Origin of the sequence: Polaromonas sp. CF318, assembly GCF_000282655.1 — a bacterium.
GTDB lineage: Bacteria > Pseudomonadota > Gammaproteobacteria > Burkholderiales > Burkholderiaceae_C > Polaromonas.
In genome coordinates this window covers 54,865-108,188 of the sequence record NZ_AKIV01000060.1, presented here as the reverse complement: position 1 = coordinate 108,188, position 53,324 = coordinate 54,865, and the positions used below count along the sequence as shown (strand labels likewise).

Genomic DNA, 53,324 nt, shown 5'->3' with positions numbered 1-53,324 from the left:
GCGTGTTTTATTCCATCCACTCCCTGCCGCCTTTCTGGCAGAAGGTTAGCCACCTGAACCCCTTTTTCTACATGATCGACGGTTTCCGCTATGGCTTCTTCGGCGTCAGCGACGTCTCGCCATGGCTGAGCCTGGGCATTGTCGCGACAGCCTTGCTGGCCGTCAGCGCCGTGGCCGTCAACCTGCTGCGCACCGGCTACAAAATAAGACACTAGACATGACCAGCGAAGAACTGCAATCCATCATCGCCGCGGGCCTGCCCTGCGAGCACATCGAGCTGTCGGGCGACGGCCGCCACTGGTACGCCACCGTGGTGTCCAGCGCCTTTGAAGGCCAGCGCCTGATACAGCGCCACCAGAAGGTTTACGCCACGCTGGGCGGCCGCATGCAGACCGACGAGGTGCATGCGCTGTCCATGAAAACCTACACGCCCACCGAATGGGCCAATACCAACAACGGCAACGCGAACTGAAAAGAACATGGACAAATTACTCATCAAGGGCGGCAAGCCGCTGGCCGGAACGGTTGAAATTTCCGGCGCCAAGAACGCCGCGCTGCCCGAGCTTTGCGCCGCGCTGTTGACGGCCGACGAGGTGACGCTGCGCAACGTGCCGCGCCTGCAGGACGTGGCCACCATGCTCAAGCTGATCCGCAACATGGGCGTGGAGGCTGAGCGCGGCGACGACGGCACGGTGCGCATCAACGCCGGCAAGCTCAGCTCGCCCGAGGCGCCCTACGAGCTGGTCAAGACCATGCGTGCTTCCGTGCTGGCGCTGGGCCCGCTGCTGGCGCGCTTCGGCGAAGCCACGGTGTCGCTGCCGGGCGGCTGCGCCATCGGTTCGCGTCCGGTGGACCAGCACATCAAGGGACTGCAGGCCATGGGCGCCGAGATCGTGGTTGAGCACGGCTACATGATCGCCAAACTGCCGGCCGGTCAGAAGCGGCTCAAGGGCGCCAGCATCACCACCGACATGGTGACCGTCACCGGCACCGAAAACTTCCTGATGGCCGCCAGCCTGGCCGAAGGCGAGACCATCCTGGAAAACGCAGCGCAGGAGCCCGAGATCGGCGACCTGGCCGAAATGCTCATCAAGATGGGCGCGAAGATTGAAGGCCACGGCACGCGCCGCATCCGCATCCAGGGCGTGGAGCGCCTGCACGGCTGCACCCACCAGGTGGTGGCCGACCGCATCGAGACCGGCACCTTTTTGTGCGCGGTCGCTGCCGCCGGCGGCGACGTGGTGCTCAAGCACGGCCGCGCCGACCACCTCGATGCCGTGATCGACAAGCTGCGCGAAGCCGGCGCGGTGGTGACGGCGGGCGAGGACTTTATCCGCATCCAGGCCAGCGGCCGCATGAAGGCGCAATCCTTCCGCACCACCGAATACCCCGGTTTCCCGACCGACATGCAAGCCCAGTTCATGGCGCTCAATGCCGTCGCGCTGGGCAGCAGCACCGTGACCGAGACGATTTTTGAGAACCGCTTCATGCACGTCAACGAGATGGTGCGCCTGGGCGCCAAGATTCAGATCGACGGCAAGATCGCCGTTATGGAGGGTGTCGAAAAGCTGTCCGGCGCTACCGTCATGGCCACCGATTTGCGCGCCTCCGCCAGTCTGGTGATCGCCGGCCTGGTGGCCGAAGGCGAAACCCTGGTGGACCGCATCTACCACCTGGACCGCGGCTACGACCAGATGGAAGCCAAGCTGCGCGGCATAGGCGCCGACATCGAACGGATCAAAGCATGATCACGCTCGCACTCTCCAAAGGCCGCATCTTCGACGACATCCTGCCGCTGCTCAAGAGCGCCGGCATCGAGGTGCTGGACGATCCCGAAAAATCCCGCAAGCTGATCCTGGACACCAACCAGCCCGGTGTGCGCGTGGTGCTGGTGCGCGCCACCGATGTGCCCACCTATGTGCAGTACGGCGGCGCCGATCTCGGCGTGGTCGGCAAGGACACCCTGCTGGAATCCGGTAGCCAGGGCCTGTATCAGCCGCTGGACCTGCAGATCGCCAAATGCCGCATCAGCGTGGCCGTGCGCGAAGGCTTCGACTACGCCGCGGCCGTGCGCCAGGGCTCACGCCTCACAGTCGCCACCAAATACGTGGCGATCGCGCGCGACTTCTTCGCCACCAAGGGCGTGCACGTTGACCTGATCAAGCTCTACGGCAGCATGGAACTGGCCCCGCTCACGGGCCTGGCTGACGCCATCGTCGACCTGGTGTCCACCGGCAGCACGCTCAGGGCCAACCACCTGGTCGAGGTCGAGCGCATCATGGACATCAGCTCGCACCTGGTGGTGAACCAGACCGCGCTCAAACTCAAGCAGGCACCGATACGCCAGCTCATCGATGCCCTTTCGGCCGCCACGGCCTCTTCGCGAAAATCCTGAGCCATGAAACTGACCGCCGCGCCCGCCCGCCTATCCACGGTTTCCGCCACCTTTGAGGCCGAATTCAAGGCGCGCCTGCATTGGTCCGCCGACACCGACGCGGCCATAGAGCAGCGCGTGGCCGACATCCTGGCCGACGTGCAGCTGCGCGGCGACGCGGCGGTGCTCGAATACACCGCGCGCTTCGACGGCCTCGCAGCCGGCTCGATGGCAGGGCTGGAGCTGACGCAGGCAGATTTCAAAGCCGCGTTTGATGCCATTCCTGCTGCCCAGCGCGAGGCCCTGCAAGCCGCCGCTGTCCGGGTGCGCAAATACCACGAGGCACAGAAAAAAGCGTCCGGCGAGAGCTGGAGCTATCGCGATGGAGACGGCACCTTGCTGGGCCAGAAGGTCACGCCGCTGGACCGCGTTGGCATTTATGTGCCCGGCGGCAAGGCGGCCTATCCCTCCAGCCTGCTGATGAACGCCATCCCCGCCCATGTGGCTGGCGTGCAAGAGATCATCATGGTGGTGCCTACTCCCGTGCGGGGCAGCGTGGCTACGGGCGGCTCAGGCGGCCAAGCTGCATCCAACAAGGGTGAGCGCAATGAACTTGTGCTGGCCGCCGCCTATGTGGCCGGCGTCACCCGCGCGTTCACCATCGGGGGCGCGCAGGCCGTGGCCGCACTGGCCTACGGCACGCAGACCGTGCCCAAGGTCGACAAGATCACCGGTCCCGGCAATGCCTATGTGGCCAGCGCCAAAAAGCGCGTTTTCGGCACGGTGGGCATCGACATGATCGCCGGCCCCTCGGAAATCCTGGTACTGGCCGACGGCAGCACGCCGGCGGACTGGGTCGCCATGGACTTGTTCAGCCAGGCCGAGCACGACGAACTCGCCCAAAGCATCCTGCTGTGCCCCGACGCCGCCTACCTCGACCAGGTGCAGGCCGCGATTGACCGCCTGCTGCCCGAGATGCCGCGCGCCGAGATCATTGCCAAGTCCCTGAGCGGGCGCGGCGCCCTGATCCACACGCGCAGCATGGAAGAAGCCTGTGCCATCAGCAACCGCATCGCACCCGAACACCTGGAAGTCTCCAGCCGCGAGCCGCACAAGTGGGAGCCCTTGCTCAAGCACGCCGGCGCCATCTTTCTGGGTGCGTACACCAGCGAGTCCCTGGGGGACTACTGCGCCGGCCCGAATCACGTGCTGCCCACCAGCGGCACGGCGCGCTTTTCGAGCCCGCTGGGCGTCTACGACTTCCAGAAACGCTCCAGCCTGATCGAAGTCAGCGAAGCCGGCGCCCAGGTGCTGGGCAAGATCGCCGCGGAACTGGCTTATGGCGAAGGTTTGCAGGCGCATGCGCGGGCGGCGGAGATGCGGCTGAAATAAGGTCTCAGATTACACGAATTTCGTGCAGCACGAAATTCGTGTAAACTTGAGGCCATGAAAAACGTGACCATCACCGTGGACGATGCCGCCCTGGAATGGGTGCGCATCGAGGCGGCGCGGCGCAATACCAGCGTCTCGCGCCTGGTGGGCGAGATGCTGGCCGAGAAGATGCAGCGCACCGACGCCTACCAGCGCGCCCTGCACGACTGGCAAAACAAGGACAGGCTCTGGGTGTCCAATGGGCAGCCCTATCCCACGCGCCTTGAGCTGGACGAGCGCGGCGCATGAGTGAGGCATCTACCGGCGTTTTTGTGGACGCCAGCATCCTGCTGCACAGCGAAGACGGCGCTGACCGGGCCAAACAGCAGGCCGCCCTGGCCTGGCTGACCGTGCTGTGGCGGCGCGGCCTGGGTCGCACCAGTACCCAGGTGCTCAATGAGTTTTACCTGCTGGCCACGCGCAAGATCCAGCCGCCGATGCCGGCCGGCGATGCGCGCGCCGAAGTACGTCGCTATGAACTCTGGCAGCCCTGGCAAACCGACCACGCCACCGTCGAATCCGCCTGGGCGGTGGAAAGCCGCTACGGCCTGCACTACCGCGACAGCCTGGTCGTCGCGGCGGCCCAGCACCTCGGCTGCCGCTATCTGCTCAGCGAAGGCCTGGCGCATGAGCAGCACTACGGCGGTGTCCAGGTGATCAACCCTTTTAAAACCGGCATTGAACTGCTGGAGAACCTCCAATGACTCTTACTACCCTTTCACTGGATAACAAGCTTAAAAAACTGATACGCCAGGACGTGCAGTCCATGCACGCCTATGCCATCCAGGACTCGGCCGGCATGGTCAAGCTCGACGCCATGGAGAATCCGCACCGCCTGCCCGCAGCGCTGCAGGCCAAGCTGGGCCAGCGCCTGGGCGCGCTGGCGCTGAACCGCTACCCCGACGGCCGGGTCAACGACCTTCGCAAGGCGTTGGCCGACTATGCGCAGATGCCCGAAGGTTTCGACATCATGCTGGGCAACGGCTCGGACGAGCTGATCTCGCTGCTGGCCATGGCCTGCGACGTGGGGGGCGGCTCCATCCTGGCGCCGCTGCCGGGTTTTGTGATGTACGCCATGAGCGCCCAGCTGCAGGGCCTCAAATTCATCGGCGTGCCGCTGACGGCCGACTTTGAACTCGACGAAGCCGCCATGCTGGCCGCGATCAAGGCGCACCAGCCCTCCATCATCTACCTGGCCTACCCCAACAACCCCACGGCCAACCTGTGGGACGACGCGGTGATCGAAAAAATCATCGAGGCGGCGCCCGGGCTGGTGGTGATGGACGAGGCTTACCAGCCGTTTTCAAGCAAAAGCTATATAGACCGCATCGCCAGGCACGGCCACGTGCTGCTGATGCGCACCATGAGCAAGTTCGGCCTGGCCGGTGTGCGGATCGGCTACATGATGGGCCCCAAGGCCTTGATTGCCGAGGTCGACAAGGTGCGCCCGCCCTACAACATCAGCGTGCTCAACTACGAGTGCGCGCTGTTCGCGCTGGAGCACCAGGCTGAATTCGCCGCCCAGGCCGGCGAGCTGGTGGCCCAGCGCGCCGTGCTGATGGACGCGCTGGCCGGCATGGCGGCCAAGGGCGTCAAAGCCTGGAAAAGCGATGCCAACATGATCCTGGTGCGCGTGCCCGATGCGGCCAAAACCTTCGACGGCATGAAATCCCACAAAGTGCTGGTCAAAAACGTTTCTAAAATGCATCCATTGCTGGCCAATTGTTTGCGCCTGACGGTCGGCACCGCGGACGAGAACGCGCAAATGCTGGCGGCGCTTGAAAAATCCCTATGACTACCCCAACCCTCGCTCCCCGCATTGCCGAGGTTTCGCGCAACACCGCAGAAACCCAGATCACCGTTAAGCTCAACCTCGACGGCACCGGCAAGGCCAGCCTGTCGACGGGCATAGGCTTTTTCGACCACATGCTGGACCAGATCGCTCGCCACGGGCTGATAGACCTGGACATCCAGGCCAAGGGCGACCTGCACATCGACGGCCATCACACGGTGGAAGACGTGGGCATCACGCTGGGCCAGGCCGTGGCCAAGGCCGTGGGCGACAAAAAAGGCCTGCGCCGTTACGGCCATGCCTATGTGCCGCTGGACGAGGCGCTGTCGCGCGTGGTGGTCGATTTTTCGGGCCGCCCGGGACTGGAAATGCATGTGCCCTTCAAGAGCGGCATGATTGGCACTTTCGACAGCCAGCTGGCCTACGAATTCTTTCAGGGCTTTGTGAACCACGCTTTTGTGACCCTGCACATCGACAACCTCAAGGGTGAAAACGCTCACCACCAGGCCGAGACCGTGTTCAAGGCCTTTGCCCGCGCGCTGCGCATGGCGCTGGAGATAGACCCGCGCGCCGCCGGTGTGATCCCCTCGACCAAGGGCTCGCTCTAAGCCACCCTCCAAAAAGCCGCCGCGCAGCATTCCATGCCTCTTTTTGGCGTAGCCCCCTACAAATGGGCGCCGGCAGCCCCTAAATTCAAAGCCAACCCTTCTTGAACCCCTGATGGCAAAACCCAAAACAGTGGCCGTGGTCGACTACGGCATGGGCAACCTGCATTCCGTGTCGCAGGCCGTGCGCCATGTGGCGGCGGGCAGCGGCTTTGAAGTCCTCGTGACCTCGAAGGCCGAAGACGTCATGCAGGCCGAGCGCATCGTGTTGCCCGGCCAGGGCGCGATTGCGGACTGCATGCGCGAGCTGGCTGATTCCGGCATGCTGGAATCGGTGCTGCACGCGGCGGCCCACAAGCCGCTGTTCGGCGTCTGCGTGGGCATGCAGATGCTGCTGAGTCACAGCGACGAAGGCCAGCCCGGCGACGGCGGCGCCGGCACCGACGGCCTGGGGCTGATTCCCGGCGAGGTCGTCCGGTTCGAACTGGCGGGCAGGACGCAGCCCGACGGCAGCCGCTACAAGGTGCCGCAGATGGGCTGGAACCAGGTTTACCAAAATGGTGCGGGCACGGCGAACGCCCATCCGGTCTGGGCCGGCGTGCCCGATGGCGCGTACTTTTATTTTGTGCACAGCTTTTATGCCCGTCCGTCGGACGCGCGCCACATCGCCGGCGAAGCCGACTACGGCGCGCGCTTTGCGGCGGCGATTGCACGCGATAATATTTTTGCCACCCAGTTCCATCCCGAAAAAAGCGCAGACCACGGACTGGCCCTGTACCGCAACTTCCTGCACTGGAATCCCTAGCCGCCGGCAGCGCCTTGGGTCAGACCCGGTACCGGGACGCCGGACTTTTTGTTACCCTGAGCACCCGTTTTCTTTTTTTACCGTCTTTTTTACCGCCACATGCTACTTATCCCCGCGATTGACCTGAAAGACGGTCACTGCGTTCGCCTCAAACAGGGCGACATGGATCAATCCACCATCTTCAGCGAAGACCCTGCCGCCATGGCGCGCAACTGGGTCGACAAGGGCGCGCGCCGCCTGCACCTGGTGGACTTGAACGGCGCCTTCGCGGGCAAGCCCCGCAACGAGCAGGCCATCAAGCAGATCCTGGCCGAAGTCGGCAGTGAAATCGACGTGCAACTGGGCGGCGGCATCCGCGACCTGGACACGATTGAACGCTACCTGGACGCCGGCCTGCGCTATGTCATCATCGGCACGGCCGCGGTGAAGAACCCCGGTTTCCTGCAGGACGCCTGCACGGCCTTCGGCGGCCACATCATCGTCGGCCTGGACGCCAAGGACGGCAAGGTCGCCACTGACGGCTGGAGCAAGATGACGGGGCACGAGGTCATAGACCTGGGCAAGAAATTCCAGGACTACGGCGTCGAATCCATCATCTACACCGACATAGGCCGCGACGGCATGCTGACCGGCATCAACATCGACGCCACCGTCAAACTGGCCCAGGCGCTGACCATTCCCGTGATCGCTTCCGGCGGCCTCTCCAACATGGCCGACATCGAAAAGCTCTGCGAAGTCGAGGAAGAGGGCGTCGAAGGCGTGATCTGCGGGCGTTCCATTTACAGCGGCGACCTGGATTTCGAGAAAGCCCAGGCGAGAGCCGATGAGCTGAACGGCTAGGAATGCCCAGAGGCATTTCCAACCATCGCCAGGTCCACTGAAGCCCCAATGCTCGCTAAAAGAATCATTCCCTGTCTCGACGTCACCGGCGGCCGCGTGGTCAAGGGCGTCAACTTCACCCAGCTGCGTGACGCGGGCGACCCGGTGGAAATCGCGGCGCGCTACAACGAGCAGGGCGCTGACGAACTCACTTTCCTCGACATCACCGCCACCAGCGACGGGCGCGACCTGATCCTGCCCATCATCGAGGCGGTGGCCTCGCAGGTCTTTATTCCACTGACCGTGGGCGGCGGCGTGCGCACCGTCGAGGATGTGCGCCGGCTGCTCAATGCCGGGGCCGACAAGACGAGCTTCAACTCGGCCGCCATCGCCAATCCGCAGGTGATTGACGACGCTTCGGCCAAGTACGGCGCGCAGTGCATCGTGGTGGCGATAGACGCCAAGCGCCGCGGCGAAGAAGACGCCAAAACCCGCGGCCCGGGTTGGGACGTGTACAGCCACGGCGGGCGCAAAAACACCGGCATGGACGCCGTGGCCTGGGCCGCCGAGATGGCGCGGCGCGGCGCCGGCGAGATTTTGCTGACCAGCATGGACCGCGACGGCACCAAGTCGGGCTTTGACCTGGCCCTGACCCGCGCGGTGAGCGATGCCGTCAGCGTGCCGGTGATCGCCTCGGGCGGCGTAGGCAATCTTGAGCACCTTGCCGACGGCATCCAGACTGGCGGCGCCGATGCGGTGCTGGCCGCCAGCATCTTCCATTACGGCGAGTACACGGTGCAGCAGGCCAAGCAGCACATGGCCGAACGGGGCATCCCGGTAAGGTTGTAAGCCCCGTTGATACGCCGTTCCCCTGTTGGGGCGGCATCTGCGGCCCGGCAAGGCCGGTTCGCGATACCCTTGGTTTTAAGAGCTCTGTAACCGTACCCAAATCCCTGACAATAGCCCCATGAACTGGTTAGACGAGATTCGCTGGGACGACAAGGGCCTGATCCCTGTCATTGCGCAGGAAGCCTCCAGCGGCGATGTGCTCATGTTCGCCTGGATGAACCGTGAGGCGCTGCAAAAAACCGCCGAGCTGGGCCAGGCGGTCTACTACAGCCGCTCGCGCGGCCGACTCTGGCACAAGGGCGAGGAATCCGGAAATCAGCAAGCGGTGCACGAAATTCGCCTGGACTGCGACAACGACGTGATCCTGCTCAAGGTGACGCAACTGGGCCACACGCCCGGCATCGCCTGCCACACGGGGCGTCACAGCTGCTTTTTCAGTGTGTATAAAGACGGCCAGTGGGTGGTGACCGAGCCGGTCCTGAAAGACCCGACAAGCATGTACAAACAGACTCCCGGCAAACATGACCACGAATGATTCCCTCCAGCGCCTGGCGCAGATCATCGAAAGCCGCAAGGCGGCCAACGGCGGCGACCCCGATAAAAGTTATGTGGCGCGCCTGCTGCACAAGGGCCCGGACGCCTTCCTGAAAAAAATCGGCGAGGAAGCCACCGAAACCGTGATGGCCGCCAAGGACATCGACTGCGCGCTGGCCCAGGGCGGCGCGACGGCCGGGCTCAAGGGCAAGCTGGTCGGCGAGGTCGCCGACCTGTGGTTCCACAGCCTGATCGCACTGGCGCATTACGGCCTGAGCCCGGCCGACGTGATTGCCGAGCTGGAGCGCCGCGAAGGCACCAGTGGCATCGAGGAAAAAGCGCTGCGCAAGGCCCAGCACCGCGACGCGGCCGAAAAACCGTGAACGCGCCAGCCGTGGATTTCATTTTTGACTTCACCGTGACAGGAACCTGATCCCCCATGGAAACCGATCTGGCCGAATTCGAGGGCAAAAACCCCAACGACCGTCTTGTGATGCACGTGCTGTACGGCCTGCACACGCTGGCCTGGTTCAGCGGCGGCGTGTTCGCGGTGATCGCCGTGATCGTCAACTACATACGCCGTGCCGACGAATCCGACGCGCTTTACATCGACCACCACAATTACATGATCCGCACCTTCTGGTGGACGCTGGGCTGGCTGGTGCTGCTGTCGCCGCTGTGGCTGCTGTTGTTCCTGCCGGGGCTTGCCGCCTACGGCATCGTGTGGCTCTGGTATTTGTACCGCTGCGTGCGGGGCTGGATGCGTTTTAACAGCCACCGCCCGACCTAGACCCACTCAAACCGACCAAGCCATGAGCCATTCCGACAACTGCATTTTCTGCAAGATCGCCGCAGGCGCCATTCCGAGCCGCAAGGTGTATGAGGACGACGAATTGTTCGCCTTTCATGACATCAATCCCTGGGCGCCGGTGCATTTTTTGATCATTCCCAAGGAGCACATCCCGTCCATGGCGCAGGTGGGCCCTGAACACGCCGCGCTGATGGGCCGCATGATGGTGCTGGCGCCCAAGCTGGCGATGGAACAGGGCTGCAACCCCTACCCGGCGGGCGGTTACCGTATCGTGACCAACACCGGCGCGGAAGGCGGGCAGGAAGTGCACCACCTGCACTTTCACGTGATCGGCGGGCCGCGGCCGTGGCTGAAGGGCTAGCAGGGCGCCGGGAACCCCGGGCCGGGCTGGCACACTAACCCGGTAGGCCAATGTGTGTAATCGGCGTCCCGGCGGGTACTGGCCTTTAGAATCAAGGCAATTGCGTGCAAGCCGCCCCAATACCGGCAATATTGCATTTACACCTGTATTTACAGATTAGGAGCAAATCATGGGTTCATTTTCCATTTGGCACTGGTTGATCGTGCTGTTGATCGTGGTGATGGTGTTCGGCACCAAAAAGCTCAAAAACATGGGCAGCGACCTCGGCAGCGCGGTCAAAGGCTTCAAGGACGGCATGAAGGACGGCGGACAGCCTCCCGCTGATGTGCCCGTGCCGCCAGCCAGCGTCACGAATGCGCAAGCCTCCGACAAGACCACCATCGACGTCGAAGCCCGCCAAAAGTCGTAATTCAGGCCTGACTCAGTGATTGACCTCGGCATTTCCAAGATGGCGCTGATAGGCGCCGTGGCGCTGATCGTCATCGGCCCGGAAAAGCTGCCGCGCGTGGCGCGTACCGTGGGCACGCTGCTGGGCAAGGCGCAGCGCTATGTGGCCGACGTCAAAAATGAGGTCAACCGCTCCATGGAGCTGGACGAACTCAAGAAGATGAAGGAAACCGTCGAGGGCGCGGCCCGCGACGTCGAGAATTCCATCCAGACCAGCGCCAGCGACTTCGAGAAGTCCTGGGCCGAGGCCACCGGCGAATCGTCCTCTGGCGCCTTGCCGGGCATGGAAGTCTTCCCCGAATACAAGCACCCGAAAAAGAAGTGGCGCCTCAAGCAGGGCGCGACGCCCCAGTGGTACAAGGCGCGTACCGGCGTGCGCACCCGTGCGCAGTCGGGGGCGGCGCGTGTGGCACGGTTCCGTCCGCAGCCGGGCCGCCTGTCTTGAGCCTTCCCGCCGATCTCCTGTTCCTTGCGCATCTTCCGGCGCCATCCATCCAGCGCAAAGTTCCTTCATGAGCGATCCCAACACCGACAAGCCCGACGAACTCGCGGGCACTGAGCAGCCTTTTGTGCAGCACCTCATGGAGTTGCGCGACCGGATGATCAAGGCGGTGATCGCCGTCGGCATCGCCGCGGTCGTGCTGGCATTCTTCCCCGGCCCGGGCGCGCTCTACGACATCCTGGCCGCGCCGCTGGTCGCCTCGCTGCCCAAGGGCGCCACGCTGATCGCCACCAATGTGATTTCACCCTTCGTGGTGCCGATCAAGATTTTGTTCATGGCGGCTTTCATGATCGCGCTGCCGGTGGTGCTTTACCAGGTCTGGGCTTTTGTGGCGCCGGGCCTGTATTCGCACGAGAAAAAACTCGTCATGCCGCTGGTGATTTCCAGCACCTTGCTGTTTTTTGTCGGCGTGGCTTTCTGCTATTTCGTGGTGTTCGGCCAGGTCTTTCACTTCATCCAGAGCTTTGCGCCCAAATCGATCACCGCCGCGCCTGATATCGAGGAATACCTGAATTTCGTGCTCGGCATGTTCCTGGCCTTCGGGCTGGCCTTTGAGGTGCCGATCGCGGTGATCCTGCTGGTGCGCATGGGCGTGCTCAGCGTGGCCCAGCTGCGTGAATACCGCGGCTACTTCTGGGTGGCCGCGGCCGTCGGCACCGCATTGGTGACGCCGCCTGATGCGGGCTCCATGATCATGCTGCTGGGCGTTGTCGGCGGCCTCTATGAGGTGGGCATCGTCGCCGCGCAGCTGTTCGTCAAGCACACCAAAAAGCCCGAAGACGACAGCGAGGCCGAAGCCGCCAAGCCCTGAGCCCCGGCTGCCTAGCGCTGTTGCGTCTTGGGCCGCTGGCGCTTGCCGGGCGTGACGGCGATCTCGGTCTGCTTGTCCTTGCGCAGCACCGTCAGCGGTGCGGGAGTGCCGGGCTTGAGGGCCGCCACGGCGGTCAGCAACTGGCTCACATTGCGCACGCTTTTGCCGTCCACCGCGGTGATCACGTCGCCGGGCTGTATGCCGGCCTGCGCTGCCGGGCCGTTTTGCAGCACGCCGGTGATGATGACGCCCCCGTCCCTGGCCGCAGCGGGCTTGAGGCCGAAGGTTTCGGCCAGCTCGGGGTTCAAGTCTTGCGGCTCCACGCCTATCCAGCCGCGCGTGACCTGGCCGTCCTTCACGATGCCTTCAAGCACCTGCTTGGCCGTGGATACCGGAATCGCGAAGCCTATGCCCATGGAGCCGCCCGAGCGCGAGTAGATCGCGGTGTTGATGCCCATCAGGTGGCCGTTCACGTCGACCAGGGCGCCGCCCGAGTTGCCGGGGTTGATGGCCGCGTCGGTCTGGATGAAGTTTTCAAAAGTGTTGATGCCCAGCTGGTTGCGCCCCAGCGCGCTCACGATGCCGCCGGTGACGGTCTGGCCCACGCCGAAGGGGTTGCCGATGGCCATCACCGGATCACCCACCTGCAGCGCGTCGGAATTGCCCAGCACGATGACGGGCAGCTTGTCCAGGTCGATCTTGAGGATGGCCAGGTCGGTGTCGGGGTCCGTGCCTATGACCTGGGCCTTGGCCTTGCGCGTGTCGTTGAGGATGACCTCGATGTCATCGGCGCCCTCGACCACATGGTTGTTGGTCAGGATGTAGCCGCTGGCGCTGATGATGACGCCGCTGCCCAGTCCGCCCTGCGGCTCGTTGGGGCTCTGGTCGCCGAAGAAAAACTTGAACCACGGATCTTCGGCGTGCGGGTTCCTCGCGGCCGCCTTGCTGGTGTTGATGCTGACAACGGCCGCGGAAGCCAGCTTGGCGGCCGAGGCAAAACCGCCGGCGGCGCCTGGGCTGCGCGGCGCGCTGCCGGCCGGCGCTTCGATCACGGAGACGCCCGGCGTGTTGCCGCGGTCCAGCCACTGTGGCTTGAGCGTGGCCACCACAAAATAGGCCGCCAGCAGGACGGTGACGGCTTGGGAGAACAGGAGCCAGGTACGCTTCATGAATGAGGGGGTGTCAGCAAAAAAATCAAAAACCGCTAGGGAGCTTGCGCCGCAAGCCCCTATTGTCCCTCAGCTCCTGCGGGTGCCCAAGGCAAGGGCTTTTACATGGGGCGCCCGCCTGAGACAATCCCCTCATGAGCACCACACGACAGGACTTGCTGCAGGCCTTTGACGCGCTTTTGCAGCCCGCGCGCTTCAAGGACTACGGCCCCAACGGCCTGCAGGTCGAAGGCCGGCCCGAGGTTCGCAAAATCGTTTCCGGCGTTACCGCCAGCCTGGCCTTGATAGAGGCGGCGGTTGCCGCGCGGGCCGACGCCATTTTTGTGCACCACGGCCTGTTCTGGCGCGGCCAGGACGGCCGCGTCACGGGCTGGATGAAGCAGCGCCTGGCGCTGCTGCTGGCGCACGACATCAACCTCTTTGCCTACCACCTGCCGCTGGACGCGCATCCCGAGCTGGGCAACAACGCGCAACTGGGCCTGCAACTGGGCCTGGCTGCCGGCGCGCGCTTCGGCGAGCAGGATCTGGGCTTTATCGGCGGGCGCGGCGATGGTAGCCACTTTGCCGACAGCGCCGCGCTGGCGGCCCATGTGCAGCAGGTGCTGAAGCGGCCCGTAGTCCAGGCAGGGCCGTCGCAAAAAACAATCCGGAGCATTGCCTGGTGCACGGGCGGTGCGCAAGGCTACTTCGAGTCGGCGATTGCCGCGGGTGCCGATGCCTTCATCACGGGTGAGATTTCCGAGCCGCAAGCCCATTACGCGCGAGAGATGGGCGTGGCCTTTATCGCCTGCGGCCATCACGCCTCCGAGCGCTACGGTGCGCCGGCGGTGGCGGGGCAGGTCGCGGCCCAGCTGGGCCTGGCCCACGAATTCATCGACATCGACAACCCGGCCTGAGGCGAGTCGGGCCTGGTGGGGCGCACCGGTTCAGGCCGGCTTGTGGCGAGGCCGGCCCGACCGGGGCGTTTTGCCGGCGCTTTTCGGGGTTTTCGGATTTTTGGGCCGCGGGGGTACCGCCGGCACGGCGTCGCGCAGCGCGCGCCAACTGGAGCCCAGGTCCGCATGCTCGACCGGCACGGCGGTGTGGCTCTCCGGGTCCAGCATCGCCGCGCGGGAGCGCATCGCGCGCGCGGCTTGCGCCACCGACTGGGCCTCATGCAGCAGCTGGTCCACGTCCTTGCCGGCTGCCGACAGGTGGACAATGCCGACGGCGATGTCGGGCGTGACCCGTATGCGCCGCCCGTCCAGCGAACGCAGATCCAGGGGCCGGCGCAGGCTGGAGGCCACGCGCAGGCCCAATGTGCGTATCCAGCGCGGCGAATGCATGGTTTCCAGCAGCACCATAAAACAGCGGTCGTAATAGCGGCCGGCCGGGTTGACGGCGCCGGTATGGCGCTGCATGCGGCGTGCCAGTTGGATGTAGAGGTCGTTGAGGCCGGCCTGGCCGATCAGCGGCAACAGGCGTTCGGGTTCGAAGAGCAGCACGGCCATCAGCGCGCCGTCGCGCCGGGTGCGCTGGCGGCGCTGCTGCGCCCCTATGATTTTCCGCACCATGGCCACGCCGTCGTAGAGCTGGGTGATGGGGTCGCGGCGCGAGACCTCGCCCTGCCGCATCTGCCGGATATGGTGGTTGCGCAGCCACAGCATCGCGGCGGTGATGACCACGCTGAGCAGCGCTGCCAGCGCCACGCCGGCCTGCAGCAGCAGCGGCGGCCGGCTGGTGTTCAGCGCCAGCCCGTAGAGGCCGATCTGCGCGGGCAGGGTCAGCAGGCAGCCCAGGGCCAGACCCCATGCCATCCTGTCGCCCAGCTGTGTGGCGCGCACCGAAAGCCACAGCACCACCGACAGGTTGGCGATCGCCAGCGCCCCGGAAACCGGCAGGCGCCATTCAGGGGCGAGCAACAGGCACAGCGGCACGCCCGCCAGGCATACCAGGGTGATCGCCAGCAGGCTGACTTGCATCAAGTGGTCGCGCTGGTGGGCCGACAGCCATTTGCTGGCGCCGTAGCTGCCCACGGCCGCGCAAAGCGGCCCGGCCAGGAATTGCGCCGTGGCCAGTTCGTCATACGCGCCCGGCCAGATGGCGGCGGGCAGCCCGCTCAACAGCAGCACCACCGCCCAGCACAGGGCCAGGTAGGCCAGCGTTTGGGAGGCGGCGCGTGTGCGACTGTAAAAGGCGTCGGCCAGGGCCAGCAAGACTACCAGGCCCAGTGCGCCGGCGGCCGCGCTCCACAGCATCATGTCCGCGTCGGGCATCAGGGGATGGAGGGTATTCATGGCCGGCTCAGTGCTGCGCAAGGGCCTGCCGGCCGCCACGCTGTGGTTTGCGCCAAAATACCCCAAGAATGCATCTGCCCGAACCCCTCGTATTTTTTGGCCTGTCGCGGTCTCATGCCGAGCGCGGGCCTACCCATTTTTTCGCGATTATGGTCCCACCGTCCATGAAATGCACTTTGCCGCTTGAATTTGCCCTGTCGCGGCGAAGGCTGCGTTGTGGCTAAGCCGCTGCTCATCACCATGGGCGATGCGGCTGGCATAGGCCCGGAAATTATCGCCAAGGCTTTTCGCGAAGCGCCCGCCGAGCTGGCCGGCTGTGCCGTGGTGGGGGATGTGGCCACGCTGCGCCGCGCCGCCGCACTGGTGGCCTCACCGCTGGCACTGCCGGTGGCGCAACTGGGGAGCCTGGCTGGGCTGTCCGGCGTGCCGCCGCAGTGCATTCCGGTGCTGCAGCAATGCGCGCTGTCGGGCCTGGTGCCTTATGGAGAGGTTAGCGGCGTGGCCGGCCAGGCAGCGGCCGACTGCATCGTCTGGGCGGCCCGCCGCGTGCTGGCCGGCGAGGCCGCCGCGTTGGTGACTGCCCCCATCCACAAGGCGGCCCTGGCAGCCGCCGGCGGCTGGGCGGCCCAATTTCCGGGCCACACGGAAATGCTGCAGGCCGAAGCTGCCGCTTTTTTGGGCAAACCCGTGGGCGAAGTGCCGGTGCGCATGATGCTGGCCAATGAAGAACTGCGCACCGTGCTGGTGAGCATTCACATGTCGCTCAGGCAGGCCATCGAGGCCGTGACTTTCGACAACGTGTTGCAAACCCTGCGCATCACGCATGCGGCCGTTGGCGCCGGCCTGGGACGCGCGCCGCGCATCGCGGTAGCGGGGCTCAATCCGCATGCCGGGGAAGGCGGGCTGTTCGGCAGCGAAGAGCAGGCCATCATCGCCCCGGCCATCGCCGCGGCACGCGCGCAGGGCCTGGATGTGAGCGGCCCCTTCGCGCCCGACACGGTGTTCATGCGGGCACGCCAGGCCGCCGGCAAGCCCGGCGAATTCGACGTGGTCGTCGCGATGTACCACGACCAGGGGCTGATCCCGGTCAAATACCTGGGGGTGGAGCAGGGCGTCAACGTCACGCTAGGACTGCCGCTGGTGCGTACCAGCCCCGACCACGGGACGGCCTTCGACATCGCGGGCAGCGCGCGCGCCGACGCTTCCAGCCTGCTGGCGGCCGTGCGCATGGCGCGCCGGCTTGCGGCGCGGTGAAGGGCGCGAGAATTTAAGCGAAATCGGCCCTGGCTGCTATTAATTAAATAGCAATCGGCCATGCGTTTGCAAGCGGGGACCGCGGTCTGGCTTTGCCAGCCGCCAGGCGCCGTCCCCTGCAGGGGAGAGGCCCGCTACACGAAGTGAGCGGGCAACAGGGGGGGGGCTTATTTCTTGAGGCTGTCGCGGATCTCGCGCAGCAGCGCGATGTCTTCAGGCGGCGCGGCAGGGGCGGGCGCCGGCTGGTCGCGCTTGAGCCGGTTGATCTGCTTGACCATCAGGAAAATGATGAAGGCCAGGATGATGAAATTGACCGCGACGGTGATGAAGTTGCCGTAGGCGAAGACCGGCACGCCCGCCTTTTTCAGGGCGTCCAGCGTGGTGGCCGTGCCCGGCGGCACTGTCCCCAGCACCACAAAGAGGTTGGAAAAATCCAGCTTGCCGAAGAGGGCGCCGACCAGGGGAAGGATCAGGTCGCTGACGACCGAGTCCACGATCTTGCCGAAAGCCGCGCCAATGATCACGCCGACCGCCAGGTCAATCACATTGCCCTTGACCGCGAATTCCTTGAATTCCTGCATCATTCCCATGAAGTTTCTCCTCTTGTTTTGGACAAAACATTATCAAGGCTGGGTCTGCCGAAGCGGCCTGCGCGCGGGCATGGCTTGAAACAAAGTATGTGCAATCCGGTCCATGCTTAAAAAACAGGCACGCCCCCGGCCTTAAGGATGGCCCGGGCCACCGGGATGCAGCCCCTCGCCTTGAAAAACGACGTTGCGCTCCGCTACAATCGCGGGTTGACCCCACTATGCCTATTTCAAGCCAGTTCTTGAAGGACTCTCATGACCCAAGCAAGCGAAGCAAGCGTGAATGGCGCGCCCCACGGCGCTCCTGTAGATAAAGATAAAAGAAACTGGCTGGTGACCACCTGCGCGGTGGGCGGCGCAGGCGCCATCGCCACCGCTGTTCCCTTTGTCAGCACCTTCCAGCCCTCCGAAAAAGCCAAAGCCGCCGGCGCCGCCGTCGAAGTCGATATTTCCGACGTCAAGCCCGGTGAGAAAATCACGGTGGAATGGCGCGGCAAGCCGGTCTGGATCATCAAGCGCACGCCCGCGCAGCTCGCCGAGCTCCCCAAGGTCGATGCCCTGCTGGCCGACCCCAAGTCCGAGCGCAAGCCCGACGAACTGACCCCTGTTTACGCCCGCAACGAAAACCGCTCCATCAAGCCCGAGACGCTGGTGGTGGTTGGTATCTGCTCGCACCTGGGCTGCTCGCCTTCCGATAAATTCCAGCCCGGCGCGCAGCCTTCGCTGCCCGACGACTGGGCCGGCGGTTTCCTGTGCCCCTGCCATGGCTCGACCTTCGACATGGCCGGCCGCGTCTACAAGAACAAGCCCGCGCCCGACAACCTCGAAGTTCCCCCGCACATGTACCTGTCAGACACCCGGTTGCTGATTGGTGAAGACAAGAAGGCCTGAAGGCGCTTCGACCCCCGAGCTCCTTCACAAGACCCTGCAGCCAGCGCCAGATACCCGCCGCCACCCCGACGCACGTATCCGGCGCTTGCCAAAGAACCCCACCGAACCAGGATCAGTTATGGCTGAATTCAAAGAAATTTCCCCCGATGCCCCGCTCGCCGCCAAGGCGATGAACTGGGTCGACAACCGGTTTCCCGCCAGCAAGCTCTACAAAGAGCACATGAGCGAGTACTACGCACCGAAGAACTTCAACTTCTGGTACATCTTCGGCTCGCTGGCCATGCTGGTGCTGGTCATCCAGATCGTGACCGGCATTTTCCTGACGATGAACTACAAGCCCGATGCCGCCCTGGCTTTCGGCTCGGTCGAGTACATCATGCGCGACGTGCCCTGGGGCTGGTTGATCCGCTACATGCACTCCACCGGCGCTTCGGCCTTCTTCGTGGTGGTCTACCTGCACATGTTCCGCGGCCTGCTCTACGGCAGCTACCGCAAGCCGCGCGAACTGGTCTGGATTTTCGGTTGCGCGATTTTCCTGTGCCTGATGGCCGAAGCCTTCATGGGCTACCTGCTGCCATGGGGCCAGATGAGCTACTGGGGCGCCCAGGTGATCGTCAACCTGTTCGCCGCGATTCCTTTCATCGGCCCCGACCTGGCGCTGCTGATCCGCGGCGACTACGTGGTGGGCGACGCCACACTGAACCGCTTCTTCGCTTTCCACGTGATCGCCGTGCCGCTGGTGCTGCTGGGCCTGGTGGCCGCACACATCATCGCGCTGCATGAAGTCGGCTCCAACAACCCCGACGGCGTCGAGATCAAAGGCCCGAACGCGCCCAAGGATGCGCAAGGCCACCCGCTGGACGGCATCCCCTTCCATCCCTACTACACGGTGCACGACATTTTCGGCGTGAGCGTTTTCCTGATGATCTTCTCGGCGATCATCTTCTTCGCTCCCGAGTTCGGCGGCTACTTCCTCGAATACAACAACTTCATCCCGGCCGACCCGCTGAAGACGCCGGCGCACATCGCCCCGGTCTGGTACTTCACGCCTTACTATTCGATGCTGCGCGCCATCACCAGCGAGATGATCTACGCGCTGATCGTCTGCGTGGTGGGTGCTGCGGGCTTCAGCGTCTGGAAGTTCCGCATGCCGGTACTGTTCAAGGCCGCCATCGTCGGCGCCGCCGTCGTGGGCTCGGCTCTGCTGCTGTCTATTGACGCGAAATTCTGGGGTGTGGTCGTGATGGGCGGCGCCGTGGTGATCCTGTTCTTCCTGCCCTGGCTCGACCTCAGCCCCGTCAAGTCGATCCGCTATCGCCCTGACTGGCACAAGTACCTCTACGGCATTTTTGTCATCAACTTCCTGGTGCTGGGCTACCTTGGCGTGCAGCCGCCGTCGCCCATCGGTGAGCGCGTCTCCCAGGTCGGCACGCTGTTTTACTTTGGCTTCTTCATCCTGATGCCGTGGTGGAGCCGTGTGGGCACTCCCAAAACACCGCCGGACCGTCCTGTTTTCCACGGTCACTGAGAGTTGGAGATAAAAACGATGAAAAAAGTTATTTTTGCGCTGATTACCGCCTTTGGCCTCGTGGCGGGCGCACAGGCCTCTGAAGGCGGTCTTGCCTGGGACAAGGCTCCCGACCGGACCAACGACCTGGGCTCCCTGCAAAACGGCGCCAAGCTGTTCGTCAACTATTGCCTGAACTGCCATTCCGCTTCCTTCATGCGTTTCAACCGCCTGAAAGACATCGGCCTGACCGAAAAGGAAATCAAGGACAACCTGCTGTTCACCACCGAAAAAGTGGGCGACACCATGAAAGCCGCGATCGATCCCAAACAGGCCAAGGAATGGTTCGGCGGCAATCCCCCCGATCTCACCGTGATCGCGCGTTCGCGCTCCGGCCACGGCGGCACCGGCGCCGACTACCTTTACACCTACCTGCGCACCTACTACCGCGACGAAACCAAGGCCACGGGCTGGAACAACCTGGTTTTCCCCAGCGTTGCCATGCCGCATGTGCTCTGGGAACTGCAAGGCACGCGCGCGCCGGTGTACGAAGAAAAGGAAGAGCACGGCCACAAGGTCGCGGTCTTCAAGGGTTGGCAGCAGCTCACCCCCGGCACCATGACGCCGTTGCAGTATGACCAGGCCGTGGGTGACCTCGTGGGTTACCTGCAGTGGATGGGCGAGCCGGCCCAGAACACCCGCATTCGCGTCGGCGTCTGGGTGCTGATTTTCCTTCTCTGCTTGACCTTTGTCGCCTGGCGCCTGAATGCGGCGTTCTGGAAAGACGTCAAGTAATTTTTTCGCCGGGGCCTTGTTCCCGGCACCTTCTGGAGTGGATGCTTTTTATATGTATCCACTCCTTTGCATTTAGGAGTTCCGCACCATGATGGTCCTTTATTCAGGCACAACCTGCCCCTTCTCGCACCGCTGCCGCTTTGTGCTGTTTGAAAAAGGTATGGACTTCGAAATCCGCGACGTCGACCTGTACAACAAGCCCGAAGACATCAATGTGATGAATCCCTACGGCCAGGTGCCCATCCTGGTCGAGCGCGACCTGATCCTGTATGAGTCGAACATCATCAACGAATACATCGACGAGCGCTTCCCGCACCCGCAACTGATGCCCGGCGACCCGGTCGACCGCGCGCGCGTGCGCCTGTTTTTGCTGAATTTCGAAAAAGAGCTGTTCGTCCATGTCAGCACGCTGGAATCGCGCGCGTCCAAGGGCAATGAAAAGGCGCTGGAAAAGGCCCGCTCGCACATCCGCGACCGCCTGACGCAGCTCGCACCCATCTTCCTGAAGAACAAGTTCATGCTGGGCGACAATTTCTCCATGCTGGACGTGGCGATCGCCCCTTTGCTGTGGCGCCTGGATTACTACGACATCGATTTATCGAAGAATGCCGCGCCGCTGCTCAAGTACGCGGAACGCATTTTCTCGCGCCCGGCCTACATTGAAGCGCTGACGCCGTCCGAAAAAGTGATGCGGAAATAAGCTACGGATTCGATTCCCGGACAAGCAGTTTGGCTGAATTCATGAACGCTCTGGACGCCACGTCGACGCGACCCTACCTGATAAGGGCGCTCTATGAATGGTGCACCGACAACGGTTTCACGCCCTATGTGGCCGTGTCGGTGGATGACACCGTGCAGGTGCCGCGCGAGTACGTGAAAAACAATGAAATCGTGCTCAACATCAGCTTTGACGCGACCTCGTCGCTCAAGCTGGGCAATGATTTCATCGAGTTCAAGGCCCGTTTTGCCGGCAGTGCCCGGGAAATCATGGTGCCTATCAGCCATGTGATCGCCATCTATGCCCGTGAAAACGGGCAGGGCATGGCGTTTCCCATGGCCGCGCCCGCCGCGGCCCCGGTTTCCGGTGCCGAAGGGGGTAGTGATGCCGGCCTGACGGCTCCCGCCGCGTCGCCGGCCCCCACTCCGGTGCAGCACAGCCCGGCGGACGGGCCTGAAAGCAAGATCATGCAACTGGTGCCGGATAGCGCGCCCGATGCGGAAGACGGCGGCCCCGACAGTCCTGAACCCCCTAAGCCGCCGCGTGCGCGGCCTTCGCTGAAACGGGTCAAGTAAAATCCCCCTGTGCCGCTTTAGCTCAGTTGGTAGAGCAACCGCCTTGTAAGCGGTAGGTCGTCAGTTCGATTCCGACAAGCGGCACCATTTTTCCTGCATTCTTGCCTTCCCCATGCAACATGGGTACCATACGCTACCAATTTTGTAGCGAGCCACCAGGCAAGGCTGTATCTTCATGCCTTCTTGCCGTTATTTGAAGAGCCGGGTTATTACTTTTTGCTTATTAGGATCTTGAGTCGGATTGAGGTAACCTTCCAACCTTTGCCTATAAGGCGGGCTTGGATCAAGGGGAGTAATTGGCGGATCTTGGCGGCGGCGGCGTTGCCGCTGACCAGCAGGCACCAGGTTTCGCCGTCTATGGGCCCGGCCTGAACCGCGGGGCGCAGGGCTTCGGGCAGCAGCGACTCAATGGCCTTGAGCCTGTCGCTGGATTCCCGGACGAGTTCAGTCAGCCGCGCCAGGGAGGGTGAATTCCCGGCGGCCTGGTAAGCGGAGAGCGCCTGGGGAAGGCGCCGGTCGGAAGTCATGATGAACGGTGCGCGGCCTGATGAGCGCAAGCTTTTAAAGAGGTAGACAAGTGCATTTGATTATCACGGATGCGTGGCTGGCGAAAAGCCGGGCCATTTACTTAAGCGGGACAAAACTGGTTCTTGCGGGTTTTGTCGCCGCGCTGGCGCTCATGCTTGTGGCCGCGGGCCTCTACCACTGGGTGTTTCTCAAGGGCGCCCGCGAAGGCTGGCCGGTCGTAGGCTCGCTGGTCAAGCTCATGGTCAAGGATGAATTCGACCAGCGCGACCGTTTCATGCGCGAAAACCTTGACGTGATGGCCAGGCGGGTCGGCGAAATGCAGGCCAAGATGATGCAGCTCGAGGCGCTCGGCGAGCGGGTGTCGGGTCTGGCCGGCGTCAATCCCAACGACATCAAGGTCACGCCCGGTCGCGGCGGTGCGCTGGTGGCCGGCCCGTCGCTCACCATGGAAGAGCTGCAGGCCACACTGGCGGACCTGGACAAACTCACCGACCAGCGGGTCGACCTCATGACCGTGATGGAGTCGCGCCTGTTCGACCAGAAGATCAAAAAAATGATGGTTCCCACCCAGGAGCCGGTGGCCGGAGGCAACCTCGGTTCGCCTTTCGGCTGGCGCATAGACCCGATGAACGGCCGCTCCGCGCTGCACACCGGGCTCGATTTCCCGTCGGAACCGGGCACGGCCATCCTGGCCGCCGCGGGCGGCGTTGTCGTCACGCAGGAGTACCACCCGGCCTACGGCAATATGGTGGAAGTCGACCACGGCAATGAACTCGTCACACGTTATGCCCACGCCTCGCGCGTGCTGGTCAAAAAGGGCGATTTGGTCAAACGCGGCCAGAAGATTGCCGAAGTCGGCACCACTGGCCGGTCAACAGGTCCGCACCTGCATTTCGAGGTGCTGGTGCAGGGCGTTTTCCAGGATCCTCAGAAATTCCTGACCGCGGGGCAAAAACTACCCGGGCCCATGGTGGCGTCGGCCGGCGCGCGGCCTCCAGTCCCGGCGCCTGCACAGCTGCCACGCCCTCACTAGGCGGTGCGCGCCTGCCATGCGTGTGGGCATGGCTTTTCATTCCTGATGACGGTTTTATCTCGCACAGCCGTGCGGCTCCCTTGGCGGCGCTAAAATCAGAGGTTTGGGCCCAGTTGAACTCACTGATGGCGCCCACACCTAGGTTCCGTACTCAATAAGGGATTTCGGCCGCATTGCCAGCTCATGGGGAGCGGTCAAGGCGGCCTCGCATTTATGGCTTCCAACATCCTGACCAAAATTTTCGGCAGCCGCAACGACAGGCTGCTCAAAACTTACCGCAAAACCGTAGAACGCATCAATGCGCTGGAGACCCAGTACGAAAAGCTTGACGACGACCAGCTTCGCGCAAAAACCCAGGAGTTCAAGGACCGGGTAGCTGCCGGCGAAGAGCTCGATGCGATTCTTCCCGAAGCTTTCGCGGTGGTGCGGGAGGGCAGCAAGCGTGTCATGAAGATGCGCCACTTCGATGTACAGATGCTGGGCGGCATGTCGCTGCACAACGGCAAGATTTCCGAAATGCGTACCGGTGAGGGCAAGACCCTGACCGCCACGCTGCCGGTCTACCTCAACGCCCTGACCGGCAAGGGCGTGCACGTGGTGACGGTTAATGACTACCTGGCCAGCCGCGACGCACGCTGGATGGGCAAGCTCTACAACTTCCTGGGTCTGACGGTGGGCATCAACCTGCCGAATATGTCGCGTGAGGAAAAGCAGGCTGCCTACGGCTCCGACATCACCTACGGCACCAACAACGAATACGGTTTCGACTACCTGCGCGACAACATGGTCTACGAAGTGGCGGACCGCGTGCAGCGCGGCCTGAACTACGCCATCGTCGACGAGGTGGACTCCATCCTGATCGACGAGGCGCGCACGCCGCTCATCATCAGTGGCCAGGCCGAAGATCACACCGAGATGTACCTGGCGATGAACAAGGTCGTCCCGATGCTGACGCGCCAGGAGGGCGAAGCCGACCCGCGCACGGGCGAGGGCGTGACCAAGCCCGGTGACTTCACCATCGACGAGAAAAGTCATCAGGTGTTCCTGACCGAGCAAGGCCATGAGAACGCCGAGCGCCTGCTGTTCAACCTGGGCCTGATCCCCGAGGGCGCCACGCTGTACGACCCGGCCAATATCTCGCTGATGCACCACCTGTATGCGGCCCTGCGCGCCAACCTGCTGTACCACCGCGACCAGCATTACGTGGTGCAGGATGGCGAAGTCGTGATCGTTGACGAGTTCACCGGCCGCCTGATGTCGGGCCGCCGCTGGAGCGACGGGCTGCACCAAGCCGTCGAAGCCAAGGAAGGCGTGCAGATCCAGGCCGAGAACCAGACCCTGGCATCCATCACCTTCCAGAACTATTTCCGCCTCTACACCAAGCTGGCCGGCATGACCGGAACCGCCGACACCGAGGCTTACGAGTTCCAGGAGATTTACGGCCTCGAAACCACGGTGATCCCGCCCAACCGCGTGAGCCGCCGCGACGACCAGCTGGACCGCGTCTACAAAACGACGCGCGAAAAATACGAAGCCGCCATCAAGGATATCCGCGAGTGCTACGAGCGCGGCCAGCCCGTGCTGGTCGGCACGACTTCGATCGAAAACTCCGAGGTCATCGATCAGTTGCTGGTCAAGGAAGACCTGCCGCACCAGGTGCTCAATGCCAAGCAGCATGCCCGCGAGGCGGACATCATCGCGCAGGCGGGCCGACCGAAAATGATCACCATCGCCACCAACATGGCCGGTCGCGGCACCGACATCGTGCTGGGCGGCAACGTTGAAAAACTCATTGAGGCGGTTGAAGCGGACGAAACAATGGATGCCGCCGCCAAAGAGGCGGAAATCACCCGCTTGCGCGAGGTCTGGAAGCAAGAGCACGAACAGGTCACCGCGCTCGGCGGCCTGCGCATCATCGCGACCGAACGCCACGAATCGCGCCGTATCGACAACCAGTTGCGTGGCCGTTCCGGCCGCCAGGGCGACCCCGGTTCGTCGCGCTTCTACCTGAGCCTGGACGACCCGCTGATGCGCATCTTCGCGGGCGACCGCGTCAAGGCCATCATGGAACGCCTGAAGATGCCCGACGGCGAGGCTATCGAGGCAGGCATCGTCACCCGTAGCATTGAGTCGGCCCAGCGCAAGGTCGAGGCGCGTAACTTCGACATCCGCAAACAGCTGCTCGAATACGACGACGTCGCCAACGACCAGCGCAAGGTGATCTACCAGCAGCGTAACGACATCATGGACGCCGCCAGCCTGCAGGCGCAGATCGCCTCGCTGCGCGAAGGTTGCTTCACCGATCTGGCGCGGCAGTATGTGCCGGCTGAAAGCGTCGAGGAGCAATGGGACGTGGCCGGCCTTGAGAGCGTGCTGCGCGAGGAGTGGCAGATCGAGCTGCCGCTGCGCCAGGAACTGGAAGCCGCCACCGCCATCACCGATGAAGAAGTGGTCGAAAAAGTCATAGCGGCCGCCAATGCCGCCTTTGCCGACAAGGTCGAGAAAATCGGCGAAGAAAACTTCACGCAGTTCGAGCGCGTGGTTCTGCTGCAAAGCATAGACAGCCACTGGCGCGAACACCTGAGCGCGCTGGACTACCTGCGCCAGGGCATACACCTGCGCGGCTATGCGCAAAAGCAGCCCAAGCAGGAATACAAGCGCGAAGCCTTTGAACTGTTCGGCCAGCTGCTCGACAGCGTGAAGAACGAGGTCACCAAAGTCCTGATGACGGTCAAGATTCAGTCGGGCGAGCAGCTTGAACAGGCGGCCGAGGAAATGGAGAGCCGCGCTGAAAACATCGCCAACGTCACCTACACCGCGCCCACCGAAACCGGCGGGGTGGAAACCACGGTGGACGAAGAATCGCAGCGCCGCGCGCCGTCCGTGCCGGCCGGCGATGTGCCCCGCGTGGGTCGCAACGACCCTTGCCCTTGCGGCTCGGGCAAAAAATACAAGAACTGCCACGGCCAGCTGAACTGAGCGCCGGCGCCGGCTGAACGTTTTCCTCCAACCCCACTGGTTTTCCGGAGTCAACCATGCCCGTCAATCTGGTCGCCACACCCGCTGCGGATCTTTACCCCGTGCCCGGCGTACGCTGGGGCATTACCGAGGCAGGCATACGCAAAGCCAACCGCAAGGACCTTTCCGTGCTGCTGCTCGACGAGGGCGCGTCGGTAGGGGCGGTCTTCACGCAGAACCGCTTTTGCGCGGCGCCTGTGCAAATCTGCCGCGAGCACCTCGCAAAAAACGGGGGCCGGACGGCAGGCATACGCGCAATGGTCATCAACACCGGCAACGCCAATGCCGGCACCGGCGATGACGGCCTGAGCCGCGCGCACGCCAGCTGCATCGCGCTGGCGCGGCTGCTGGATATCGCCCCCGAACAGGTGCTGCCGTTTTCCACCGGGGTCATCATGGAGCCCCTGCCCAACGACCGCATCGCGGCCGGCCTGCCGGCCGCGCTGGCCGACGCGAAGGAAAACAACTGGGGCAACGCGGCCGAAGCCATCATGACCACCGACACCGTGGCCAAAGCGTTTTCCAAACGCATCAAGATCGCGGGCGCCGAAGTCACCATCACCGGCATCAGCAAGGGCGCCGGCATGATACGGCCGAATATGGCCACCATGCTGGGTTTCCTGGCGACGGATGCCTGCGTGGCGCAGCCGCTCATGGCCCAGCTGGCCCGGGAACTGGCCGAGGGATCGTTCAACCGCGTGACGGTGGACGGCGACACCTCGACCAACGACTCCTTTGTGGTGGTCGCTACCAACAAGGCCGCCCACGCGCCCGTGACTTCGCTGGACAGCACCGAGGGCCAGGCCTTGCGCGCCGCCATGCTGGACATCGCCAGGCAGCTGGCGCAGGCCATCGTGCGCGACGGCGAAGGCGCCACCAAGTTCATGACCATCCAGGTCGAAGGCGGCAAGACCGGCGAGGAGTGCCGCAAGGTGGCTTACGCGATTGCCCATTCGCCCCTGGTGAAAACTGCTTTCTTCGCCAGCGACCCCAACCTCGGCCGCATCCTGGCAGCCGTCGGTTACGCCGGCATCGAGGACCTGGACCAGACCAAAATCGACCTGTACCTCGATGAGGTGCTGGTGGCCAAGAACGGCGGCCGCCATCCCGGCTACGTCGAGGCCGACGGCCAGCGCGTGATGAAACAAAGCGAGATCACGGTGCGTGTGGTGCTGGGCCGTGGCACGGCGGCCGACACCGTCTGGACCTGCGATTTTTCCTATGATTACGTCAAGATCAACGCCGACTACAGAAGCTGAGCCCGCATGAACGAGCAGTTTGAGCGCCTGATCGCCCGCGTCGAATCCCTGATGGCGCGGATCGAATCCGTGCTGCCGCAGCCGCTGGCCGCGCCGGACTGGAGCGCCTCGATCGCTTACCGCTACCGCAAGCGCAGTTCCGGCCACGGCTCGCTGGAGCCGGTGCGACACATCGGCAACATGCGCCTGGGTGACCTCAAGGAAATCGAAGACCAGAAGGAAAAGATCAAGCGCAACACCGAGCAGTTTGTGCTGGGCAAGCCCGCCAACAACGTGTTGCTGACGGGCGCGCGCGGCACCGGCAAGTCCTCGTTGATCAAGGCCTGCCTCAATGAATATTCCTCGCGCGGCCTGCGCCTGATTGAAGTCGACAAAGCCGACCTGACCGACCTGCCGGACATCGTCGACGTGGTGTCCGGCCTGCCTGAAAAATTCATCGTCTTTTGCGACGACCTGAGTTTTGAGGAGGGTGAGCCGGGCTACAAGGCGCTCAAGTCCATCCTGGATGGTTCGGTCGCGGCGGCCACGCCCAATGTGCTGATCTACGCCACCAGCAACCGGCGACACCTGCTGCCCGAGTACATGACGGAGAACCTCACCTATACCCATGGGGACGATGGTGAGGTGCATCCCGGAGAGGTGGTCGAAGAGAAGATTTCGCTGTCCGAACGTTTCGGCCTCTGGGTCAGCTTTTATCCCTTCAGCCAGGACGAATACCTGACCATCGTCGCGCAGTGGCTGTCGTCTTTTGGCGTGGGCCAGGATGCGATTGCCGCGGCAAAGCCGGCGTCCCTGGTCTGGGCGCTGGAACGGGGCTCGCGCAGCGGCCGCGTGGCCTACCAGTTTGCCCGCGACTACGCCGGCCGCGACACGGCCAGCCGGCCCGTGGCGGCGGCGCCCATTGCGGCCTACGAGCGGCCGGGCGCGTCCGCCACTGCATCGCCTGAGCCGGCCGACCAGGCCCCAGACCACTCGACATGAGCGTGCTGGTCGCCGACGGTGAACGGCCGCGTGAGGGTGGCGCGGACCGCAAGGTGGTCGATGTCGCGGTGGGCGTTTTGATCCGCCCCGATGGCGACTTCCTGCTGACATCTCGCCCGCCCGGCAAGGTCTACGAAGGCTACTGGGAGTTCCCAGGCGGCAAGCTGGAGCAGGGCGAAAGCGTCGAGGCCGCGCTGCGCCGCGAACTGCAGGAAGAAATCGGCGTGACCATAGGCGCGGTCCATCCCTGGAAGGTCGAGATGGTCGACTACCCACACGCGCTGGTGCGCCTGAATTTCTGCAAGGTGTTCGAGTGGACCGGTGAGCTGCAGATGCATGAGGGCCAATCTTTCGCCTGGCAGTCGCTGCCGGTCAGCGTGCAGCCTGTCTTGCCGGGCACGGTGCCGGTGCTGGCGTGGTTTGCCCAGGAACGGGGTTTTGCCGGCGCGACCTGCTGATTTTTCGCTGCTTCGCCGGAACGCCTCAGCCGGCAAATACCCAGTTTTTACTCGCCCCCAGCACAGCGTCCGGGTAGGGCGATTTGCCGCGTGAACCGTTGTAGCGTCCCAAGCCCATGAAGAGGTCGCCGCGCTCTCTGTCCAGGTAGTGGCGCAGGATCACGCAGCCAAAGCGCAGGTTGGTTTGCATGTGAAAGAGCTTGCCCGGGTCACCGTCCCCGATCACGCGTGTCCAGAAGGGCATGACCTGCATATAGCCGCGCGCGCCCACGTTGCTGACCGCGAATTTGCGGAAGTTGCTCTCGACCTGGATCAGGCCCAACACCAGCGTGGTGTCCAGCCCGGCGCGTTTGCTTTCGTACCAGACGGTTTGCAAAAACTCCTTGCGGACCTGGAATTCGGGTTTTTTCTTCTTGAGCCGGTCGCTCATGGCGCCCAGCCAGCGCAGGTAGACCAGGCGGCTTTCCGTGTCCTTGAACTCGGGCACGGGAGGCGCCTGGTTGGCGATGGCAGAGCTCAGCGCGGTGCGCACCGAGTCGACCAGCGGCTCCTCAATTTGCGCGCCGGCGTGAGCCCGCCCGGCCAGCAGCAGGGGGCTGCAGGCCAGGGGCAAAGCCAGGCAGCTTCGCCTGGAGAGCCCTTGCGCCTTTGTCGGGGCGGCACCGGATGCGGACATGGTCAATGAGCGCACGGAAACCATGAAAAACTCAAAGCGCCAGCTTTCCCTTGAGGAAGTCAAAGGCGGTTGCCACGTCGATCTTGCTGGAAGCCGCGTCGCGGCGGTGCTGGTACTCGAGCTGGCCGTCCTTGAGACCGCGATCGCCTATGGTGACGCGATGCGGCACGCCTATCAATTCCCAGTCGGCGAACATGGCACCGGGCCGCTCGCCCCGGTCGTCCAGGATCACGTCCACACCGGCCGCGAGCAACTCGCCATAAAGCTTGTTCGCGGCGGCTTCGACTTCGGGAAAGCGGTCGGGACTGATGGGGCACAGCACCACGGTGAAGGGCGCGATGGCGTCGGGCCAGATGATGCCGCGCTCGTCGTGGTTCTGCTCGATGGCCGCGGCGGGCAGGCGCGTAATGCCTATGCCGTAGCAGCCCATCTCCATGAATTGCGGCTTGCCGTTCTCGCCCAGGAAGGTGGCGTTCATGGCCTGGCTGTATTTGGTGCCGAGGTAGAACACGTGGCCGATCTCGATGCCGCGCTCTATCGCCAGCGCGCCTTTGCCGTCCGGCGACGGGTCGCCGGCCACCACGTTTCGCAGGTCCACCACCAGCTCAGGTTCGGGCAGGTCGCGGCCCCAGTTGACGCCGGTCATGTGGAAATCCACTTCATTGGCGCCGCACACCCAGTCGGTCAGCGCGGCGGCTTCGCGGTCCACCACCAGCTTGACGGGCTTTTTCAGGTTCAGCGGGCCGAGGTAACCCGGCTTGCAGCCGAAATGGTCTTCGATCTCGGGCAGGGTCGCGAAGCGGAAATCCGCCAGGCCCGGTACCTTGCCGACCTTGACTTCGTTCATGTCGTGGTCGCCGCGCAGCAGCAGCAGCCAGACCTGCGATTTGACGGGCTTGCCCGCCTCGTCGAGCTCGTCGGTGGCCAGCACCAGCGACTTGACGGTGGTGTCCAGCGGGATGCCCAGCAATTCGGCCACGTCGGCGCAGGTGGCCTTGCCGGGCGTCGGCGTCTTGGCCATGGCTTGCGACGCCGGCTTGCGCGCACCCTGTGGCGGCAGTGCCTCGGCTTTTTCCATGTTGGCGGCGTAGTCGCTGCCGGGGCAGTAGACGATGGCGTCCTCGCCGGTCGCGGCGATCACCTGGAACTCCTCGCTGAGGTCGCCGCCTATGGCGCCGCTGTCGGCGGCCACCGCGCGGTAGCTCAGGCCGAAGCGGTCAAAAATCCTGCGGTAGGCGGCCGCCATGGCCTGGTAGCTGGCCTTGGCGCCGGCCTGGTCGCGGTCGAAGCTGTAGGCGTCCTTCATGATGAACTCGCGCCCGCGCATCAGACCAAAGCGTGGCCGGCGTTCGTCGCGGAATTTAGTTTGGATCTGGTACAGGTTCTTCGGCAGTTGCTTGTAGCTCTTGATGTCCTGGCGCATCACGTCGGTGACGACTTCTTCGCTGGTCGGCTGAACCACGAAGTCGCGGCCGTGGCGATCCTTGATGCGCAGCAGTTCGGGACCCATTTTTTCAAAACGGCCGGTTTCCTGCCAGAGTTCGGCCGGCTGGATCACCGGCATGGTCATTTCCACGGCTCCGGCGCGGTTCATTTCCTCGCGCACGATGGCTTCGACCTTGCGGATCACGCGCAGGCCCATGGGCATGTAGTTGTAAACGCCGGCGCCCAGTTTCTTGATCATGCCGGCCCGCATCATGAGCTGGTGGCTGACGACCTCCGCGTCGGCAGGGGCTTCCTTGAGGGTGGAAATGAAGAACTGGGAGGCTTTCATGGGCGGTTTTCGGGGATTCCGGGGTTGGAAATGGGGGAAAAGGTGCTGCAGCCCGCCGTGCGCTTGGCGCTGGGGCCTTCGCTGTGCATAATGGACTCAGTTTAAAAAATTTGAGGTTTGATTATGCTTGACCGGGACGGCTTTAGGCCCAACGTCGGCATCATCTTGCTCAACCAGAGAAGTCAGGTATTTTGGGGCAAACGTATCCGTACCCACTCGTGGCAGTTTCCGCAGGGTGGCATTGATCGGGGCGAAAATCCCGAGCAGGCCATGTACCGCGAGTTGCATGAAGAAGTGGGGCTGTTGCCGCAGCATGTGAATGTGCTGGCCCGAACCCGAGACTGGTTGCGCTATGAGGTGCCTGACCGGTTCATCCGCCGCGATGCGCGCGGACATTACAAAGGCCAGAAACAAATCTGGTTTCTCCTTCAGCTGGTCGGGCACGACTGGGATTTGAACCTGCGCGCCACCGACCATCCCGAATTCGATGCCTGGCGCTGGAATGACTACTGGGTGCCGCTGGACGTGGTGGTCGAATTCAAGCGCGGTGTCTACGAAATGGCGCTGACCGAGCTCGCAAGGTTTGTTCCGCGCGTGGACAACCGGGCCGAGCCGCGCCCCGATCATCGCAACCGCTATCTGCGCGGCGGCTTGCACCAGCGCGACCATTCGAACCCGCCGGGCGAAGCCGGATTCCATGCCGCGGGCGAGTCTTTTCACGCCCAGATCCGGCCGGGCGCCTCTTTTGAATTGCCGCCAGGCGCCACCTTTGAACCCGATCCGCAAACCAGTCTGGGCGCGGATCCCACCAACACAAAACCATGAAATTCAAATGGGCCTTTTTGGCCACCTTCTTCCTGATGGCGCTTAACGCCTCGGGTCCGGCACAAGCCCAGGTATACGTGCTCGAGGACCCCGCCGACTGGAAGGAAATCGAGACACCGCCGCCGCCGGCGTTTGACGTCAAGAAACTGATCACCTTTGAGGTCTCGCCCAATTCCCAACTGGTCTATGGCGTGGACCCGGCGACCATCAGCATCTCCCAGAAAGACGGGATCGTGCGCTACGTCATGGTGGCGTCGAATGCCAGCGGTGCCAGCAATGTGATGTACGAAGGCATACGTTGCACGACTGGGGAATTCAAGACCTATGCCCGCTATTCCCCGGACGGAAAGTGGACCCATGTGAGCAAGCCGGAATGGCGCTCGCTGTTTGAAAACATGCCGTCCAAACATGCTTTGCGCTTCGCCCGGGCCGGGGCCTGCGACAGCGCGGCGCCCGCGACTTCAGTCGATACGCTGGTCAGGCGCTTGAAGAACCAGAACTTCAGGATGGTCGAATAAGGCCGGCCGGCCCGCCGGGCACCCGAGAGGGCTTAGCGGGTCAATACGAGGTTGGTGCGGTGGACCATTTCGGGTTCGCCCGTATACCCCAGTAGCCGCTCGAATTCCGTAGAGGCTTTGCGGCAGATCAGCCGGGCTTCGGCACTGGAGTAGTTGGCCAGTCCGCGCGCGATCTCCGTGCCTTCCGGGCTGCGTATGGCGATGACGTCGCCGCGCGAAAACTCGCCCTGGACCGCCGTCATGCCGATGGGCAAGAGGCTTTTTCCCTCGCCTTGCACCTTGACCACCGCGCCCGCGTCCACGGTGACCGAGCCGCGCATCTGGAGGTGATCGGCCATCCATTGCTTGCGCGCCTGCAGCTTCTGGGTCTGCGCCACCAGCAAGGTGCCGATGGGCTCGCCCTGTACCAGCCGGATCAGCGCCTGCGGTTCGCGGCCCCAGGCAATCACGGTGGACGCGCCCGATCCCGCTGCGCGCTTGGCGGCCAGTATCTTGGTGATCATGCCGCCCTTGCCAATGCTGGAGCCCGCGCCCCCCGCCATGGTTTCCAGCGCCGGGTCGCCGGCTTTGGCTTCGTGCACAAACTGTGCTGCCGGGTCCTTGCGCGGATCGGCGGTGTACAGGCCCTTCTGGTCCGTGAGGATGACCAGCGCGTCGGCTTCCACCAGGTTGGCCACCAGCGCGCCCAGCGTGTCGTTGTCGCCGAACTTGATTTCGTCGTTGACCACCGTGTCGTTTTCATTGATGACGGGTACGACGCCCAGCTGCAGCAGGGCCAGCAGGGTGGAGCGGGCGTTGATGTAGCGTTCGCGGTCGGCCAGGTCTGCGTGCGTGAGCAGGACCTGTGCGCTACCTATGCCGTTTTCGCGCAGTTTGGTCTCATAGACCTGAACCAGGCCCATCTGGCCCACTGCGGCGGCCGCTTGCAGTTCATGGATGGCTTTGGGGCGGGTGCCCCAGTTCAGGCGTTTCATGCCCTCGGCGATGGCGCCGCTGCTCACCATGATCACCTCGCGCCCGTCCTTGACGAGGGCTGCCAGCTGTTCGCACCACTGGCCGATGGCGGTCGCATCCAGCCCGCGGCCCTCATTGGTGACCAGGCTGGAACCCACCTTGACCACAATGCGTCTGGCGTTGCGCAGGACGGTGGAGCCGGGTTTGTCTTGCATGTTCGGTACTTCTCAGGCTGCGGTCCCGTCAACGCGGGCGTGGGCAGCGATTGTTGTTGGGTGGCAAGTGCAGCCCTGCACCTGCCTGGAGCTGGAGAGCCGGAAACAAGGGGTCAGGACGATTCCGGCGGTTCAGGAGGTAGCGGGGCAAAGCGCGGGTCGACTTCCTCCACGGGTTGTTCGCTTTTCTGAACCTGCTTGACGTGCTGGTAGATCGTCTTGATCAGGTGCTCGCAGCCCTCGCGCGTCAGCGCAGAAATCTCGAACACCGGGCCCTTGAATTTGAAGCGCTTGACGAAATCCTTGACGATGGCCGCGCGCTTGTCGCTGTCCACCATGTCCAGTTTGTTGAGAACCAGCCAGCGCGGCTTTTCATACAGCGCTTCGTCGTATTTTTTGAGCTCGCCCACGATGGCCTTGGCTTGCGCCACCGGGTCCACGCCCTCGTCGAAGGGCGCCAGGTCCACGATGTGCAGCAGCAGACGGGTGCGCTGCAGGTGCCGCAGGAAGAGATGTCCGAGGCCCGCGCCTTCGGAGGCTCCCTCGATCAGGCCGGGCAGGTCGGCCACCACAAAACTTTGCTCGGGACCCACCCGCACCACGCCCAGATTGGGGTGCAGTGTGGTGAAGGGGTAGTCGGCGATGCGGGGGCGGGCATTGGAGACCGCCGAGATGAAGGTGGACTTGCCGGCGTTGGGCATGCCGAGCAGGCCGACGTCGGCCAGGACCTTGAGTTCCAGCTTGAGGCTTTTGCGCTCGCCGGGCCAGCCGGGGGTCTTGCTGCGCGGCGCGCGGTTGGTCGAACTCTTGAAACGCAAGTTGCCGAAACCACCGTCGCCGCCTTTGGCGATCAGGACCTGCTCGCCGGGAACCAGCAGCTCAAAAAGAACCTCGCCGGTTTCGGCGTCCGTCAGGATGGTGCCCACCGGCATCTTGAGGATGATGTCGTCGCCCTTGGCGCCGAACATGTCCGAGCCCATGCCGTGCTGGCCGTTGCGGGCCTCGTGGCGGCGCGAAAACCGGAAGTCCACCAGGGTGTTCAGGTTGATGTCGGCCACCGCATACACGTGGCCGCCGCGCCCGCCGTCGCCGCCGTTGGGGCCGCCGAATTCTTTGTACTTTTCGTGGCTGAACGAGACGCAGCCACTCCCGCCATCACCTGCGGCAATGTCAATAAAGGCTTCGTCAACAAATTTCATGATGGGAGTGCCGCGGTTAAAACAGGGACGGTGAGAGCCGGATCAAGTTTACAAACAAAAAAGCCCCGACAGGTCGGGGCTTCGTTTCAGTCGAAGTGACTTATCGAAGTGATCAGCTTACGCCGGTGTCACATCCACGGTGTGCTTGTTCAGCGCGCCTTTGACGGAAAACGAGACCGAACCGTCAACCAGTGCAAACAGGGTGTGGTCCTTGCCGATGCCGACATTGACGCCTGGATGGAACTTGGTGCCGCGCTGGCGCACGATGATGCTGCCTGCATTGATGACTTCGCCGCCAAATTTCTTGACGCCCAGCATTTTGGGCTGTGAATCACGCCCGTTTCGCGTAGAGCCGCCGCCTTTTTTCTGTGCCATTTTTCGTTACTCCTGGTACGTCCCTGCTCAGCCGGCGATGGCGCCGATTTGCAGTTCCGTGTAGTTTTGCCGGTGGCCCTGGCGCTTTTGGTAATGCTTGCGACGGCGCATTTTGAAAATGCGAACCTTGTCGTGCCTACCTTGCGAAAGGACTGTGACTGTAACAGTGGCGCCGGACACCAAGGGCGTACCAACCGTGATCGAGCTGCCGGTGCCGACAGCCAATACCTGGTCAATAACGATCTCTTGGCCTACGTCCGCAGCAATCTGTTCTACTTTAATTTTTTCTCCGGTAGCAACCTTGTATTGTTTGCCACCGGTTTTTATGACCGCGTACATGTAAGACCTCGTAAATTGAGTTCTGCAGACGGATTTCCGCAGAGCCGACTATTCTAGCATGGCGGGTGGGAATTGGCCAGCGGGGCGGTTTTGCGGGTTTTTGGGGTGGTTTGCCGGGCCAGCCGAGCCGGGACGGGCAGGGCGGCTTCCTATAATCGGCCCAAACTTAACGTCTGGATCGCCTTTTGTCTGCCAATTCTTCAAGCACCGCCGCCGCCCTCGCCCTGATTGCCGACGACATGCGCGGAATGGACATGGTGATCGAGCGCCGCCTGAAGTCCGAGGTGCCGCTGGTCAGCCAGGTTTCCAGCTATATCGTGGCGGCCGGCGGAAAACGGCTGCGTCCCGCGCTTTTGCTGCTGATGTGCGGCGCGCTAGGCTACCAGGGGGACCAGCGTTACAACCTTGCGGCTGTCGTGGAGTTCATCCACACGGCGACCCTGCTGCATGACGATGTTGTGGACGAATCCACTTTGCGCCGCGGCCGCGCGACCGCTAACGAGGCCTTTGGCAACCCGGCGAGCGTGCTGGTCGGCGATTTTCTCTACTCCCGGGCGTTCCAGATGATGGTGGAGGCCGGGGACATGCGCGTCATGCAAACCCTGGCCGAAGCCACCAATGTGATTGCGGAAGGGGAGGTGCTGCAGCTCATGAATATGCATGACGCGGCGCTGTCCGAGGAGGGTTACCTCAGGGTGATCCGCTCCAAAACGGCCAAGCTGTTCGAGGCAAGCGCCCGCCTGGCAGCGCTGCTGGCGCAGTCATCGCCCACTATCGAGCAGAGCTGCGCCGACTATGGACAGGCGCTCGGCACGGCATTCCAGGTAATCGACGACGTGCTTGATTACGACGGCGACGTGTCGGAAATGGGAAAGAATCTGGGAGATGACCTGCGGGAAGGCAAGGCAACCCTTCCCTTGATCATCGCGATGCAGCGCGGCAGCGAGGCGGAGCGAGCCACTATCCGGCAGGCCATTGAAACCGGCGGGACCGACCAGATGGCACAGATCATTGCGATTGTGCAGCAGACCGGCGCGCTGCGAGCGACCCGGGATGCCGCGGCCCTGGAGGCCCAGCGTGCGCTGAATGCCTTGCAGATGTTGCCTCAAAACATTTACAGTATTGCCTTGACGCAGCTGGCCTCCCAATTGCTGGAGAGGCGTTCCTGATGCTTGTGTGACGGCGGGGTGTAGCTTAGCCTGGTAGAGCGCTACGTTCGGGACGTAGAGGCCGGAGGTTCGAATCCTCTCACCCCGACCAGCCCTGTGTTCTTTCTTCTTAAGTGTGCATTTCTTCGCACAGTTCCAACGCCGCCCGGGGCGGTCGGGGTGTTTTCGATTTACACCCGGGAATCTATAAGCGATGATACATATTTGAGCTAAACCCGAGAACCATGGCCGCTGTCGACACCGCAATCAACCAATCGCCTTCCATGGCCTTGCCCGGCCTGGGACGGGCCTTGGTGGTGGCGGGAAAGCTGGGTCAAAAGGCCGCCGAAGACATTTTTCGCAAGGCGCAAAGCGGGCGCACCAGCTTTATCGCCGAGTTGACGGGGTCCGGCGCGGTTTCCGCGTTCGACTTGGCCCATACCATGTCCACGGCGTTTGCCGCGCCTCTGCTGGACCTGGAAGCCATTGACGCCCAGCGTCTGCCCAAGGGCCTGCTCGACCCCAAGATCTGCACAACCTATCGCATTGTTGTCCTGAGCAAGCGCAACAACCGCTTGATCGTCGCAACGGCCGACCCTTCCGACCAGGAGGCGGCGGAAAAGATCAAGTTCTCCACCCAGATGGGGGTGGACTGGGTGATCGCCGAATACGACAAGCTTTCCAAGCTGGTGGAGGTTTCCAATACTTCCGCGGCCGAGGCGATGGAAAGCATCATCGGCGACGATTTCGAGTTTGACGAATCCACCACCGACGCAACGGCCGAGGACAGCGAGGCCAGCGTCTCCGAGGTCGAAGATGCCCCGGTTGTCAAATTCCTGCAGAAAATGCTGCTCGATGCCTTCAGCATGCGGGCTTCCGACCTGCACTTCGAGCCGTTCGAGCACACCTACCGCGTGCGTTTTCGTGTTGACGGGGAATTGCGCGAAATCGCCTCGCCGCCCGTGGCCATCAAGGAAAAGCTGGCTGCGCGCATCAAGGTCATTTCCAAGCTCGACATCTCCGAAAAACGCGTCCCGCAAGACGGCAAGATGAAGCTCAAGATAGGTCCGGACCGGGTGATCGATTTCCGGGTCAGCACTCTGCCCACCATGTATGGCGAAAAAATCGTCATCCGTATTCTTGACCCGAGCAGCGCCAAGCTGGGCATTGACGCCCTGGGCTACGAACCGGCTGAAAAAGAGCGCCTGCTCCACGCCATCCAGAGGCCGTACGGCATGGTTCTCGTGACCGGCCCTACGGGTTCGGGCAAGACCGTTTCGCTCTACACCTGCCTGAACATTCTCAATAAGCCTGGCGTCAACATCGCGACGGCCGAAGACCCCGCCGAAATCACCTTGCCGGGCGTCAACCAGGTCAGCATGAACGACAAGGCGGGCATGACCTTTTCGGTCGCCCTCAAGGCCTTCTTGCGGCAGGATCCCGACATCATCATGGTCGGTGAGATCCGGGACCTCGAAACCGCCGATATCGCGATCAAGGCCGCGCAGACCGGTCACATGGTCATGTCGACGCTGCACACCAACGATGCGCCGACCACACTGACGCGTATGCGCAACATGGGCATCGCACCCTTCAACATCGCTTCCAGCGTGATCCTGATCACCGCCCAGCGGCTGGCGCGGCGCCTGTGCCCCAACTGCAAAGCCCCTGCGGATATCCCGCGCGAGACCCTGCTGGACGCGGGTTTCACCGAGGACGATGTGGACGGTTCCTGGACGCCTTACCGGCCGGTGGGTTGTTCCATGTGTACGAATGGTTACAAAGGCCGCGTCGGTGTTTATCAGGTTATGCCCATTTCCGAAGAGATTCAGCGTATCGTCCTTCGCGACGGCAGCGCCCTGGAAATCGCGGCCCAGGCGGAGGCGGAGGGAGTCAAAAGCTTGCGCCAGTCGGGGTTGTCCAAAGTCAAGCTCGGCATGACTTCGCTGGAAGAAATTCTGGGCTGTACCAATGTTTAAGCAGCTGCGTTCAAGGGCCGCCATCCGGCGGTGTGACCGTGGCGACAGGGCGGTCTGAGACTGTCGATACAACGAGAAAGCATCATGGCAACTGCAGTATCCAAGGGCATCAAGGAATTTGTTTTCGAGTGGGAAGGCAAGGACCGTGGCGGCAAGCAGGTCCGCGGAGAAATCCGGGCCGCCGGCGAAAACCAGGTCAAGTCCTCGCTGCGCCGCCAGGGCGTCTTGCCCACCAAAATCAAGAAGCGCAAGATGCGCTCAGGCAAGGCCATCGCCCCCAAGGACATTGCCATTTTTACCCGCCAGCTGGCCACCATGATGAAAGCCGGTGTACCGCTGCTGCAGTCGTTTGACATTGTGGGCCGCGGCAATCCCAACGCCAGCGTCACCAAGCTGCTCAATGATGTGCGCACCGACGTGGAAACCGGCACCTCCCTGAGCGCCGCGTTTCGCAAATACCCGCTGTATTTCAATGCGCTCTATTGCAACCTGGTCGAGGCCGGCGAGGCCGCCGGTATCCTGGAATCCCTGCTGGACCGCCTTGCGACCTACATGGAAAAGACCGAGGCCATCAAATCCAAGATCAAATCGGCCCTGATGTACCCCATCTCCGTGGTGGTGGTGGCCTTTGTGGTGGTGGCCGTCATCATGATTTTTGTGATCCCGGCGTTCAAAACCGTGTTTTCCTCATTCGGCGCGGATTTGCCGGCGCCTACGCTGATCGTCATTGCGATCAGTGAGTTTTTTGTGGCTTATTGGTGGCTGATTTTCGGCGGCATAGGCGGTGGGCTTTACTTCTTCTTCCAGGCCTGGAAGCGCAACGAGAAAATGCAGAAGTTCATGGACAGGGTTTTGCTCAAGATTCCCGTGTTCGGTGCCCTGATCGAAAAATCCTGTATCGCCCGCTGGACTCGCACGCTTTCGACCATGTTCGCCGCGGGCGTGCCGCTGGTGGAAGCGCTGGATTCCGTCGGTGGCGCTTCCGGTAATTCGCTGTTTGCCGATGCCACCGAGAAAATCCAGCAGGAAGTCTCCACAGGTACCAGCCTGACGGCGGCCATGACGAATGCCAATCTATTTCCGTCCATGGTGCTGCAGATGTGCTCGATCGGCGAGGAATCCGGCTCCATCGACCACATGTTGGGCAAGGCCGCCGACTTTTATGAGGCTGAAGTCGATGAAATGGTGGCGGGCCTTTCCAGCCTGATGGAGCCCATCATCATCGTGTTCCTGGGGACCCTGATCGGCGGCATCGTGGTTTCCATGTACCTGCCTATTTTCAAGCTGGGTCAAGTCGTCTGATGGGGATCGGTCTCGGGCCGGCGTTCGACGCTTTGCTGGCCGGTTTCCTGGGTCTTCTGATCGGCAGTTTTCTCAACGTCGTCATATACCGCCTGCCCAAAATCATGGAGCGGCAGTGGGCGCGGGAATGCGCCGAACTGAGCGAAACGCCCCAGGAGCCCGCCGAAAAATTCAATTTGCTGGTGCCGCGTTCGCGCTGCTCCAGCTGCGGCCATGTCATACGCTGGTATGAAAACATTCCGGTCGCCAGCTACCTCTTCCTCCGGGGCAAGTGCTCGGTGTGCGGCACACCCTACGGCGCTCGCTATCCCATCGTGGAAGCGGTGACGGGCGCGCTCTTCTTCTTTTGCGTGTCGCGCTGGGGCTGGTCGCTGACCGCCCTGGCCTGGTGCGGGTTTTCCGCCGCGCTGCTGGCCCTGGCCGTCATTGACTGGGACACCACACTGCTGCCGGACGACATCACCTTGCCCTTGCTATGGGCCGGCCTGATCGTCGCCGCCCTGCAGTGGAACCCCGCGGTCAGTTTGCCGACGGCCTTGTGGGGCGCCGTGGCCGGGTATCTCAGCCTGTGGCTGGTGTACTGGGCCTTCAAGCTGGCGACCGGCAAGGAGGGTATGGGCTATGGCGACTTCAAGCTTTTCGCAGCGCTCGGCGCCTGGTTCGGCTGGCCCGCGCTGGTGCCCATGATCCTGATGGCCTCCGTGATTGGCGCTATCGTCGGCATCGTGATGAAGTTTTCCAGCGGATTGCGCGAGGGTGGTTATGTGCCCTTCGGCCCCTTCCTGGCCGGGGCGGGCTTCACGGCCATGGTCTTCGGGCCTCAATCCATCCTGCGGTTTATCGGCCTGTGATGCCATGCGCCGTGCAGCTTTGCGCATCGGACTGACCGGCGGCATAGGCAGCGGAAAAAGCACGGTTGCCCGCACCCTGGTGGCCTGCGGCGCGGCGCTGGTGGATGCCGATGCAATCTCCCGCGCGGTTACGGCGGTCGGTGGTACCGCAGTCAAGGAGATTGCCGCGCAGTTCGGCGCCGGGATGATCACGGCCGAAGGCGCCATGGACCGGGACCGGATGCGCCAGCTGGCCTTTGACGACCCGACCGCCAGGCGGCGGCTGGAGTCCATTGTTCACCCCCTGGTCAGCCGGGAGACCTTGCGGCAATACGAGCAGGCCGCCGCTGCCGGCCGCGCCTGCGTGGTGTTCGACGTCCCTTTGCTGGTGGAATCCGGCCGCTGGCGGCAGCAATTGGACCGGGTGCTGGTGGTGGACTGCGGGGAAGCCACCCAGGTCAGCCGGGTGATGGCCCGCAACGGCTGGCCCCGGGAGGCGGTGGAAAAAGTCATTGCCGGCCAGGCCAGCCGCGCGCAGCGCCTGTCGGCCGCCGACATATGCCTGCACAATGATGATTTGCCGCTGGAGGCCCTGGACGCCGAGGTGCGGCGGCTTGCCACGCGCTTCGGGCTATGATGCGCAAACAAACCTCCTCATTGATGCCGACGAAAACCTAGCGCTGTGATCCTTTACGAGTACCCTTTTCACGAACGCATACGCACGTATTTGCGACTTGAACACCTGTTCCGCCGCCTTGGCGAACTGGTGGAACGGGACAGCCCGACGGACCACCACTACGCGATCACGACCATTTTCGAAATCATGGACGTGGGCGCCCGGGCCGACCTCAAGACCGATGTGCTCAAGGATCTTGAGAAACAGAAACACGTGCTCAACGGCTATCGCGGCAACCCGGCCATTTCAGAGGCCGTTCTCGACGAGGTGACCGGGCAGCTCGAAAGCTGCTTTTCCGCCCTGAACAGCCTGCCCGGCAAGGCCGGCCAATCCCTGACCGAAAACGACTGGCTCATGAGCATCCGCAGCCGCGTCGGCATTCCGGGCGGCACCTGCGAATTTGACCTGCCGGCCTACTACGCCTGGCAGCACCTGCAGACCGAGGTGCGCAAGCAGGACCTGCAGCGCTGGATCACCCCGCTGGTGCCCCTGGCCGAGTCCATACGCGTGCTACTGACGCTGCTGCGCGACTCCGGGGCGCCGCAAAAAGTGGTGGCGCCGGGTGGCCAATACCAGCAGACGCTGCCGCAAGGGCGCACTTTCCAGCTGCTGCGCCTGCGGATAGACCCCGCCCTGGGGCTGATCCCCGAAATCAGCGGCAACCGCTTGATTGTGTCCGTGCGCCTCATGCGCCACGGCGACGACGACCGGTTGCATGCCAGCACCGAAGATTCGGCGTTTGAACTGACGCTCTGCTCCTGACGCCAGGCCTTGCCAACCATAGGCCACTCCTCCGATGGCTCCCCAGACTTGTTTTGAAACATGCCTGCGATGAAAAAAGAATCCCCACCCGTCAAACTGGTCGTGTGCCCGGGCTGTGGCGGTGAAAGCGTTTATGCGCCCAGCAACCCATTTCGCCCGTTTTGCAGCGAGCGCTGCAAAAACATAGACCTGGGCGCCTGGGCCAGCGAAGGCTTTCGCCTGCCCGCGGATACGCCGCCCGACGACGAAGTTTTCGGCGATCCCAAGCTGCAATAAAATTTGCCGAGGCACGCGGTGTCACCCGCGTTTCGTGAGAGAGCAAAAAGCAAAAAAAGAGAGGGAGCGAAAAATGAGCAAGAAGTCTTTGATGGCGCCGTTCCTGGCCGCGATCATGGTGGCCGCCCTGGCGGCAAGCCATGCCCAGGCGCAGACCCAGCCGGCGCAGGAGGGCGACAAGCCCGCCAAGTCCAAATCCAAAAAGACCGCTGCCAAATCCGCTGCGGGCGGCAAGGTCAAATTCATCAATGGGTCCGGCGAAACGCCCGCCCAGCGCACCGCGCGCCTCAAGCGCGAATGCAAGGGTGGCGTGGACGCGGGCGCCTGCTCGGGCTATACGCGCTGACCGGTATTTGACCCGGTAGTGGAGTGGGGGCGGCCCGCAGGGGCCGCCTATGCCTCAGGCTGCTGGCGTGCCCAGCACCTGTTGGAGTTCGCCGCTCTGGTACATCTCCATCATGATGTCCGAGCCGCCGATGAATTCGCCCTTCACATACAGCTGGGGGATGGTGGGCCAGTTGCTGAATTCCTTGATGCCCTGGCGAATTTCTTCGTCCTCCAGCACGTTCACCGTGGCGGGCTTGTTCACGCCGCAGGCCTTGAGGACCTGGATGGCGCGGCCGGAGAAACCGCACATGGGGAACTGGGCCGTGCCCTTCATGAAGAGGACCACATCGCTGGATTTGACGATTTCGGCGATGCGTTGCTGGGTGGGGTCTGTGCTGCTCATGGTGAAAATCCTTTGGGAATCCTTGGGAGGGCCTGGAGCCCGTGCCCGGCCCCGAATTGGGGACAGGTAATGTCAATTAGATGGAATCTGGCAAGCAGAATTCAACAGCCCGATTATCCCGCCGTTTGGCATCCCGCGTGGCCGGCTCACCCGCCAGGCCACAATCCGCCCGAGCAGCGCGCGATGCCGGCCAGGTCCAGCCGACTTTGGACTTGCTCAAAACCGGCCTGGGTCAGCAGGGCGCGCACCGCTTCGGCCTGGTCGTAACCATGCTCCAGCAGCAGCCAGCCGCCTGGCAGCAGGTGGCCGGGCGCCTGCTGGACGATCTCGCGGATATCGTCCAGCCCATCCGCGCCGGCGGCCAGCGCAGCCAGGGGTTCGTAGGCCAGGGCTTCCAGGTGATGGTCTGTGCTGGCGATATAGGGCGGATTGCTGGCGATCACATGAAAGTGTCCGCCAACTTTCTCCATCCAATGGCTTTCGATGAAATCCAGCTTCAGTTTCAGGCGCGCGGCGTTGCCACGGGCCACCGCCAGCGCATCGGCACTCGCGTCCACGGCCACGACCTTGCCCTGGCGGCCGTCGGCTTGCAGGCTGTGCGCGATGGCCAGCGCGATCGCGCCGCTGCCCGTACCCAGGTCCAGCACAGAGGGTGCCGCCGGCACGCCGGGTGCTCGCAGGGACTCGAGCGCCCATTCGACCAGGGTTTCGGTATCGGGCCGCGGCACCAGCACGCGGGCATCCACCCGCAATGCCAGGCCGAAAAACTCCTTTTCGCCGACGATGTAGGCCAGAGGCTCTCCGGCGACCCGTCGCAGGCACATGGCGCGGAAATCTTGCGCCGCCTGCTCCGGCAGCAGATCGGTGTCGTGCGCCAGCAGCCAGGCCCGCGCGTCGCCGGGCTTGCCCAGGGCGTGCAGCAGCAGCAACTGGGCGTCCAGCCGATCCAGCCCCAGGGTCTGGGCGGCGGCCAGGGCCTGGGCGCAGTTGGGCGCGTTCATGGCGGGGATGTCTCAGAGCCCGCTGTTGGCGGTTTCGAGTTCGGCGAGCTGCTCGGCGCCGCGCGCCACCTGCAGCGCGGTGATCACGTCGCCCAGGTCGCCCTCCATGATGGCCAGCAGCTTGTACAGCGTCAGGTTGATGCGGTGGTCGGTCAGCCGCCCCTGCGGGAAGTTGTAGGTGCGTATGCGGTCGCTGCGGTCGCCCGTGCCGACCAGGCCCTTGCGCAGGGCCGCGTCCTTGGCGGCGCGCTCGGCGCGGTCTTTTTCATGGATGCGGGCGGTCAGCACCTTGAGCGCCTGGGCCTTGTTGCTGTGCTGGCTGCGGCCTTCCTGGCATTCGGCGACGATGCCGGTCGGGATGTGCGTGATGCGCACCGCCGAGTCGGTCTTGTTGATGTGCTGGCCGCCGGCACCACTGGCGCGGTAAGTGTCTATGCGCAGGTCGGCCGGGTTGATCTGTATGGCCACGGCCTCGTCGGGTTCGGGCATCACGGCCACGGTGCAGGCGCTGGTGTGGATGCGGCCCTGGGTTTCGGTGGCGGGCACGCGTTGCACGCGGTGGCCGCCCGATTCAAAGCGCAGCTTGCCGTAGACGCCCACGCCCATGGCGTCGGCGGCGCCCTCGATGCGCAGCACCACCTCCTTGTAGCCGCCCAGCTCGCTCGGCGACTCGCTGATGATCTCTACCTGCCAGCGGTTGCGCTCGGCAAAGCGGGTGTACATGCGGAACAGGTCGCCCGCAAACAGCGCCGACTCGTCTCCGCCAGTGCCCGCGCGGATTTCGACAAAGGCCGGCCGCACGTCGTCCGGGTCTTTGGGAATCAGCATCAGTTGCAGGGCTTCGTCGATCTGCGCGATATCGGCCTTGGCCGCGGCGATCTCTTCTTCGGCCATGGCGGCCATCTCGGGATCGTCCCTGGCTTCGGCCAGCATGCTTTCGGCGCTGTGCAGGTCGGCCTCGCGGCTGGTCAGCCGCATGTACTGCTCGGCCACCACGCTGGCTTCGGCATGTTCGCGGGTCAGGGCGCGAAATCGGTCCAGGTCGCTGACCACGTCGCTGGCCGACAGCAGCGCGTCCAGCTCGTGAAGCCGTAAAAGCTGGCGGTCCAGGGTTTGGCGAAGAAAGGGTTTCATGAATGTGGGGGCGGAAAAGCCGAAAGAGGAGGCCGCAAGGCCGTCAATAAAGCTGCCGGCTGGCGCCGGCGCGAGACATCAGCGCAGGGGCGTGCGCTAACGCTCTTTGTCGTCGGACTGGATTTTGGGCAGTTGACCGCGCAAAAACAGCCTGGAGACGGCCTGCGCCGTGGCTTCACGGCTGCTGGCATCGCCCGCATGCAGCTCGGCCAGCGTGCCGTGCAGCATTTTCTGGGTCAGACCGCGGGTCAAGGCTTCCAGCACCGTATCAATGGGCTCGCCTTTGGCCAACAGCTTTTTGGCGCGCACGATCTCGGCGGCGCGCCATTCGTCGGTCTGCGCATTGAGCTGCTGGATCAGCGGCACGCTGCGGCGCTGGCCCAGCCAGTGCATGAAGTTCTGCACGCCGGCGTCGATGATGACCTCGGCCTGCGCCACGGCGGCCTTGCGGTTGTCCTTGCCGGTCTGCACCACGTGCGCCAGGTCGTCCACTGTGTAGAGGTAGATGTCGGGCAGGGCCTTGACTTCGGGTTCGATGTCGCGCGGCACGGCCAGGTCGACCATGAACATGGGGCGGTGCTTGCGCAGCTTGACGGCGCGCTCGACCGCGCCCAGGCCGATGATGGGCAGCGTACTGGCGGTACAGCTGATCACCGCGTCGAATTCGTGCAGGCGGCTGGGTAAATCGGCCAGGCGCATCACTTCGGCCCCAAAGCGGCCGGCCAGCTTTTCGCCGCGCTCCAGCGTGCGATTGGCAATCGCCATGGCCTTGGGGTTTTTGGCGGCGAAGTGGGTGGCCGCCAGATCGATCATTTCGCCGGCGCCGACAAACAGCACCTTGATGTCGCTCAGGTTCTCAAACAACTGGCCGGCCAGCCGGACGCTGGCCGCCGCCATGCTGATGCTGTGCGCGCCGATTTCGGTGCTGCTGCGCACTTCCTTGGCTACGGCGAAAGAACGCTGGAACAGCTGGTGCAGCGTGGTGCCCATGGCGCCGGCGTCTTCGGCGGCGCGCACCGCGTCCTTCATCTGGCCCAGGATTTGCGGCTCGCCCAGCACCATGGAGTCCAGGCCGCTGGCCACGCGAAAGGCGTGGCGGGCAACCTGGTCGCCTTGCAAGGTGTAGGCGTGGGAGCGCAGCAGGGCGGGCGAGACGCCGCCGTTGTGCGCCAGCCACTCCAGTGTGTGCTCCAGGTCGGTCTTGTCGCCGGCGCAGTAGATTTCGGTGCGGTTGCAGGTCGAGAGCAGCGTCGCTTCGGGCTGGCGCGCCAGCGAGGCGCGCAGGCCGCGCAAAGTGGGCTCGATCTGGTCCAGGGCGTAGGCGAATCGCCCGCGCAAATCGAGCGGTGCGGTGTTATGGTTTAGCCCAAGGGCCCAGACTGACATTCCCGGATTATAAAATTGAAGCGGCCGGGCCGGCGGGGAGCCCTGACAATCGCCCTGATAGCCCTTTTGGGGGCCTGTTTTGGCGCCTTCCCGGCATTTCCAACCATCGTCGCAAGCGCATGACCTTTTACCTGCTGGCCAATCACCTGCTCAATTTTGTCCTGCCGGCCGCCGCCGTCGCGCTGCTGCTGGTCTTGTCCAGCCGTGTCTTTGGTGGCGTATTCAGGTCAAGCCGGCCCGTTGCCGTCACCTGGTGGGCGCAGACGGCGATTGTTTTTGCCGCGAATGTGGCGGTGCTGGTCGCCGGCCTGGTGTTTTTTGGCCGGGACGGGAAGATGATGACTTACGCCGCGATGGTCGCCGGCGCTGCCGTCTGCCAGTGGATATTGCTGGGCGCCTGGCGGGCCTGAAAGCCTAGTCAGGCTTGAAGACGTTCACCGCGTCTGTGATGATGCCGTCGGTGCCCAGCGCCAGCAGCCTTTTTACATTGGTCTCGTCGTTGACGGTGTAGCTCAGCAGCTTGAAGCCGGCTTTTTTGGCCTGCGCCACGGTGTCGGCGTTCCACAGCTTGTGGTTGCAGACGATGGCTACGCAGTCCAGCCGGGTCGCTGTTTCCAGCCAGTGGGCCGGCAGTTCGTCGAGCAGCAGGCCGCGCGGCAACTGCGGCTGGGCGGCGCGGGCCGCTTCCAGTGACAGCGGCTGGAAAGACGTCAGCAACGGCGGAACGGCCGTTCCCTGCCACAGCCGGGCCGCTTCGTCGGCCACCACGGTGCCGGTACGGGACTCCGCGCCCGGCGTGGGCTTGATCTCGATATTCAGGAAATAGGCGTTGTCCAGGCAATAGCGGGCGATGCGCTCAAAGCTGGCCAGGCCTTCGGCGGCAAAGGCCGGCGAATGCCAGCTGCCCGCGTCCAGTTTTGCCAGCGTTTCCCAGTTCAACTCGCCGGCCACGCCCTTGCCGTTGCTGGTGCGCTCCAGTGTGGCGTCGTGCAGCAAAAACGGGATGCCGTCGGCACTGAGCTTTACGTCGCACTCGAACATGCGGTAGCCATGCCTGGCGCCGAGCATGAAGGAGGCCAGGGTGTTTTCAGGCGCCAGCTTGCCGGCACCGCGGTGCGCCACCCATCGGGGATAAGGCCAATTGGCGGCGGTCACGGGATTCGTCATGGTCTTCTCGGGAACTGCTAAAACTGCGGAAATTGAAAGATTACAGGCGTTTTCCGGTGTCCGCGTCAAACCAGTGCAGGCGGTCCGCGCGCGGCGTGACGTGGATGGTCGCGCCGATTTCGGGTGCCGTCGACAGGCTTTCATCGGTGCGCACGATGATGGCCTCGCTGCCCATGCGGCAATACACCAGCCGTTCGGCGCCCAGCATTTCAATCGTGTCGACCTGCACGGCCCAGCCGGTGGCGCCTACCGTCAGGTGCTCGGGACGTATGCCCAGGATGGCGCCCGGCTTGCCGCCGAAGTCGGCGTTCGGCGCTTGCTTGAGCAGGTTCATGGGTGGCGAGCCCATGAAACTCGCCACAAAGGTGGTGGCGGGGCGGTTGTAGACCTCTTCGGGCGTTCCGAACTGCTCCATGCGGCCCGCGTTCATCACCATCATGCGCTGCGCCAGCGTCATCGCCTCGACCTGGTCGTGGGTGACGAAGAGCGAGGTGATGCCGAGCTCGCGGTGCAGCTTCTGGATCTCCAGGCGTGTCTGCACGCGCAGCTTGGCGTCCAGGTTGGACAGCGGCTCGTCGAACAGGAACACCTGCGGCTGGCGCACGATGGCGCGGCCCATGGCCACGCGCTGGCGCTGCCCGCCCGAAAGCGCGCGGGGCTTGCGGTCCAGCAGGTGGCCCAGTTCCAGGATCTTGGCGGCCTTGTCGACGCGCGTCTTGATCTCGTCCTTGGGCACCTTGGCGATCTTCAGGCCGTAGGCCATGTTGTCGAAGACGCTCATGTGCGGGTAAAGCGCGTAATTCTGGAACACCATGGCGATGTCCCGCTCGGAAGGCTCCAGCTGGTTGACGACCTTGCCACCTATGGAGATCTGCCCGTCGCTGACTTCCTCCAGGCCGGCCACCATGCGCAGCAGGGTGGATTTTCCGCAGCCCGAGGGCCCGACGATAACGATGAACTCATGGTCGGCGATGTCGGCGTTCACGCCGTGCAGCACCTGCAGCGCGTCCTTGCCGGAGCCATAGCGCTTGATGACGTTGTTGAATGAGAGAGATGCCATAGTGATGTTCCGTCTTGTCTTGTTGGTTTCTTTTATTTCTCGGTGTCGACCAGGCCCTTGACGAACCATTTCTGCATCAACACCACCACCAGGGCGGGCGGCAGCATGGCCAGGATGGCGGTCGCCATGACAACATTCCATTCGTTCTGGCCATCGCCGCCGGCGATCATGCGTTTGATGCCCACGACCACCGGGTACATGTCTTCACTGGTCGTGGCCAGCAGCGGCCAGAGGTACTGGTTCCAGCCGTAAATGAACTGGATGACAAAAAGCGCGGCGATCGAGGTCTTGGACAGCGGCAGCAGCACGTCAAAGAAAAAGCGCATGGGGCTGGCGCCGTCCATGCGCGAGGCCTCGGTCAGCTCTTCTGGCACCGTCAGGAAGAACTGGCGGAACAGGAAAGTTGCCGTCGCCGAGGCGATCAGCGGCACGGTGAGGCCCGCGTAGGTGTTGAGCATGTTCAGGTCCGACAGCACCTTGTAGGTAGGCAGGATGCGCACCTCCACCGGCAGCATCAGGGTGATGAAGATGGCCCAGAAGCAGGTCTTCTTGAAGGGGAAGCGGAAGTACACGATGGCAAAGGCCGATAGCAACGAGATGGCGATCTTGCCGATGGCGATCACCAGCGCCGTGACCAGGCTGACCCACATCATGTGCGCCACCGGCGCGTTGGAGCCGGCCGCGGACTCGCGCCCGAACAGCGCCGCCTTGTAGCTGTCGAGCATGTTGGTGCCCGGCAGCAGCGGCATGGGCGCCTGCACGATTTCCTGCGCCGTGTGGGTGGAAGCCACAAAGGCCAGGTAGAGGGGAAAGGCGACGATAAAGACGCCCAGCATCACCACCACATGGGCGAGGATGCCGTGCGTACCGCGTTTTTCAACCATGATATGACCCCCACGGTTGCTCACTGCGTGTAGCGCCCTGCCCCCCGAGGGGGCCGCTGCGCCTGCGGCCTGGCAAAGCCAGTTCCGCGGCCCCTGCTGAACAGGAATTCATGTGCTTTTTGGAGAGCATTTAGTACTGCACTTTCTTCTCGACATAGCGGAACTGGATGACCGTCAGGGCCACCACGATCACCATCAGCACCACCGACTGCGCGGCCGAGCCGCCCAGGTCCATGGCCTTGAAGCCGTCGTAATACACCTTGTAGACCAGGATGGCCGTGTCCTTGCCGGGGCCGCCCTGGGTGGCGGCGTCGACGATGGCGAAGGTGTCGAAGAAGGCATAGACCACGTTGATGACCAGCAGGAAGAAGGTGGTGGGCGACAGCAGCGGGAACTGGATGGTCCAGAAACGGCGCCAGGGCCGGGCGCCGTCGATCGCGGCGGCCTCGATCAGCGATTTGGGGATCGACTGCAGGCCCGCCAGGAAGAACAGGAAGTTATAGGAAATCTGCTTCCAGACCGAAGCCATCACAATCAGCGTCATGGCGTGGCCGGAATCGAGCAGGTGGTTCCAGTTGATGCCCATCTTGCCCAATGCGTAGGCCACCACGCCCAGCGAGGGCGAGAACATGAAGACCCACAAAACAGCCGCCACGGCGGGCGCCACCGCATAGGGCAGCACCAGCATGGTTTTGTAGAACATGGCCCCGCGCGTGATGCGGTCGGCGAAAACCGCCAGCACCAGCGACAGGCTGATGCCTATGCCCGCCACCATCACCGAGAAAAACGCGGTCGTCTTGAAGGACTCCACATAACTCGGATCGTCCAGCAACTGCCGGAAATTGGCCAGGCCGACAAATTCGATGGAGGTGCCGAAAGCATCCTGCTGCTGCAGCGACTGCAGCAGGGCCTGCGCCGCGGGCCAGAAGAAGAACACCAGGATGACCGCCATTTGCGGCAACAGCAGCAGCCAGGGCAGCCAGCTGGATCGAAAGACAACGCGTTTTTCCATAGGGCCTTCAATGGGCAGAAACTTGGGGGCGCTTAAACATAAAACCCGCCTGATCTTCCCCGGTGAAGGGGAAGGGCGTTAGGCGGGCCGAGTGTAGCCCGGCGGGCGGGCTTGCACTGTCGCTTGCGTGATCAGCCTTTGTTGGCCTTCTGGAAGCGTTCGAGCTGTTCATTACCGCGCTTGACGATGGAGTCCAGCGCTTCTTTGGCCGTCTTTTTGCCGTTCCAGACACTTTCGAGTTCCTCGTCCTCGATCGCGCGTATCTGCACATAGTTGCCCAGGCGGATGCCACGACTCTTGTCGGTCACCTTGCGGATCATCTGCGTCACGGCGACGTCGGTACCCGGGTTCTGCGTGTAGAAGCCCGATTTTTCGGTCAACTGGTAAGCCGCGGTGGTCACCGGCAGGTAGCCCGTGCGCTTGTGGCTGGCCGATTGCACTTCAGGCGTGGAGATGAAGCTGAAGAACTTGGCCACGCCCTTGTATTCGGCGGGCTTCTTGCCCGACATGACCCAGAGGCTGGCACCGCCGATCACGGTGTTCTGCGGCGCGCCGGGAACATCCTGGTAGTAAGGCAGAGGGGCCAGGCCGTAGGCGAACTTGGCGTTCTTGGCCACGTTGCCGTAAAAGCCCGAGGAGGTGTTGATCATGGCGCACTCGCCCGACACAAAGCTGGCTTCCGGCACATTGCCGCGGCCCTTGTAGACGAAGAGGCCCTGCTTGGCCATGTTGGCCAGGTTCTCGATGTGGCGCTGGTGCAGCGGCGAGTTGATCTTCATGCGCGCATCAAGCCCGGCCAGGCCGTTACTTTTGGTCGCGTACTCGACGTTGTGCCAGGCCGAGAAGCTTTCCAGCTGGGTCCAGCCCTGCCAAGCCGTGGTGAAGGGGCATTTGTGGCCCGCGGCCTTGAGTTTGGCGGCGGCATTCACCACTTCGGGCCAGGTCACCGGGGCTTTGTCGGTGGGCAGGCCGGCGGCCTTGAAGGCGTCCTTGTTGAAGTAGAAGATGGTGGTCGAGCTGTTGAAGGGGAAGCTCAGCATCTGGCCGTTGGGCGCCGTGTAGTAACCGGCCACGGCCGAGATGTAGGCGCTGGGGTCGAATTTCTCGCCGGCGTCCTTCATGACCTGGCCGACGGGAATGGCCGCGCCCTTGCTGGCCATCATGGTGGCGGTGCCGACTTCGAACACCTGCAGGATGTGGGGCGCGTTGCCGGCGCGGAAGGCCGCGATGGAGGCGGTCATGGATTCGTCGTAGGTGCCCTTGAAGGTGGGGACTACCTTGTATTCCTTCTGGCTTTCATTGAATTGTTTGGCCAGGTCGTTGACCCATTCGCCGTTGACGGCCGTCATGGAGTGCCACCACTGGATCTCGGTCTGCGCCTGGCCGGCCAAAGGCACGCAAAGGCCTAGGGCCGCAAAAGCAAAGGCGGAAAGACGGTTTTTCATTAAAACTCCTGGGATTTGGGCGCGAACAGGCGCGCCAAGTTAAACGGGACAGTCTAGGAACTGTTTATGACACACGGATTTAAGCGATTTGGCAGACGTCCGACAAGCGGGATTTCCATAAGATGACTTAGGACCGGCCCGAAGCGGTGCGGACACGGCCCCAAATGGTGCGCTGCGGTAATATAGGGCAACAGCGCTGGACACGGGTCTGAAGCCGCTGGCTTTTCACGATGAACGCCCCTACCACACTCCAAGAACTCCATGTCTTTGCCGATGACGCAAAGGCCGGCGAAGCCCGCATCCGCGAAATTCCCTATAACTACACCTCGTTTTCCGACCGCGAGGTGGTGATACGCCTGCTTGGCGAACGCGCCTGGAACCTGCTGAACCGGTTGCGCGACGAGCGCCGCACCGGCCGTTCCGCGCGCATGCTGTATGAAGTGCTGGGCGATATCTGGGTGGTGGAG

General features: G+C 63.3%; 62 protein-coding genes and 2 tRNA genes (2 of these 64 only partly in view). 45 read left to right on the top strand and 19 right to left on the bottom strand.

Going from position 1 to position 53,324, the window contains the following annotated elements:
• From PMI15_RS10810 to tatC, 19 genes are all read left to right on the top strand, one after another.
• A protein-coding gene (locus tag PMI15_RS10810) for an ABC transporter permease (RefSeq protein WP_007868150.1) crosses the window boundary here: on the top strand, positions 1 to 215 show its final stretch. The gene continues 541 nt to the left of window position 1, outside the view; only the last 215 of its 756 coding nucleotides appear in the window; its start codon lies off the left edge, out of view; it ends in the stop codon at positions 213 to 215.
• A 2-nt stretch (positions 216 to 217) separates the two neighbouring features.
• A complete protein-coding gene (locus PMI15_RS10805; RefSeq protein WP_007868148.1) occupies positions 218 to 472 on the top strand; it encodes a BolA family protein in 255 nt (84 codons plus the stop codon).
• Positions 473 to 479: 7 nt separating this feature from the next.
• Positions 480 to 1,748: a UDP-N-acetylglucosamine 1-carboxyvinyltransferase gene (gene murA, locus PMI15_RS10800; RefSeq protein ID WP_007868144.1), complete on the top strand. Its 1,269-nt coding sequence runs from the start codon at positions 480 to 482 to the stop codon at positions 1,746 to 1,748.
• Positions 1,745 to 2,395, top strand: a complete 651-nt coding sequence (gene hisG / locus PMI15_RS10795; protein WP_007868140.1) for an ATP phosphoribosyltransferase — start codon at positions 1,745 to 1,747, stop codon at positions 2,393 to 2,395. Before murA ends, hisG begins: the two co-directional genes overlap by 4 nt.
• 3 nt (positions 2,396 to 2,398) lie before the next feature.
• The gene (hisD, locus tag PMI15_RS10790) at positions 2,399 to 3,766 is read left to right on the top strand and encodes a histidinol dehydrogenase (RefSeq protein WP_007868136.1); all 1,368 of its coding nucleotides are present in this window, start codon (positions 2,399 to 2,401) and stop codon (positions 3,764 to 3,766) included.
• Between the two features lie 54 nt (positions 3,767 to 3,820).
• Complete coding sequence (locus tag PMI15_RS24735) at positions 3,821 to 4,054, top strand: hypothetical protein (RefSeq protein ID WP_007868133.1); 234 nt, start codon at positions 3,821 to 3,823, stop codon at positions 4,052 to 4,054.
• Positions 4,051 to 4,509: a PIN domain-containing protein gene (locus tag PMI15_RS24730; protein WP_007868130.1), complete on the top strand. Its 459-nt coding sequence runs from the start codon at positions 4,051 to 4,053 to the stop codon at positions 4,507 to 4,509. The genes PMI15_RS24735 and PMI15_RS24730 overlap by 4 nt, the downstream gene beginning before the upstream one ends.
• Complete coding sequence (gene hisC / locus PMI15_RS10775) at positions 4,506 to 5,600, top strand: histidinol-phosphate transaminase (protein ID WP_007868127.1); 1,095 nt, start codon at positions 4,506 to 4,508, stop codon at positions 5,598 to 5,600. The genes PMI15_RS24730 and hisC overlap by 4 nt, the downstream gene beginning before the upstream one ends.
• A complete protein-coding gene (hisB, locus tag PMI15_RS10770) occupies positions 5,597 to 6,205 on the top strand; it encodes an imidazoleglycerol-phosphate dehydratase HisB (RefSeq protein WP_007868125.1) in 609 nt (202 codons plus the stop codon). Before hisC ends, hisB begins: the two co-directional genes overlap by 4 nt.
• Positions 6,206 to 6,317: 112 nt before the next feature.
• Positions 6,318 to 7,007 carry an imidazole glycerol phosphate synthase subunit HisH gene (gene hisH / locus PMI15_RS10765; protein WP_007868122.1) on the top strand — a complete coding sequence of 230 codons (690 nt, stop codon included), beginning with the start codon at positions 6,318 to 6,320 and terminating at the stop codon, positions 7,005 to 7,007.
• A gap of 99 nt (positions 7,008 to 7,106) precedes the next feature.
• Positions 7,107 to 7,847 carry a 1-(5-phosphoribosyl)-5-[(5-phosphoribosylamino)methylideneamino]imidazole-4-carboxamide isomerase gene (gene hisA / locus PMI15_RS10760; RefSeq protein WP_007868120.1) on the top strand — a complete coding sequence of 247 codons (741 nt, stop codon included), beginning with the start codon at positions 7,107 to 7,109 and terminating at the stop codon, positions 7,845 to 7,847.
• 48 nt (positions 7,848 to 7,895) lie between these two features.
• Positions 7,896 to 8,675, top strand: a complete 780-nt coding sequence (hisF, locus tag PMI15_RS10755) for an imidazole glycerol phosphate synthase subunit HisF (protein ID WP_007868118.1) — start codon at positions 7,896 to 7,898, stop codon at positions 8,673 to 8,675.
• 118 nt (positions 8,676 to 8,793) lie between these two features.
• Complete coding sequence (gene hisI / locus PMI15_RS10750; RefSeq protein ID WP_007868115.1) at positions 8,794 to 9,210, top strand: phosphoribosyl-AMP cyclohydrolase; 417 nt, start codon at positions 8,794 to 8,796, stop codon at positions 9,208 to 9,210.
• Positions 9,197 to 9,592, top strand: coding sequence for a phosphoribosyl-ATP diphosphatase (locus tag PMI15_RS10745; protein WP_007868112.1), 396 nt, complete (start codon positions 9,197 to 9,199; stop codon positions 9,590 to 9,592). The genes hisI and PMI15_RS10745 overlap by 14 nt, the downstream gene beginning before the upstream one ends.
• 56 nt (positions 9,593 to 9,648) lie before the next feature.
• Positions 9,649 to 9,999, top strand: coding sequence for a hypothetical protein (locus PMI15_RS10740; RefSeq protein WP_007868110.1), 351 nt, complete (start codon positions 9,649 to 9,651; stop codon positions 9,997 to 9,999).
• 22 nt (positions 10,000 to 10,021) lie between these two features.
• On the top strand, positions 10,022 to 10,381 hold the full coding sequence (locus PMI15_RS10735) for a histidine triad nucleotide-binding protein (RefSeq protein WP_007868108.1): 360 nt from the start codon (positions 10,022 to 10,024) through the stop codon (positions 10,379 to 10,381).
• Between the two features lie 169 nt (positions 10,382 to 10,550).
• A complete protein-coding gene (gene tatA / locus PMI15_RS10730; protein WP_007868105.1) occupies positions 10,551 to 10,790 on the top strand; it encodes a Sec-independent protein translocase subunit TatA in 240 nt (79 codons plus the stop codon).
• A gap of 15 nt (positions 10,791 to 10,805) precedes the next feature.
• A complete protein-coding gene (gene tatB / locus PMI15_RS10725) occupies positions 10,806 to 11,273 on the top strand; it encodes a Sec-independent protein translocase protein TatB (protein ID WP_007868103.1) in 468 nt (155 codons plus the stop codon).
• Positions 11,274 to 11,340: 67 nt separating this feature from the next.
• Positions 11,341 to 12,141, top strand: a complete 801-nt coding sequence (tatC, locus tag PMI15_RS10720; protein ID WP_007868100.1) for a twin-arginine translocase subunit TatC — start codon at positions 11,341 to 11,343, stop codon at positions 12,139 to 12,141.
• 11 nt (positions 12,142 to 12,152) lie between these two features.
• On the opposite strand, the gene PMI15_RS10715 is transcribed toward tatC, so the two are convergent.
• On the bottom strand, positions 12,153 to 13,310 hold the full coding sequence (locus PMI15_RS10715) for a S1C family serine protease (protein WP_007868093.1): 1,158 nt from the start codon (positions 13,308 to 13,310) through the stop codon (positions 12,153 to 12,155).
• A gap of 134 nt (positions 13,311 to 13,444) precedes the next feature.
• On the opposite strand from PMI15_RS10715, the gene PMI15_RS10710 reads away from it, so the two are divergent.
• A complete protein-coding gene (locus PMI15_RS10710) occupies positions 13,445 to 14,206 on the top strand; it encodes a Nif3-like dinuclear metal center hexameric protein (RefSeq protein ID WP_007868092.1) in 762 nt (253 codons plus the stop codon).
• Positions 14,207 to 14,236: 30 nt separating this feature from the next.
• On the opposite strand, the gene PMI15_RS10705 is transcribed toward PMI15_RS10710, so the two are convergent.
• Positions 14,237 to 15,586: a diguanylate cyclase gene (locus tag PMI15_RS10705; RefSeq protein WP_007868090.1), complete on the bottom strand. Its 1,350-nt coding sequence runs from the start codon at positions 15,584 to 15,586 to the stop codon at positions 14,237 to 14,239.
• A gap of 216 nt (positions 15,587 to 15,802) precedes the next feature.
• Between PMI15_RS10705 and pdxA the strand changes: the two genes are divergently transcribed.
• The gene (gene pdxA / locus PMI15_RS10700; RefSeq protein WP_007868088.1) at positions 15,803 to 16,840 is read left to right on the top strand and encodes a 4-hydroxythreonine-4-phosphate dehydrogenase PdxA; all 1,038 of its coding nucleotides are present in this window, start codon (positions 15,803 to 15,805) and stop codon (positions 16,838 to 16,840) included.
• A gap of 167 nt (positions 16,841 to 17,007) precedes the next feature.
• Here the strand turns inward: pdxA and mscL are convergent, their stop codons facing one another.
• On the bottom strand, positions 17,008 to 17,430 hold the full coding sequence (mscL, locus tag PMI15_RS10695) for a large conductance mechanosensitive channel protein MscL (RefSeq protein ID WP_007868086.1): 423 nt from the start codon (positions 17,428 to 17,430) through the stop codon (positions 17,008 to 17,010).
• Positions 17,431 to 17,682: 252 nt separating this feature from the next.
• Here mscL and petA point away from each other — a divergent pair, with 252 nt between their 5' ends.
• The 6 genes from petA to PMI15_RS10665 all read left to right on the top strand — a co-directional run bounded on the left by petA (position 17,683) and on the right by PMI15_RS10665 (position 22,000).
• A complete protein-coding gene (gene petA, locus PMI15_RS10690) occupies positions 17,683 to 18,318 on the top strand; it encodes a ubiquinol-cytochrome c reductase iron-sulfur subunit (protein WP_007868084.1) in 636 nt (211 codons plus the stop codon).
• Between the two features lie 118 nt (positions 18,319 to 18,436).
• Positions 18,437 to 19,846, top strand: coding sequence for a cytochrome bc complex cytochrome b subunit (locus PMI15_RS10685; RefSeq protein ID WP_007868082.1), 1,410 nt, complete (start codon positions 18,437 to 18,439; stop codon positions 19,844 to 19,846).
• A gap of 18 nt (positions 19,847 to 19,864) precedes the next feature.
• Positions 19,865 to 20,620, top strand: a complete 756-nt coding sequence (locus PMI15_RS10680) for a cytochrome c1 (RefSeq protein ID WP_007868080.1) — start codon at positions 19,865 to 19,867, stop codon at positions 20,618 to 20,620.
• A gap of 88 nt (positions 20,621 to 20,708) precedes the next feature.
• The gene (locus PMI15_RS10675) at positions 20,709 to 21,320 is read left to right on the top strand and encodes a glutathione S-transferase N-terminal domain-containing protein (RefSeq protein ID WP_007868077.1); all 612 of its coding nucleotides are present in this window, start codon (positions 20,709 to 20,711) and stop codon (positions 21,318 to 21,320) included.
• Between the two features lie 41 nt (positions 21,321 to 21,361).
• Entirely contained in the window at positions 21,362 to 21,913 is a 552-nt protein-coding gene (locus PMI15_RS10670; protein WP_007868074.1) for a ClpXP protease specificity-enhancing factor, read from the top strand.
• Between the two features lie 11 nt (positions 21,914 to 21,924).
• A tRNA-Thr gene (locus PMI15_RS10665) sits at positions 21,925 to 22,000 on the top strand.
• Positions 22,001 to 22,122: 122 nt separating this feature from the next.
• On the opposite strand, the gene PMI15_RS10660 is transcribed toward PMI15_RS10665, so the two are convergent.
• Positions 22,123 to 22,440: a hypothetical protein gene (locus PMI15_RS10660; RefSeq protein ID WP_007868072.1), complete on the bottom strand. Its 318-nt coding sequence runs from the start codon at positions 22,438 to 22,440 to the stop codon at positions 22,123 to 22,125.
• A gap of 50 nt (positions 22,441 to 22,490) precedes the next feature.
• Here PMI15_RS10660 and PMI15_RS10655 point away from each other — a divergent pair, with 50 nt between their 5' ends.
• The 5 genes from PMI15_RS10655 (at position 22,491) to PMI15_RS10635 (ending at position 29,190) form a co-directional block, all read left to right on the top strand.
• Positions 22,491 to 23,474 (top strand): M23 family metallopeptidase, encoded by a 984-nt coding sequence (locus PMI15_RS10655; RefSeq protein WP_007868070.1) that lies wholly within the window; start codon positions 22,491 to 22,493, stop codon positions 23,472 to 23,474.
• A gap of 213 nt (positions 23,475 to 23,687) precedes the next feature.
• A complete protein-coding gene (gene secA, locus PMI15_RS10650; protein WP_007868067.1) occupies positions 23,688 to 26,453 on the top strand; it encodes a preprotein translocase subunit SecA in 2,766 nt (921 codons plus the stop codon).
• 56 nt (positions 26,454 to 26,509) lie between these two features.
• Positions 26,510 to 27,751, top strand: coding sequence for a bifunctional glutamate N-acetyltransferase/amino-acid acetyltransferase ArgJ (gene argJ, locus PMI15_RS10645; RefSeq protein ID WP_007868065.1), 1,242 nt, complete (start codon positions 26,510 to 26,512; stop codon positions 27,749 to 27,751).
• A gap of 6 nt (positions 27,752 to 27,757) precedes the next feature.
• The gene (locus tag PMI15_RS10640) at positions 27,758 to 28,732 is read left to right on the top strand and encodes an ATP-binding protein (RefSeq protein ID WP_007868062.1); all 975 of its coding nucleotides are present in this window, start codon (positions 27,758 to 27,760) and stop codon (positions 28,730 to 28,732) included.
• Positions 28,729 to 29,190 (top strand): NUDIX domain-containing protein, encoded by a 462-nt coding sequence (locus tag PMI15_RS10635; protein WP_007868060.1) that lies wholly within the window; start codon positions 28,729 to 28,731, stop codon positions 29,188 to 29,190. The genes PMI15_RS10640 and PMI15_RS10635 overlap by 4 nt, the downstream gene beginning before the upstream one ends.
• Before the next feature lie 25 nt (positions 29,191 to 29,215).
• Here the strand turns inward: PMI15_RS10635 and PMI15_RS10630 are convergent, their stop codons facing one another.
• Together PMI15_RS10630 and PMI15_RS10625 are read right to left on the bottom strand one after the other, a co-directional pair.
• Positions 29,216 to 29,890, bottom strand: a complete 675-nt coding sequence (locus tag PMI15_RS10630; RefSeq protein WP_007868057.1) for a lytic transglycosylase domain-containing protein — start codon at positions 29,888 to 29,890, stop codon at positions 29,216 to 29,218.
• A 7-nt stretch (positions 29,891 to 29,897) separates the two neighbouring features.
• Complete coding sequence (locus PMI15_RS10625) at positions 29,898 to 31,640, bottom strand: proline--tRNA ligase (protein ID WP_007868053.1); 1,743 nt, start codon at positions 31,638 to 31,640, stop codon at positions 29,898 to 29,900.
• Between the two features lie 123 nt (positions 31,641 to 31,763).
• Here PMI15_RS10625 and PMI15_RS10620 point away from each other — a divergent pair, with 123 nt between their 5' ends.
• Positions 31,764 to 32,465 (top strand): RNA pyrophosphohydrolase, encoded by a 702-nt coding sequence (locus PMI15_RS10620; protein WP_007868049.1) that lies wholly within the window; start codon positions 31,764 to 31,766, stop codon positions 32,463 to 32,465.
• Positions 32,462 to 32,983, top strand: coding sequence for a CNP1-like family protein (locus PMI15_RS10615; RefSeq protein ID WP_007868046.1), 522 nt, complete (start codon positions 32,462 to 32,464; stop codon positions 32,981 to 32,983). Before PMI15_RS10620 ends, PMI15_RS10615 begins: the two co-directional genes overlap by 4 nt.
• 32 nt (positions 32,984 to 33,015) lie before the next feature.
• On the opposite strand, the gene proB is transcribed toward PMI15_RS10615, so the two are convergent.
• The 4 genes from proB to rplU form a co-directional block, all read right to left on the bottom strand.
• Positions 33,016 to 34,152 carry a glutamate 5-kinase gene (gene proB / locus PMI15_RS10610; RefSeq protein ID WP_007868043.1) on the bottom strand — a complete coding sequence of 379 codons (1,137 nt, stop codon included), beginning with the start codon at positions 34,150 to 34,152 and terminating at the stop codon, positions 33,016 to 33,018.
• A 113-nt stretch (positions 34,153 to 34,265) separates the two neighbouring features.
• Positions 34,266 to 35,351, bottom strand: a complete 1,086-nt coding sequence (cgtA, locus tag PMI15_RS10605; RefSeq protein WP_007868035.1) for an Obg family GTPase CgtA — start codon at positions 35,349 to 35,351, stop codon at positions 34,266 to 34,268.
• A gap of 117 nt (positions 35,352 to 35,468) precedes the next feature.
• Positions 35,469 to 35,726, bottom strand: coding sequence for a 50S ribosomal protein L27 (rpmA, locus tag PMI15_RS10600; protein WP_007868030.1), 258 nt, complete (start codon positions 35,724 to 35,726; stop codon positions 35,469 to 35,471).
• 27 nt (positions 35,727 to 35,753) lie between these two features.
• Positions 35,754 to 36,065 carry a 50S ribosomal protein L21 gene (gene rplU, locus PMI15_RS10595; RefSeq protein WP_007868028.1) on the bottom strand — a complete coding sequence of 104 codons (312 nt, stop codon included), beginning with the start codon at positions 36,063 to 36,065 and terminating at the stop codon, positions 35,754 to 35,756.
• A gap of 185 nt (positions 36,066 to 36,250) precedes the next feature.
• Between rplU and PMI15_RS10590 the strand changes: the two genes are divergently transcribed.
• From PMI15_RS10590 to PMI15_RS10550, 9 genes are all read left to right on the top strand, one after another.
• The gene (locus PMI15_RS10590) at positions 36,251 to 37,234 is read left to right on the top strand and encodes a polyprenyl synthetase family protein (protein WP_007868026.1); all 984 of its coding nucleotides are present in this window, start codon (positions 36,251 to 36,253) and stop codon (positions 37,232 to 37,234) included.
• Positions 37,235 to 37,248: 14 nt separating this feature from the next.
• Positions 37,249 to 37,325: transfer RNA gene (locus PMI15_RS10585), tRNA-Pro, on the top strand.
• A gap of 133 nt (positions 37,326 to 37,458) precedes the next feature.
• Positions 37,459 to 39,192, top strand: coding sequence for a type IV-A pilus assembly ATPase PilB (gene pilB / locus PMI15_RS10580; protein WP_007868023.1), 1,734 nt, complete (start codon positions 37,459 to 37,461; stop codon positions 39,190 to 39,192).
• Between the two features lie 84 nt (positions 39,193 to 39,276).
• A complete protein-coding gene (locus PMI15_RS10575) occupies positions 39,277 to 40,494 on the top strand; it encodes a type II secretion system F family protein (RefSeq protein ID WP_007868021.1) in 1,218 nt (405 codons plus the stop codon).
• Positions 40,494 to 41,345, top strand: a complete 852-nt coding sequence (locus PMI15_RS10570; protein ID WP_007868019.1) for an A24 family peptidase — start codon at positions 40,494 to 40,496, stop codon at positions 41,343 to 41,345. Before PMI15_RS10575 ends, PMI15_RS10570 begins: the two co-directional genes overlap by 1 nt.
• Before the next feature lie 4 nt (positions 41,346 to 41,349).
• Entirely contained in the window at positions 41,350 to 41,961 is a 612-nt protein-coding gene (gene coaE, locus PMI15_RS10565) for a dephospho-CoA kinase (RefSeq protein WP_007868017.1), read from the top strand.
• Between the two features lie 45 nt (positions 41,962 to 42,006).
• Positions 42,007 to 42,762: a cell division protein ZapD gene (gene zapD / locus PMI15_RS10560; RefSeq protein WP_007868013.1), complete on the top strand. Its 756-nt coding sequence runs from the start codon at positions 42,007 to 42,009 to the stop codon at positions 42,760 to 42,762.
• Positions 42,763 to 42,822: 60 nt separating this feature from the next.
• Positions 42,823 to 43,038, top strand: coding sequence for a DNA gyrase inhibitor YacG (locus tag PMI15_RS10555; protein WP_007868011.1), 216 nt, complete (start codon positions 42,823 to 42,825; stop codon positions 43,036 to 43,038).
• A gap of 73 nt (positions 43,039 to 43,111) precedes the next feature.
• Positions 43,112 to 43,384: a hypothetical protein gene (locus tag PMI15_RS10550; RefSeq protein ID WP_007868008.1), complete on the top strand. Its 273-nt coding sequence runs from the start codon at positions 43,112 to 43,114 to the stop codon at positions 43,382 to 43,384.
• Positions 43,385 to 43,438: 54 nt separating this feature from the next.
• Here PMI15_RS10550 and grxD read toward each other — a convergent pair whose 3' ends face one another.
• The 4 genes from grxD to hemA form a co-directional block, all read right to left on the bottom strand.
• Entirely contained in the window at positions 43,439 to 43,768 is a 330-nt protein-coding gene (gene grxD, locus PMI15_RS10545; protein WP_007868007.1) for a Grx4 family monothiol glutaredoxin, read from the bottom strand.
• Between the two features lie 146 nt (positions 43,769 to 43,914).
• Complete coding sequence (gene prmC, locus PMI15_RS10540) at positions 43,915 to 44,769, bottom strand: peptide chain release factor N(5)-glutamine methyltransferase (protein ID WP_007868005.1); 855 nt, start codon at positions 44,767 to 44,769, stop codon at positions 43,915 to 43,917.
• 12 nt (positions 44,770 to 44,781) lie between these two features.
• Positions 44,782 to 45,903, bottom strand: a complete 1,122-nt coding sequence (gene prfA / locus PMI15_RS10535; protein WP_007868003.1) for a peptide chain release factor 1 — start codon at positions 45,901 to 45,903, stop codon at positions 44,782 to 44,784.
• A 96-nt stretch (positions 45,904 to 45,999) separates the two neighbouring features.
• Positions 46,000 to 47,289 (bottom strand): glutamyl-tRNA reductase, encoded by a 1,290-nt coding sequence (gene hemA, locus PMI15_RS10530; RefSeq protein WP_007868002.1) that lies wholly within the window; start codon positions 47,287 to 47,289, stop codon positions 46,000 to 46,002.
• A 119-nt stretch (positions 47,290 to 47,408) separates the two neighbouring features.
• Between hemA and PMI15_RS10525 the strand changes: the two genes are divergently transcribed.
• Positions 47,409 to 47,699, top strand: a complete 291-nt coding sequence (locus PMI15_RS10525) for a hypothetical protein (RefSeq protein WP_007868000.1) — start codon at positions 47,409 to 47,411, stop codon at positions 47,697 to 47,699.
• Positions 47,700 to 47,703: 4 nt separating this feature from the next.
• On the opposite strand, the gene ugpQ is transcribed toward PMI15_RS10525, so the two are convergent.
• The 5 genes from ugpQ to ugpB form a co-directional block, all read right to left on the bottom strand.
• A complete protein-coding gene (gene ugpQ / locus PMI15_RS10520; RefSeq protein ID WP_007867998.1) occupies positions 47,704 to 48,456 on the bottom strand; it encodes a glycerophosphodiester phosphodiesterase in 753 nt (250 codons plus the stop codon).
• A gap of 40 nt (positions 48,457 to 48,496) precedes the next feature.
• Positions 48,497 to 49,516 carry a sn-glycerol-3-phosphate import ATP-binding protein UgpC gene (locus PMI15_RS10515; protein ID WP_007867995.1) on the bottom strand — a complete coding sequence of 340 codons (1,020 nt, stop codon included), beginning with the start codon at positions 49,514 to 49,516 and terminating at the stop codon, positions 48,497 to 48,499.
• A 32-nt stretch (positions 49,517 to 49,548) separates the two neighbouring features.
• On the bottom strand, positions 49,549 to 50,400 hold the full coding sequence (ugpE, locus tag PMI15_RS10510; RefSeq protein ID WP_007867991.1) for a sn-glycerol-3-phosphate ABC transporter permease UgpE: 852 nt from the start codon (positions 50,398 to 50,400) through the stop codon (positions 49,549 to 49,551).
• 130 nt (positions 50,401 to 50,530) lie between these two features.
• Positions 50,531 to 51,412, bottom strand: coding sequence for a sn-glycerol-3-phosphate ABC transporter permease UgpA (gene ugpA, locus PMI15_RS10505; RefSeq protein ID WP_007867987.1), 882 nt, complete (start codon positions 51,410 to 51,412; stop codon positions 50,531 to 50,533).
• 131 nt (positions 51,413 to 51,543) lie between these two features.
• Positions 51,544 to 52,857, bottom strand: coding sequence for a sn-glycerol-3-phosphate ABC transporter substrate-binding protein UgpB (ugpB, locus tag PMI15_RS10500; protein ID WP_007867984.1), 1,314 nt, complete (start codon positions 52,855 to 52,857; stop codon positions 51,544 to 51,546).
• A 230-nt stretch (positions 52,858 to 53,087) separates the two neighbouring features.
• Between ugpB and PMI15_RS10495 the strand changes: the two genes are divergently transcribed.
• Positions 53,088 to 53,324, top strand: partial view of a DUF3683 domain-containing protein gene (locus PMI15_RS10495; RefSeq protein ID WP_007867981.1) — the 5' portion only. The gene runs 3,663 nt beyond the window's last position; only the first 237 of its 3,900 coding nucleotides appear in the window; the start codon lies at positions 53,088 to 53,090; the stop codon falls past the right edge of the window.

What these genes read in the sequence shown, in the direction of transcription:
- PMI15_RS10805 (WP_007868148.1), top strand. Translation starts at nt 218, where the DNA reads ATGACCAGCGAAGAACTGCAATCCATCATCGCCGCGGGCCTGCCCTGC.
- murA (WP_007868144.1), top strand. Translation starts at nt 480, where the DNA reads ATGGACAAATTACTCATCAAGGGCGGCAAGCCGCTGGCCGGAACGGTT.
- hisG (WP_007868140.1), top strand. Translation starts at nt 1,745, where the DNA reads ATGATCACGCTCGCACTCTCCAAAGGCCGCATCTTCGACGACATCCTG.
- hisD (WP_007868136.1), top strand. Translation starts at nt 2,399, where the DNA reads ATGAAACTGACCGCCGCGCCCGCCCGCCTATCCACGGTTTCCGCCACC.
- PMI15_RS24735 (WP_007868133.1), top strand. Translation starts at nt 3,821, where the DNA reads ATGAAAAACGTGACCATCACCGTGGACGATGCCGCCCTGGAATGGGTG.
- PMI15_RS24730 (WP_007868130.1), top strand. Translation starts at nt 4,051, where the DNA reads ATGAGTGAGGCATCTACCGGCGTTTTTGTGGACGCCAGCATCCTGCTG.
- hisC (WP_007868127.1), top strand. Translation starts at nt 4,506, where the DNA reads ATGACTCTTACTACCCTTTCACTGGATAACAAGCTTAAAAAACTGATA.
- hisB (WP_007868125.1), top strand. Translation starts at nt 5,597, where the DNA reads ATGACTACCCCAACCCTCGCTCCCCGCATTGCCGAGGTTTCGCGCAAC.
- hisH (WP_007868122.1), top strand. Translation starts at nt 6,318, where the DNA reads ATGGCAAAACCCAAAACAGTGGCCGTGGTCGACTACGGCATGGGCAAC.
- hisA (WP_007868120.1), top strand. Translation starts at nt 7,107, where the DNA reads ATGCTACTTATCCCCGCGATTGACCTGAAAGACGGTCACTGCGTTCGC.
- hisF (WP_007868118.1), top strand. Translation starts at nt 7,896, where the DNA reads ATGCTCGCTAAAAGAATCATTCCCTGTCTCGACGTCACCGGCGGCCGC.
- hisI (WP_007868115.1), top strand. Translation starts at nt 8,794, where the DNA reads ATGAACTGGTTAGACGAGATTCGCTGGGACGACAAGGGCCTGATCCCT.
- PMI15_RS10745 (WP_007868112.1), top strand. Translation starts at nt 9,197, where the DNA reads ATGACCACGAATGATTCCCTCCAGCGCCTGGCGCAGATCATCGAAAGC.
- PMI15_RS10740 (WP_007868110.1), top strand. Translation starts at nt 9,649, where the DNA reads ATGGAAACCGATCTGGCCGAATTCGAGGGCAAAAACCCCAACGACCGT.
- PMI15_RS10735 (WP_007868108.1), top strand. Translation starts at nt 10,022, where the DNA reads ATGAGCCATTCCGACAACTGCATTTTCTGCAAGATCGCCGCAGGCGCC.
- tatA (WP_007868105.1), top strand. Translation starts at nt 10,551, where the DNA reads ATGGGTTCATTTTCCATTTGGCACTGGTTGATCGTGCTGTTGATCGTG.
- tatC (WP_007868100.1), top strand. Translation starts at nt 11,341, where the DNA reads ATGAGCGATCCCAACACCGACAAGCCCGACGAACTCGCGGGCACTGAG.
- PMI15_RS10715 (WP_007868093.1), bottom strand. Translation starts at nt 13,310, where the DNA reads ATGAAGCGTACCTGGCTCCTGTTCTCCCAAGCCGTCACCGTCCTGCTG.
- PMI15_RS10710 (WP_007868092.1), top strand. Translation starts at nt 13,445, where the DNA reads ATGAGCACCACACGACAGGACTTGCTGCAGGCCTTTGACGCGCTTTTG.
- PMI15_RS10705 (WP_007868090.1), bottom strand. Translation starts at nt 15,586, where the DNA reads ATGAATACCCTCCATCCCCTGATGCCCGACGCGGACATGATGCTGTGG.
- mscL (WP_007868086.1), bottom strand. Translation starts at nt 17,430, where the DNA reads ATGGGAATGATGCAGGAATTCAAGGAATTCGCGGTCAAGGGCAATGTG.
- petA (WP_007868084.1), top strand. Translation starts at nt 17,683, where the DNA reads ATGACCCAAGCAAGCGAAGCAAGCGTGAATGGCGCGCCCCACGGCGCT.
- PMI15_RS10685 (WP_007868082.1), top strand. Translation starts at nt 18,437, where the DNA reads ATGGCTGAATTCAAAGAAATTTCCCCCGATGCCCCGCTCGCCGCCAAG.
- PMI15_RS10680 (WP_007868080.1), top strand. Translation starts at nt 19,865, where the DNA reads ATGAAAAAAGTTATTTTTGCGCTGATTACCGCCTTTGGCCTCGTGGCG.
- PMI15_RS10675 (WP_007868077.1), top strand. Translation starts at nt 20,709, where the DNA reads ATGATGGTCCTTTATTCAGGCACAACCTGCCCCTTCTCGCACCGCTGC.
- PMI15_RS10670 (WP_007868074.1), top strand. Translation starts at nt 21,362, where the DNA reads ATGAACGCTCTGGACGCCACGTCGACGCGACCCTACCTGATAAGGGCG.
- PMI15_RS10660 (WP_007868072.1), bottom strand. Translation starts at nt 22,440, where the DNA reads ATGACTTCCGACCGGCGCCTTCCCCAGGCGCTCTCCGCTTACCAGGCC.
- secA (WP_007868067.1), top strand. Translation starts at nt 23,688, where the DNA reads ATGGCTTCCAACATCCTGACCAAAATTTTCGGCAGCCGCAACGACAGG.
- argJ (WP_007868065.1), top strand. Translation starts at nt 26,510, where the DNA reads ATGCCCGTCAATCTGGTCGCCACACCCGCTGCGGATCTTTACCCCGTG.
- PMI15_RS10640 (WP_007868062.1), top strand. Translation starts at nt 27,758, where the DNA reads ATGAACGAGCAGTTTGAGCGCCTGATCGCCCGCGTCGAATCCCTGATG.
- PMI15_RS10635 (WP_007868060.1), top strand. Translation starts at nt 28,729, where the DNA reads ATGAGCGTGCTGGTCGCCGACGGTGAACGGCCGCGTGAGGGTGGCGCG.
- PMI15_RS10630 (WP_007868057.1), bottom strand. Translation starts at nt 29,890, where the DNA reads ATGGTTTCCGTGCGCTCATTGACCATGTCCGCATCCGGTGCCGCCCCG.
- PMI15_RS10625 (WP_007868053.1), bottom strand. Translation starts at nt 31,640, where the DNA reads ATGAAAGCCTCCCAGTTCTTCATTTCCACCCTCAAGGAAGCCCCTGCC.
- PMI15_RS10620 (WP_007868049.1), top strand. Translation starts at nt 31,764, where the DNA reads ATGCTTGACCGGGACGGCTTTAGGCCCAACGTCGGCATCATCTTGCTC.
- PMI15_RS10615 (WP_007868046.1), top strand. Translation starts at nt 32,462, where the DNA reads ATGAAATTCAAATGGGCCTTTTTGGCCACCTTCTTCCTGATGGCGCTT.
- proB (WP_007868043.1), bottom strand. Translation starts at nt 34,152, where the DNA reads ATGCAAGACAAACCCGGCTCCACCGTCCTGCGCAACGCCAGACGCATT.
- cgtA (WP_007868035.1), bottom strand. Translation starts at nt 35,351, where the DNA reads ATGAAATTTGTTGACGAAGCCTTTATTGACATTGCCGCAGGTGATGGC.
- rpmA (WP_007868030.1), bottom strand. Translation starts at nt 35,726, where the DNA reads ATGGCACAGAAAAAAGGCGGCGGCTCTACGCGAAACGGGCGTGATTCA.
- rplU (WP_007868028.1), bottom strand. Translation starts at nt 36,065, where the DNA reads ATGTACGCGGTCATAAAAACCGGTGGCAAACAATACAAGGTTGCTACC.
- pilB (WP_007868023.1), top strand. Translation starts at nt 37,459, where the DNA reads ATGGCCGCTGTCGACACCGCAATCAACCAATCGCCTTCCATGGCCTTG.
- PMI15_RS10575 (WP_007868021.1), top strand. Translation starts at nt 39,277, where the DNA reads ATGGCAACTGCAGTATCCAAGGGCATCAAGGAATTTGTTTTCGAGTGG.
- PMI15_RS10570 (WP_007868019.1), top strand. Translation starts at nt 40,494, where the DNA reads ATGGGGATCGGTCTCGGGCCGGCGTTCGACGCTTTGCTGGCCGGTTTC.
- coaE (WP_007868017.1), top strand. Translation starts at nt 41,350, where the DNA reads ATGCGCCGTGCAGCTTTGCGCATCGGACTGACCGGCGGCATAGGCAGC.
- PMI15_RS10555 (WP_007868011.1), top strand. Translation starts at nt 42,823, where the DNA reads ATGCCTGCGATGAAAAAAGAATCCCCACCCGTCAAACTGGTCGTGTGC.
- PMI15_RS10550 (WP_007868008.1), top strand. Translation starts at nt 43,112, where the DNA reads ATGAGCAAGAAGTCTTTGATGGCGCCGTTCCTGGCCGCGATCATGGTG.
- grxD (WP_007868007.1), bottom strand. Translation starts at nt 43,768, where the DNA reads ATGAGCAGCACAGACCCCACCCAGCAACGCATCGCCGAAATCGTCAAA.
- prmC (WP_007868005.1), bottom strand. Translation starts at nt 44,769, where the DNA reads ATGAACGCGCCCAACTGCGCCCAGGCCCTGGCCGCCGCCCAGACCCTG.
- prfA (WP_007868003.1), bottom strand. Translation starts at nt 45,903, where the DNA reads ATGAAACCCTTTCTTCGCCAAACCCTGGACCGCCAGCTTTTACGGCTT.
- hemA (WP_007868002.1), bottom strand. Translation starts at nt 47,289, where the DNA reads ATGTCAGTCTGGGCCCTTGGGCTAAACCATAACACCGCACCGCTCGAT.
- PMI15_RS10525 (WP_007868000.1), top strand. Translation starts at nt 47,409, where the DNA reads ATGACCTTTTACCTGCTGGCCAATCACCTGCTCAATTTTGTCCTGCCG.
- ugpQ (WP_007867998.1), bottom strand. Translation starts at nt 48,456, where the DNA reads ATGACGAATCCCGTGACCGCCGCCAATTGGCCTTATCCCCGATGGGTG.
- PMI15_RS10515 (WP_007867995.1), bottom strand. Translation starts at nt 49,516, where the DNA reads ATGGCATCTCTCTCATTCAACAACGTCATCAAGCGCTATGGCTCCGGC.
- ugpE (WP_007867991.1), bottom strand. Translation starts at nt 50,400, where the DNA reads ATGGTTGAAAAACGCGGTACGCACGGCATCCTCGCCCATGTGGTGGTG.
- ugpA (WP_007867987.1), bottom strand. Translation starts at nt 51,412, where the DNA reads ATGGAAAAACGCGTTGTCTTTCGATCCAGCTGGCTGCCCTGGCTGCTG.
- ugpB (WP_007867984.1), bottom strand. Translation starts at nt 52,857, where the DNA reads ATGAAAAACCGTCTTTCCGCCTTTGCTTTTGCGGCCCTAGGCCTTTGC.